The organism is Heyndrickxia sporothermodurans, assembly GCF_003055045.1.
GTDB lineage: Bacteria > Bacillota > Bacilli > Bacillales > Bacillaceae_C > Heyndrickxia > Heyndrickxia sporothermodurans.
On record NZ_NAZB01000017.1, the window covers coordinates 1 to 49,732 of the forward strand.

At 35.4% G+C, this 49,732-nt stretch carries 50 protein-coding genes, 2 tRNA genes, 2 rRNA genes and 1 pseudogene; 3 read left to right on the top strand and 52 right to left on the bottom strand.

The annotated features are described in order from the left end of the window. The 15 genes and pseudogenes from B5V89_RS06595 to spoIIE all read right to left on the bottom strand — a co-directional run. Window positions 1-197, bottom strand: a 16S ribosomal RNA gene (locus tag B5V89_RS06595); the annotation flags it as partial. 321 nt (window positions 198-518) lie between these two features. Further along, window positions 519-2,006 (bottom strand): lysine--tRNA ligase, encoded by a 1,488-nt coding sequence (gene lysS / locus B5V89_RS06600; RefSeq protein WP_066232872.1) that lies wholly within the window; start codon window positions 2,004-2,006, stop codon window positions 519-521. Between the two features lie 242 nt (window positions 2,007-2,248). Then, on the bottom strand, window positions 2,249-2,458 hold the full coding sequence (locus B5V89_RS06605) for a helix-turn-helix domain-containing protein (RefSeq protein WP_066232875.1): 210 nt from the start codon (window positions 2,456-2,458) through the stop codon (window positions 2,249-2,251). Continuing rightward, window positions 2,449-2,934 (bottom strand): 2-amino-4-hydroxy-6-hydroxymethyldihydropteridine diphosphokinase, encoded by a 486-nt coding sequence (folK, locus tag B5V89_RS06610; protein ID WP_066232878.1) that lies wholly within the window; start codon window positions 2,932-2,934, stop codon window positions 2,449-2,451. Before folK ends, B5V89_RS06605 begins: the two co-directional genes overlap by 10 nt. After that, window positions 2,931-3,296, bottom strand: a complete 366-nt coding sequence (gene folB, locus B5V89_RS06615; RefSeq protein WP_066232880.1) for a dihydroneopterin aldolase — start codon at window positions 3,294-3,296, stop codon at window positions 2,931-2,933. Before folB ends, folK begins: the two co-directional genes overlap by 4 nt. Then, a complete protein-coding gene (folP, locus tag B5V89_RS06620; RefSeq protein ID WP_066232885.1) occupies window positions 3,289-4,122 on the bottom strand; it encodes a dihydropteroate synthase in 834 nt (277 codons plus the stop codon). The genes folB and folP overlap by 8 nt, the downstream gene beginning before the upstream one ends. Before the next feature lie 150 nt (window positions 4,123-4,272). Then, window positions 4,273-5,199, bottom strand: coding sequence for a cysteine synthase A (gene cysK / locus B5V89_RS06625; protein WP_108071102.1), 927 nt, complete (start codon window positions 5,197-5,199; stop codon window positions 4,273-4,275). Window positions 5,200-5,351: 152 nt separating this feature from the next. Further along, complete coding sequence (gene hslO, locus B5V89_RS06630) at window positions 5,352-6,230, bottom strand: Hsp33 family molecular chaperone HslO (RefSeq protein WP_108071104.1); 879 nt, start codon at window positions 6,228-6,230, stop codon at window positions 5,352-5,354. A 13-nt stretch (window positions 6,231-6,243) separates the two neighbouring features. Further along, on the bottom strand, window positions 6,244-7,014 hold the full coding sequence (locus B5V89_RS06635) for a type III pantothenate kinase (RefSeq protein ID WP_107920748.1): 771 nt from the start codon (window positions 7,012-7,014) through the stop codon (window positions 6,244-6,246). A 118-nt stretch (window positions 7,015-7,132) separates the two neighbouring features. Next, entirely contained in the window at window positions 7,133-9,151 is a 2,019-nt protein-coding gene (gene ftsH / locus B5V89_RS06640) for an ATP-dependent zinc metalloprotease FtsH (protein WP_108071106.1), read from the bottom strand. 145 nt (window positions 9,152-9,296) lie between these two features. Beyond that, window positions 9,297-9,842 (bottom strand): hypoxanthine phosphoribosyltransferase, encoded by a 546-nt coding sequence (gene hpt, locus B5V89_RS20660; protein ID WP_325949551.1) that lies wholly within the window; start codon window positions 9,840-9,842, stop codon window positions 9,297-9,299. A 117-nt stretch (window positions 9,843-9,959) separates the two neighbouring features. Then, window positions 9,960-11,255 (bottom strand): annotated as a pseudogene (tilS, locus tag B5V89_RS06645) (tRNA lysidine(34) synthetase TilS); the annotation flags it as partial. Window positions 11,256-11,387: 132 nt separating this feature from the next. Then, window positions 11,388-12,377: a protein kinase domain-containing protein gene (locus B5V89_RS06650; protein ID WP_108071133.1), complete on the bottom strand. Its 990-nt coding sequence runs from the start codon at window positions 12,375-12,377 to the stop codon at window positions 11,388-11,390. Next, entirely contained in the window at window positions 12,346-13,083 is a 738-nt protein-coding gene (locus tag B5V89_RS06655; RefSeq protein ID WP_108071108.1) for a vWA domain-containing protein, read from the bottom strand. The genes B5V89_RS06650 and B5V89_RS06655 overlap by 32 nt, the downstream gene beginning before the upstream one ends. A gap of 116 nt (window positions 13,084-13,199) precedes the next feature. Further along, complete coding sequence (gene spoIIE, locus B5V89_RS06660) at window positions 13,200-15,680, bottom strand: stage II sporulation protein E (RefSeq protein WP_108071109.1); 2,481 nt, start codon at window positions 15,678-15,680, stop codon at window positions 13,200-13,202. A gap of 359 nt (window positions 15,681-16,039) precedes the next feature. On the opposite strand from spoIIE, the gene B5V89_RS06665 reads away from it, so the two are divergent. Next, a tRNA-Met gene (locus B5V89_RS06665) sits at window positions 16,040-16,113 on the top strand. A gap of 42 nt (window positions 16,114-16,155) precedes the next feature. Then, window positions 16,156-16,227: transfer RNA gene (locus B5V89_RS06670), tRNA-Glu, on the top strand. Between the two features lie 134 nt (window positions 16,228-16,361). On the opposite strand, the gene B5V89_RS06675 is transcribed toward B5V89_RS06670, so the two are convergent. From B5V89_RS06675 to metG, 26 genes are all read right to left on the bottom strand, one after another. Next, entirely contained in the window at window positions 16,362-16,769 is a 408-nt protein-coding gene (locus B5V89_RS06675) for a S1 domain-containing RNA-binding protein (RefSeq protein WP_066232910.1), read from the bottom strand. A gap of 74 nt (window positions 16,770-16,843) precedes the next feature. Beyond that, on the bottom strand, window positions 16,844-17,245 hold the full coding sequence (locus tag B5V89_RS06680) for an FtsB family cell division protein (RefSeq protein ID WP_066232912.1): 402 nt from the start codon (window positions 17,243-17,245) through the stop codon (window positions 16,844-16,846). 53 nt (window positions 17,246-17,298) lie between these two features. Next, entirely contained in the window at window positions 17,299-17,937 is a 639-nt protein-coding gene (yabQ, locus tag B5V89_RS06685; protein ID WP_066232915.1) for a spore cortex biosynthesis protein YabQ, read from the bottom strand. Beyond that, window positions 17,934-18,242: a sporulation protein YabP gene (gene yabP, locus B5V89_RS06690; protein WP_066232918.1), complete on the bottom strand. Its 309-nt coding sequence runs from the start codon at window positions 18,240-18,242 to the stop codon at window positions 17,934-17,936. The genes yabQ and yabP overlap by 4 nt, the downstream gene beginning before the upstream one ends. A gap of 176 nt (window positions 18,243-18,418) precedes the next feature. Further along, window positions 18,419-18,685, bottom strand: a complete 267-nt coding sequence (locus B5V89_RS06695; RefSeq protein ID WP_066233009.1) for an RNA-binding S4 domain-containing protein — start codon at window positions 18,683-18,685, stop codon at window positions 18,419-18,421. Window positions 18,686-18,730: 45 nt separating this feature from the next. After that, entirely contained in the window at window positions 18,731-20,191 is a 1,461-nt protein-coding gene (yabN, locus tag B5V89_RS06700) for a bifunctional methyltransferase/pyrophosphohydrolase YabN (protein ID WP_108071111.1), read from the bottom strand. A gap of 20 nt (window positions 20,192-20,211) precedes the next feature. Next, entirely contained in the window at window positions 20,212-21,774 is a 1,563-nt protein-coding gene (locus B5V89_RS06705) for a putative polysaccharide biosynthesis protein (RefSeq protein ID WP_108071135.1), read from the bottom strand. 133 nt (window positions 21,775-21,907) lie between these two features. Further along, the gene (spoVT, locus tag B5V89_RS06710) at window positions 21,908-22,444 is read right to left on the bottom strand and encodes a stage V sporulation protein T (RefSeq protein ID WP_066232923.1); all 537 of its coding nucleotides are present in this window, start codon (window positions 22,442-22,444) and stop codon (window positions 21,908-21,910) included. Between the two features lie 216 nt (window positions 22,445-22,660). After that, complete coding sequence (gene mfd / locus B5V89_RS06715) at window positions 22,661-26,191, bottom strand: transcription-repair coupling factor (RefSeq protein WP_108071113.1); 3,531 nt, start codon at window positions 26,189-26,191, stop codon at window positions 22,661-22,663. 87 nt (window positions 26,192-26,278) lie between these two features. Beyond that, on the bottom strand, window positions 26,279-26,509 hold the full coding sequence (gene fin / locus B5V89_RS06720) for an anti-sigma-F factor Fin (RefSeq protein ID WP_108071115.1): 231 nt from the start codon (window positions 26,507-26,509) through the stop codon (window positions 26,279-26,281). Between the two features lie 71 nt (window positions 26,510-26,580). Then, window positions 26,581-27,138, bottom strand: a complete 558-nt coding sequence (pth, locus tag B5V89_RS06725; protein ID WP_108071117.1) for an aminoacyl-tRNA hydrolase — start codon at window positions 27,136-27,138, stop codon at window positions 26,581-26,583. Between the two features lie 177 nt (window positions 27,139-27,315). Continuing rightward, on the bottom strand, window positions 27,316-27,942 hold the full coding sequence (locus B5V89_RS06730) for a 50S ribosomal protein L25/general stress protein Ctc (protein WP_107920741.1): 627 nt from the start codon (window positions 27,940-27,942) through the stop codon (window positions 27,316-27,318). A gap of 151 nt (window positions 27,943-28,093) precedes the next feature. Continuing rightward, entirely contained in the window at window positions 28,094-29,050 is a 957-nt protein-coding gene (locus tag B5V89_RS06735) for a ribose-phosphate diphosphokinase (RefSeq protein WP_107920740.1), read from the bottom strand. Window positions 29,051-29,063: 13 nt separating this feature from the next. Continuing rightward, complete coding sequence (glmU, locus tag B5V89_RS06740) at window positions 29,064-30,437, bottom strand: bifunctional UDP-N-acetylglucosamine diphosphorylase/glucosamine-1-phosphate N-acetyltransferase GlmU (protein ID WP_107920739.1); 1,374 nt, start codon at window positions 30,435-30,437, stop codon at window positions 29,064-29,066. A gap of 259 nt (window positions 30,438-30,696) precedes the next feature. Then, the gene (gene spoVG, locus B5V89_RS06745; RefSeq protein ID WP_058006092.1) at window positions 30,697-30,990 is read right to left on the bottom strand and encodes a septation regulator SpoVG; all 294 of its coding nucleotides are present in this window, start codon (window positions 30,988-30,990) and stop codon (window positions 30,697-30,699) included. Between the two features lie 220 nt (window positions 30,991-31,210). Then, on the bottom strand, window positions 31,211-31,585 hold the full coding sequence (locus B5V89_RS06750; protein ID WP_066232941.1) for a RidA family protein: 375 nt from the start codon (window positions 31,583-31,585) through the stop codon (window positions 31,211-31,213). 13 nt (window positions 31,586-31,598) lie between these two features. Further along, the gene (purR, locus tag B5V89_RS06755; protein ID WP_108071119.1) at window positions 31,599-32,420 is read right to left on the bottom strand and encodes a pur operon repressor; all 822 of its coding nucleotides are present in this window, start codon (window positions 32,418-32,420) and stop codon (window positions 31,599-31,601) included. An 88-nt stretch (window positions 32,421-32,508) separates the two neighbouring features. After that, entirely contained in the window at window positions 32,509-33,375 is an 867-nt protein-coding gene (gene ispE / locus B5V89_RS06760) for a 4-(cytidine 5'-diphospho)-2-C-methyl-D-erythritol kinase (RefSeq protein ID WP_107921383.1), read from the bottom strand. A gap of 237 nt (window positions 33,376-33,612) precedes the next feature. After that, window positions 33,613-33,795, bottom strand: a complete 183-nt coding sequence (locus tag B5V89_RS06765) for a small, acid-soluble spore protein, alpha/beta type (RefSeq protein WP_066232948.1) — start codon at window positions 33,793-33,795, stop codon at window positions 33,613-33,615. Between the two features lie 108 nt (window positions 33,796-33,903). Beyond that, entirely contained in the window at window positions 33,904-34,173 is a 270-nt protein-coding gene (veg, locus tag B5V89_RS06770) for a biofilm formation stimulator Veg (protein WP_066232951.1), read from the bottom strand. Between the two features lie 253 nt (window positions 34,174-34,426). Further along, window positions 34,427-35,305 carry a sporulation peptidase YabG gene (gene yabG, locus B5V89_RS06775; protein ID WP_108071121.1) on the bottom strand — a complete coding sequence of 293 codons (879 nt, stop codon included), beginning with the start codon at window positions 35,303-35,305 and terminating at the stop codon, window positions 34,427-34,429. Window positions 35,306-35,427: 122 nt separating this feature from the next. Beyond that, window positions 35,428-36,306 carry a 16S rRNA (adenine(1518)-N(6)/adenine(1519)-N(6))-dimethyltransferase RsmA gene (gene rsmA, locus B5V89_RS06780; protein ID WP_107921323.1) on the bottom strand — a complete coding sequence of 293 codons (879 nt, stop codon included), beginning with the start codon at window positions 36,304-36,306 and terminating at the stop codon, window positions 35,428-35,430. After that, a complete protein-coding gene (gene rnmV / locus B5V89_RS06785; RefSeq protein WP_108071122.1) occupies window positions 36,299-36,859 on the bottom strand; it encodes a ribonuclease M5 in 561 nt (186 codons plus the stop codon). Before rnmV ends, rsmA begins: the two co-directional genes overlap by 8 nt. A 121-nt stretch (window positions 36,860-36,980) precedes the next feature. Next, window positions 36,981-38,180, bottom strand: a complete 1,200-nt coding sequence (locus B5V89_RS06790; protein ID WP_108071124.1) for a G5 and 3D domain-containing protein — start codon at window positions 38,178-38,180, stop codon at window positions 36,981-36,983. Between the two features lie 222 nt (window positions 38,181-38,402). Next, complete coding sequence (locus B5V89_RS06795) at window positions 38,403-39,173, bottom strand: TatD family hydrolase (RefSeq protein WP_108071126.1); 771 nt, start codon at window positions 39,171-39,173, stop codon at window positions 38,403-38,405. A 364-nt stretch (window positions 39,174-39,537) separates the two neighbouring features. Beyond that, the gene (metG, locus tag B5V89_RS06800) at window positions 39,538-41,502 is read right to left on the bottom strand and encodes a methionine--tRNA ligase (protein WP_108071128.1); all 1,965 of its coding nucleotides are present in this window, start codon (window positions 41,500-41,502) and stop codon (window positions 39,538-39,540) included. Window positions 41,503-41,963: 461 nt separating this feature from the next. On the opposite strand from metG, the gene B5V89_RS06805 reads away from it, so the two are divergent. After that, window positions 41,964-42,242, top strand: coding sequence for a transition state genes transcriptional regulator AbrB (locus tag B5V89_RS06805; protein ID WP_066232973.1), 279 nt, complete (start codon window positions 41,964-41,966; stop codon window positions 42,240-42,242). Window positions 42,243-42,291: 49 nt separating this feature from the next. On the opposite strand, the gene rsmI is transcribed toward B5V89_RS06805, so the two are convergent. The 11 genes from rsmI to rrf form a co-directional block, all read right to left on the bottom strand. After that, complete coding sequence (gene rsmI, locus B5V89_RS06810; RefSeq protein WP_066232976.1) at window positions 42,292-43,176, bottom strand: 16S rRNA (cytidine(1402)-2'-O)-methyltransferase; 885 nt, start codon at window positions 43,174-43,176, stop codon at window positions 42,292-42,294. Then, entirely contained in the window at window positions 43,151-43,924 is a 774-nt protein-coding gene (locus tag B5V89_RS06815) for a tRNA1(Val) (adenine(37)-N6)-methyltransferase (RefSeq protein WP_066232981.1), read from the bottom strand. Before B5V89_RS06815 ends, rsmI begins: the two co-directional genes overlap by 26 nt. Window positions 43,925-44,055: 131 nt before the next feature. Further along, on the bottom strand, window positions 44,056-44,433 hold the full coding sequence (yabA, locus tag B5V89_RS06820; protein ID WP_066232983.1) for a DNA replication initiation control protein YabA: 378 nt from the start codon (window positions 44,431-44,433) through the stop codon (window positions 44,056-44,058). An 11-nt stretch (window positions 44,434-44,444) separates the two neighbouring features. Then, the gene (locus B5V89_RS06825) at window positions 44,445-45,266 is read right to left on the bottom strand and encodes a PSP1 domain-containing protein (RefSeq protein ID WP_066232985.1); all 822 of its coding nucleotides are present in this window, start codon (window positions 45,264-45,266) and stop codon (window positions 44,445-44,447) included. After that, window positions 45,259-46,266: a DNA polymerase III subunit delta' gene (holB, locus tag B5V89_RS06830; protein ID WP_066232988.1), complete on the bottom strand. Its 1,008-nt coding sequence runs from the start codon at window positions 46,264-46,266 to the stop codon at window positions 45,259-45,261. Before holB ends, B5V89_RS06825 begins: the two co-directional genes overlap by 8 nt. Before the next feature lie 14 nt (window positions 46,267-46,280). Then, window positions 46,281-46,382: a DUF327 family protein gene (locus B5V89_RS20420; RefSeq protein WP_107920409.1), complete on the bottom strand. Its 102-nt coding sequence runs from the start codon at window positions 46,380-46,382 to the stop codon at window positions 46,281-46,283. Next, window positions 46,376-46,705, bottom strand: a complete 330-nt coding sequence (locus B5V89_RS06840) for a cyclic-di-AMP receptor (RefSeq protein WP_066232993.1) — start codon at window positions 46,703-46,705, stop codon at window positions 46,376-46,378. Before B5V89_RS06840 ends, B5V89_RS20420 begins: the two co-directional genes overlap by 7 nt. Window positions 46,706-46,861: 156 nt before the next feature. Then, window positions 46,862-47,491, bottom strand: a complete 630-nt coding sequence (tmk, locus tag B5V89_RS06845; protein WP_066232997.1) for a dTMP kinase — start codon at window positions 47,489-47,491, stop codon at window positions 46,862-46,864. Between the two features lie 69 nt (window positions 47,492-47,560). Beyond that, window positions 47,561-48,997, bottom strand: coding sequence for an aminotransferase class I/II-fold pyridoxal phosphate-dependent enzyme (locus tag B5V89_RS06850; RefSeq protein WP_108071137.1), 1,437 nt, complete (start codon window positions 48,995-48,997; stop codon window positions 47,561-47,563). 104 nt (window positions 48,998-49,101) lie between these two features. Continuing rightward, a complete protein-coding gene (locus B5V89_RS06855; RefSeq protein ID WP_108071130.1) occupies window positions 49,102-49,305 on the bottom strand; it encodes a sigma factor G inhibitor Gin in 204 nt (67 codons plus the stop codon). 211 nt (window positions 49,306-49,516) lie between these two features. Then, window positions 49,517-49,633: ribosomal RNA gene (gene rrf, locus B5V89_RS06860) — 5S ribosomal RNA — on the bottom strand. Window positions 49,634-49,732: the final 99 nt, after the last annotated feature.

Genomic DNA, 49,732 nt, shown 5'->3' on the forward strand with positions numbered 1-49,732 from the left:
ATGCGAAGGAAAAAGTTATCCGGTATTAGCCCCGGTTTCCCGGAGTTATCCCAGTCTTACAGGCAGGTTACCCACGTGTTACTCACCCGTCCGCCGCTAATCTGAAAAGGAGCAAGCTCCTATCAGATTCGCTCGACTTGCATGTATTAGGCACGCCGCCAGCGTTCGTCCTGAGCCAGGATCAAACTCTCCAAAAAGATGTTTGAAATAGCTCTAGTTAAAAAAATAAATTAATTGACGTTTTGTTTTGTTCAGTTTTCAAAGATCAATTATTCGCATTGATAAGCGACTTTTATATTCTACTACTTCAAGTTGTTATTGTCAACAACTTTTTTTACTTCCTTTTTAATGCTTTGTTGTCCTTTTGTGGAGCAACGAATAATAATATACCACCTTTTTTCTTGCGATGCAATACTTTTTTTAAACCTTTTATATTTTTAATATTACTATTTCAAAATACTAATAAATAGTTTTAAAAAAACTCCAACCCTTTAATTGATTGGAGTTTAAAAATGCAATTAATCGCGGTTTTTCATTAACGGGAACAACAATACATCACGAATAGATGCTGAATTAGTTAAAAGCATTACTAGACGGTCAATCCCAATACCAAGTCCACCTGTTGGAGGCATACCGTACTCTAAAGCTTCAATGAAATCGTCATCCATCATATGTGCTTCATCATTTCCTTGTTCACGTTCTTTTAGCTGCGCCTCAAAGCGTTCACGTTGATCAATAGGATCATTCAATTCAGTAAAGGCGTTTGCATGCTCTCTTCCTACAATAAAGAGCTCGAAGCGGTCTGTAAAACGTGGATCTTCATCATTCTTCTTAGCTAATGGTGAAATCTCAACCGGGTGCCCATAAATGAATGTAGGCTGAATAAGTTTTTCCTCAACTTTTTGTTCAAAAAATTCATTAACAATATGCCCGTATTGCATATGCTCGGTAATTTCAATTCCGTGTTCCTTTGCTAGCTGGCGAGCTTCCTCAACTGAAGTTACATGCCAAAAGTCTACACCAGTATATTCTTTTACAGCATCAACCATATGTAGTCGACGCCATTCTGGTTCAAGATTTACTTCATATTCTCCGTATTTAATGCTTGTACTACCAAGAACCTCTTTTGCAATATGAGCAACCATATTTTCGGTTAATTTCATAATATCTTTATAGTCTGCGTAGGCCTCATATAATTCAATCATAGTAAACTCGGGGTTATGTCTGGTTGAAACTCCTTCATTACGGAAAACTCGGCCAATTTCATATACCTTTTCTAACCCACCAACGATTAGGCGCTTTAAATGAAGCTCGATAGCTATACGCATATATAAAGGTATATCTAACGCATTGTGGTGTGTAACAAACGGTCTTGCTGAAGCTCCACCTGCAATCGCATGCATCATTGGTGTTTCTACCTCTAGATAACCTTGTCCATCTAGATAACGTCGCATAGATTGGATAATTAAGCTTCGGGTAATAAATGTACGTTTACTGTCATCACTCATAATTAGATCTAAATATCTTTGACGGTAACGTTGTTCAATATCCTTTAAACCATGAAATTTATCAGGTAATGGACGAAGTGATTTTGTTAATAAGTTAAAGTCTTTAACTTTAATTGAAAGTTCTCCGACTTTTGTTTTAAAAACTGTTCCGGTAACACCGACAATATCACCTAAATCGACTGAGTTAAATATTTCATATTGTTCGTCGCCTACACTGTCTTTACGCACATAAATTTGAATTTGTCCGTTTAAATCTTGCACATGGGCGAATCCAGCTTTTCCTTTGCCCCTTTTAGTCATTACCCGACCAGCTATTGTTACTTGTACTTCTTTTTCATCTAACTCTTCTTTCGAAAATTCCTCATACTGTTCTTTAATCATTTGTGTATTATGAGTTCGATCAAAGCGTTTACCGAACGGGTCCATACCTTTTTCACGGATAGAATTCATTTTTTCTCTTCTAACCTGTAATTGGTCATTTAATTCCTCAAAGCTCATTATTGTCACTCCATCCTATATTATAAAGCTAGTACAAATATATCTCATTATACTTTATTATTGTACACAATTTCACATTTTCAGACATCCCTTATGAATTGATTTTTTAAATCAATGAATTCGAAAAAGAAAATTATGTAGAAAAAACCACCAGCTATAACTGGTAGCTTTTCGAAACAACTTACTTTTATAGCTCCTGATTCAACTTCTCCAAGTTGTATAAGTTCAGCGCGTGTATTGCATTAATTTTCTGGAGGCGTTAACTCATCTACAGATATATCCAGCAGATTAGCCACCTTATTCAAAAATTCATCTGATGGTAAACGCGTTCCTCTCTCCATTTCACCTAAAATAGAGACAGATATTCCAAGTTTTTTCGCGAAACTTTCTTGTGTATATCCCTTTAATTTTCGAAAAGCACGAATACGTCTTCCCCATTTATCTATCTCCATAATCTAACACCTTCTTTATCAGGTATTTCATCTAGAACTTGATGTAAAGGGGTTGTAGCATTGGGTAACTGTGCGTTAGGCTCAATCTCTATTAAAGGCACTAACACAAATGCTCGTTCATGCATCCGTGGATGAGGAATAATTAGATGCTCTGTTTCAATATTTTCGTTATTATAAAGTAAAATGTCAAGGTCAATTGTTCTTGGCCCCCACCTAATATCCCTAATTCTCCCCAATTCTTTTTCTATCTCCAAACATTTTTTCAATAACTGTTCGGGCAAAAATTCCGTTTCTACTTTAACTACAATATTTAAAAACTTACCTTGATCCGTATAGCCAACAGGATCTGTTTCGTAAACGGAAGATACTGCGACTGTATCTACTCCATTTTCATTTAATAAGGCGCACGCATCTTTCAAGTTTTTTTCCCGATCACCAATATTCGACCCCATTGAAATATATGCAATATTATTCATCGGCTTTTTCTCCTTGAGATTTCAACTGCAACTGATTGGTAATGTCCACGTATTGGCGGATCCGGTTTGATTAATTGTACAGTAATTTGATCAATAAGCGGATACTTTTCCAAAACTGTTTCGGAAAGCTTTTCTGCAACGGATTCCAATAACTGGTGGGGTTTTCCCTCTACGATTTCTTTACAAACCTCATAAACTTCTGCATAGCTTACAGTATCATGTAAGTTATCAGTTTTCCCCGCTTTTTGTAAATCTAGCTCAAGGGTTAACGTTACACGAAATCTTTGACCGAGTCGATTTTCCTCAGGCAATACTCCGTGATATCCATAAAACTCCATATTATTGATTATAATTTTATCCATTTATTTCACCCTTACCGACAAGAACATCCATCATTTTTGTCATTCGACTAATTTCTTTAACATCGTGTACCCTCATAATTTGGCAACCTTTTTGGATTCCAAAACAAACTGTCGCCCCTGTTGCTTCCATCCTTTCTTCAACGGGTAAGTTCATAATTTGACCAATCATTGATTTTCTCGAAGTTCCTAAAAGGACTGGGTACCCTAATCCAACAATTTTATCTAGATTTTTCATCAATTCAATTTGTTGATGTAAATCTTTAGCGAAGCCTATTCCCGGATCTAATACAATATTTTCATCCTTTATACCGGCCTTTTTTGCAATAGTAATGCTTTCATATAAATCGGATATAACATCACGAATAAAATTTGTATAGTTTAGATTTTTTCTATTATGCATAAGAATAATAGGTACTTCATGTTCAGCAGCGACATTAGCAATTTCGGGATCTTCCTTTGCCCCCCAAATATCATTGACGATATGTGCTCCTGCTAATATTGCCTGTTCGGCAGTTTTTGCTTTATATGTATCGATAGACAATGGAACATCGAGTGTATTAGATAGTTCTTTTATGATAGGTACAACCCTTGAAATTTCTTCTTCAGCACTTACTTTGACATGACCAGGTCTGGTGGACTCTCCACCAATATCTATAATATCAGCACCATCCTGAATCATTTGTTTTGCACGTTTCACCGCATTTCCCATGTCATCGTATTTCCCACCGTCTGAAAAGGAATCAGGTGTTATATTTAAAATTCCCATTATTAATGTTTTATTTTTATAATCTAATTGATGTGAGCGACAATGAAGTACTTGAGTCATTCATTTATCTCCTTCCATAATGATTCCTATTTACAGTCTAACGCTTTCACATTACATTTCACAACCCATAATCTAAGTTGAGTAAGATATGTGAACACAAAAAAAGGCAAACGGGGTTCCGATTGCCTAAAAGAGTAAACTATTTAATTTCTAATCCTCAAATTGATATAATGCAGTACTTAAATAACGCTCTCCATTGTCTGGAATAATAGCTAATACTTTTTTACCTTTTCCAAGTTCTGAAGCAACTTTTAATGCAGCGTGGATGGCTGCACCAGCAGAGATTCCACCTAATATTCCTTCTTCTTTTGCTACTCTTCTTGATGCTTCAAATGCTTCCTCTGTACCTACGTGAATAATTTCATCATAGATTTCCCTATTTAAAGTGTCTGGAACAAAGTTAGCACCAAGTCCTTGAATTTTATGAGGGCCTGGTTTTCCACCAACAAGAATCGGTGAATCCTTTGGTTCAACTGCAACTATTTTAATATCCGGGTATTTTTCTTTCAACACTTCACCGGCACCGGAAATCGTTCCACCTGTACCAATTCCGGATACAAAAGCATCTAACTGCTCACCCATTTGTTCAACAATTTCCTTACCCGTAGTTAGACGGTGAATTTCAGGATTCGCTTCATTTTTAAATTGTTGTGGCATGAAGTATCCATTCTCATTAGCCAAGCTTTCAGCCTTTTTAACCGCACCATTCATCCCTTCAGCTCCAGGTGTTAATACAAGTTCGGCACCATAAGCACGAAGGAGATTTCGCCGTTCTAAGCTCATCGTGTCAGGCATCACTAGGACCGCCTTATAACCTTTGACCGCGGCAATCATCGCTAGACCAATACCTGTATTTCCGCTTGTTGGTTCAACAATTGTATCACCAGGCTTTATTTTTCCTTCCTTTTCTGCAGCTTCAATCATCGCCAGAGCGATTCGGTCTTTTACACTACTTCCTGGATTCATATATTCGAGTTTAAGATATACTTCCGCTTGATTCTCACTTGTTGCACGATTTAATTTCACCACTGGTGTTCCACCGACTAATTCGGCAATTGAATTAACTAAACGAGCCATTCTCCCACCTCAAATTCCGAGTATTTTTATTGGTTTAATTATTTCAAATTTATCACTTACTATTTGAAAAGTCAAAGAAAATACACTTAAAAAAATAAGACACAAGTATTATATACTTATGCCTTTTTTCCTAAAATATCCGTGCCTTTACATTAATATGCTTCTGCTATAAGTTCTTCTAGTTCTTCTTTGGAAAATAAGTACTTTTCATTGCAGAAATGACATTGAGCTTCCGCTTTCCCATCTTCAGTAATCATATCTTGAATTTCATCTTTTCCTAAACTAATAATAGCTGCCCCAAAACGTTCTTTTGAGCAATTGCATTTAAATTGTACTGGCATTGTTTCAACAACTTTTACATTGTCTTTTCCTAATATATTCTCTAAAATCTCTTCCGGATTCAATCCTTTTTGAATTAGCTTTGAAATCGGTTCCGTTGATTGAAGTCTTTTTTCAATTTCATCAATAACTTTATTGTCTGTTCCAGGTAATAATTGAATAATAAAGCCACCGGATGCAAGGATTGAATTATCAGGATTTACAAGTACCCCAACACCTACAGAAGATGGAGTTTGTTCGGATGTAGCAAAATAATAAGTAAAATCCTCACCGAGCTCACCGGATACGATAGGAACTTGCCCTGAAAAATGTTCTCTTAGTCCTAAATCTTTAACAACTGTTAATGTCCCCTCGGTGCCTACAGCTCTTCGCACATCCAATTTACCTTTTTCATTTAAATCAAAGTGAACTTGGGGGTTTGTAACATATCCACGTACTTCCCCTTTAGAATTACTATCAACAAGAATCGGGCCGATCGGACCGTTGCCTTCAATTTTGATAGTCAGTTTTTCTTCTCCTTTTAACATTGCTCCCATCATAACTCCTGCTGACATTGAGCGCCCTAATGCAGCAGAAGCAGTAGGCCATGTATAATGTCTTCGAACAGCCTCTCCAACCGTTTCTGTACTTGATACTGCATAAGCACGAACTTGGTTATTATATGCTAAAGCTTTTACTAAATAATCACCCATTATAACCTTCCCTTCAGTCATTCATATTTCTTTTATAAATTAGTCTCAAACCTTTTAACGTTAAAAATGAATCGACAATGTCAATAGCCTTAGATTCACTAGCAATTAAATTTGCATGTCCACCAGTCGCTACGACGATCGGCTCCTTTTTACTGTTTGCTTTCATACGGTTAACAATACCCTCAACTTGACCGACATAGCCATACACAAGACCGGCCTGCATCGCAGCAACTGTATTTTTGCCAATTATTTCATCGGTTTTTGCAATTTCTATTCTCGGTAGTTTCGCGGCCCTTGAATATAAAGCTTCAACTGATATTCCGATGCCAGGAGAAATAGCACCTCCCATATATTGACTATGCTCATTTATATAACAGAAGGTTGTTGCTGTACCAAAGTCAACAATAATAAGCGGGCTGCCATATTCATTAATTCCTGCTACAGCATTAACGATTCGATCTGCTCCAACCTCTCGAGGATTTTCATACTTTATATCTAAGCCTGTCTTAATTCCGGGTCCAACTACGAGAGGTTTCACATGAAAATACTTATTACACATTCTCTCTAATGTATACATAATCGGTGGAACAACGGTCGAAATAATGATTCCATTTATATCTTTAAATTCTATTCCTACGTGTTGGAATAAAGATCGTATCACCATTGCATATTCGTCTTCTGTTTTATGACGATTCGTTTCAACTCTCCAATGATACTTTAGTTCATCTTTATCATATACACCTAATACAATATTTGTATTTCCAACGTCTAATACGAATAACATATTTTCACCACTTTAACTATTCTAATTTAACATGCCAACATCATACCATAATTTTGCTTACTAACGTAAAAAAAGGACATCGCTATTATATAATAACAATGTCCTTTTAAGAAATATTTTATTCTTTCGGTTCCCCTTTATCGTCTTGGTTAGGAACTCTAGTAGGTCCAAATTTTTCAGGTCGATCTTCATCTTTCAACTCATCTGATTTAGTGAAATCTTCCTGTTTCTTTTGGATATTGACCTTTAATGGATCAGTTGAATCATCTTTATCGAATTTCAACTGTTCGGTTGCAGAAGTCTTTCTGTCCGGCAATGTACCGTGATCATAAATATGCTTGATTTGTTCAGCATCTAATGTCTCAACTTCTAACAAAGTTTCTGCAATGATTGTGAATTTTTCACGATTTTCAAGGATGATCTTTCTAGCACGTTCATAACATTCTTTAATAATATCTTGAATCTCAGTATCAATTTCATAAGCAATCTTATCAGAATAGTTTTGCTCATTATTAAAGTCACGACCTAAGAATACTTGACCACCTTGTGATTGACCAAATTGAAGAGGTCCGAGCTTGTCACTCATTCCATATTCAGTCACCATTTTTCTCGCAATATTAGTAGCACGTTGGAAATCGTTTGAAGCCCCAGTGGAAACTTCCCCAAAGGTAACTTCCTCTGCAACGCGTCCACCTAATAGTCCAGTAATTTTGTCAAGAAGTTCAGGCTTTGTCATTAGATAACGATCTTCCTTCGGCAACATAACCGCATACCCTCCGGCTTGACCCCGTGGAACGATCGTTACTTTATGAACCATTTCCGCTTCATCTAATACAAGCCCTATAATCGTGTGTCCACTCTCATGATAAGCAACAATTTTTCTTTCTTTTTTAGAAACAACACGGCTTCTCTTCGATACACCCGCAATTATTCTATCTGTTGCTTCATCCACATCTGACATATCGATTTTTTTCTTGTTTTGCCTAGCTGCAACAAGCGCCGCTTCGTTTAACAGGTTTTCTAAATCTGCCCCAGAAAAACCTGGTGTTCTTTGAGAAATGGCTTTTAAATCAACGTCTCCATCCAACGGCTTATTTCTTGCGTGAACACGCAGAACAGCTTCACGACCATTTACATCTGGACGATCTACAGTAATTTGACGGTCGAAACGTCCCGGACGTAATAACGCGGGGTCTAAAATATCAGGTCTATTGGTTGCTGCAACAATAATAATTCCTTCATTTGCGCCAAAGCCATCCATTTCAACAAGTAATTGGTTTAATGTTTGCTCACGTTCATCGTGACCACCACCAAGACCCGCACCACGTTGACGACCTACCGCATCAATTTCATCGATAAATATAATACATGGAGCGTTTTTCTTCGCATTTTCAAATAAATCACGAACACGAGATGCACCCACACCAACAAACATTTCTACAAAGTCAGAACCACTAATTGAGAAAAATGGAACTCCGGCCTCACCAGCAACTGCACGTGCTAATAAAGTCTTACCAGTTCCAGGAGGTCCAACAAGCAAAACACCTTTCGGAATCCTTGCCCCTAGCTCAGCAAACTTACGTGGGTCTTTTAAAAACTCTACTATTTCAACTAGCTCTTGCTTCTCTTCGTCCGCACCGGCAACATCACGGAAACGAACCTTTTTCTTTTCATCATTATAAAGCTTTGCTTTACTTTTCCCAAAGTTCATTACACGGCCACCGCCGCCTTGGGCTTGATTTAATAAGAAGAAGAAGAGGATGAAAATAATAACAAACGGAATAATTGATGTGAAGAATGAAACCCAACCATTTGTTTCTTTGGCAGGTAAATTATTCATTTCCGCACCACTTGTATCGACTGCTTTTTCAATCCGTTCAAGGGCGGACGGGCTATTCAATACATAAGTAACGAATTTTGTTTTCTCTGCATCCTTTAGTTCACCTCGAACTTCATACACACCTCTTTCAGGCTGTGATGAAAATTCTTTTACATCCCCTTTTTCTAAATGGGAAATAAATTGATCATATGTTATATCTTTTGTCGACTCATTGTTATTGTTAAAATAGCTTACAATTCCAATAAGGACGAGAAATAATAATACATAAAAGATGGTATTTCTAAAGATTCTACTCATTCCTTACCTCCTCCCACGGTCAAAAAACTATATTCAATAGTATCATAGAAATTCTCAAGATTACAACAATTTACCTTTCCAGTTATATAAACAGCTATTTCTTTTTTTGAATTCACTTCTTTATATTTCCTTCCTTATTTTGGACCTATTCATCTTTGTTATACACAGATGGCTTAAGTACACCGATATAAGGTAAATTACGATATCTTTCAGCATAATCTAGTCCATAGCCAACGACAAAGGCATCAGGAACTTCGAAGCCGACGTAATCCGCTTCAATATTTGCTTTTCTGCCTGATGGTTTATCTAATAAAGTAACAATTTTGATGGACTTTGCCTTACGATAACGGAATAACTCAACTAAATAGCTTAATGTAAGCCCACTATCAATGATATCTTCGATGATTAAAATATCTCTACCTTCAACAGAAGTATCTAAATCCTTCAAAATTTTCACTTCTCCTGAAGATACCATCGATTTTCCATAGCTAGATACATCCATGAAATCCATTTCTAAATATGTATCCACTTGTTTTAATAAATCTGACATAAACAATGTTGCACCTTTTAAAACACCAATCGCCAAAGGGAAACGATCCTTATATTCAATTGTTAGTTCTTCGGCTAATTCCTTTGTTTTCTTTTGGATTTCTTCTTCACTAATTAATATCTTTTCAATATCCTGTTTCATTTGAAATGCTTGCCCCCTAGGAGTTGTTTGCTTTGAGTATTGTAAGATGTAACAAGATTGCTCCGGATTTGGCAAAAAACAAAAGCTGGATTTTTTTAAATTTGGTATCCATAAAATTTTGCCTTTATTATCAGTGACAATCGGCCAATCTTCCCTTTTGTCTTTCGGGATTTTTTCATCAATAAATATATCCTTCACTTTTTTTGTTCCATTTAGTCCTTTTACCCTCATTCGATCGCCAATTCTTTTGTTTCTAATAATTAACGGGAGTTGAGCTTCATCTAACTGTAGATATATTTCATCATCTTGAAGTTCATATACCTTTCCTTCAGTTAATTTCATAAAATATCCATTAGGTAGATTTTTCTCATTATCTTTAAATAATTTTAATTCATATGTATGAGTTGGCCACTCCTGTTTAAAAGAGAATATACATTTTTGATATGACCTTCTTACTTTTAAACCTAATGGAAGATCCAGTTGACCTGATGGTTTTTGATCTGCCAATAAGTCTCGAATAGCGTCAGTATGATGGGTAGTCGTATTAGAAAGATTTTCTTTGTAAAGATAGTTTAATATTAGTTGAATCCCTCTTCTTTGTAAAGGCAAAGGCATTGCATTGAACAAGGGAATTTCTATCGTAATTTCATTTTCATTTTTATTCCATAGCTTATTCATTTTTAACAGCGTTAATTCCTGTAAATAATCCTCATCTTCTGTTATTTCCTCACTAAAACGCTGAAAATGTTCATGGACGTGTTGGTTTTCTCTTTTTAAAAACGGCAAAATATTCAATCGATAACGATTTCTCGTATAATCTTGATCTTGATTGCTTGGATCCCTTCGCGGCTGTAATCCATAAAAATGACAATATTCTTCAATCTCCTGCTTAGTTAAACAAAGGAGGGGTCTTACAATTTGTCCATTAGCAAAAGGGCGCGTAAGTGGAATACCCGCTCTTCCCTTTCCGGTACTTCCACGTGTTAATCTCATTAATATCGTTTCAATCTGATCATCTCCATGGTGACCTAATAACAGTTTGTGATGATGATGTCTCTTCATTATATCCGCAAAAAATTGATAACGATATATTCGAGCTGTTTCTTCAAATCCTTTTTGTTCATGTACCATTTTTTCCTGAATATTTATCCGAACCGTTTCACATGGAATATCCCATTGCTTACAAAGACTTTGAACAAACTTAAGGTCATTATATGATTCATTCCCCCTTAACATGTGGTCAACATGTGCTGCCATAATTGAAAGATGATATTTCGTTTTTTTGTGATGTAGGTAATGAAGCAAGGCAATAGAATCCGGTCCACCCGATACCCCAACTAGAAGAGAATCGCCATATTTTAACAGATTATTCCTTTTAACAAAATCAGCTAATTTCTTTTCAAACACAAGCATTAAACTCGTTCCTTTTCATAATGAATAGTAACTTTCCAATCTTTTTACTTGGATAATTCTATACTTTTCATTGTACCAATAAAAAAATTCCATAATCGATTAATTTGCGAAAAAATTTTTTAATCATACTCACTACAATAACTGGCCATAAATATATAAAAAATAGAGGAAAGAGACGATCAACACTATACAAACTGTTTCAAATACACGAGTGGTCTTTTTTTGTTTTCGTTTTCCCTGCCTTGTTCGATTAATGGGTTTCCTTGCAGCTTTCGTTTTGCTTTTTTGAACGGTCTTTCGTTTATGTATGCCATCAGAATCATTTGACAGTGCTCTTAATAGATCTTTTCGCATTTCTTGTGCTGTACCGTATTCACCCTTCAACGCTTTTATTAGAATATTGCGATATTTATTCAATTCCGAATTCATTTGAACAATCTTTATTAATTGATCTAAGCCATCACCTTTTTTAGTGAATCTTGAAGGAAAGGATAAGTTAATAATTATCATAGCCACTGCAAATAAATCATAAGATGGTTCTGCTTTCCTTGTTCCAGCTCCCCAATATCCTCGATCAAAAAACTCTGTGAATTCTTTTATTGCCCTTCCTTGCATAGTTGTTCCTCCAACATCAATGCAACGAATTTTGGTAGGGGAATCTGTAATAATAAGATTTTCCGGCTTTAAGTCTCCAAACACCCATCCTTCTTGGTGGAGACGATGGAGATCATTTAATAATTGAAGAATTAATACACCGGTCCATGAATGACCCTTTGTTTGAATGAAAGTTAACAAATTGGGACCTTGTATATATTCCATAACATAGAAAGGAATTTTCTTTGTCTTCATTTCCCAGTCATCAATATCTAATAAAGAAGGCCCGAGGGTTGACCCTTGGACCTTCTTAAATGCTTTTAGAACATTAACCTCAGAAGTAACCGACATTGAGTTATCACTCATTTTTAATGCGACAAAACTGTTTTGACTTTTAGCCAAATAAACAATTCCGTTGGCACCCGATCCAAGCTCCCTAACGATCGTGTAACGATTATGATGCCACTTTCCATAGACAATCGTTCCTGAAGGAAAACTATATTGATTCTTCAAAGTATTGTTCATCATCATTTGAAAGCAATCCCCTTAAAGATCGTTTTTTGTTAAAATGAGCCAAAGCTTCTTTCATTGCTGGTCCTGTTGGTGTTATTCCTCCGACAGTTAGCTTGGAAAAAACCCCTGTTAAAGATTCCAATTTAGGCGTCCAGTCCAACAATTTTTCGACATCTTTCTTTTTCCCGGGAAATACAAAGACAGAAAATTGATTATTTCCCATTCTTGCATTTAGGCTTAATGATAAATCTAATAAGGCTTCTTTGACGGTCTGTAGTTTATGCTTCATACTTGCACTCGTATCGACAAGAACTAGCAATTCCAAATCAACCGTCTCACCTAATTCATCGACTACTTCCATCACTTCTCCTCTTTGATCAGGAGGAAGTTCGTCAATCATTACAGATTTTCCTAAGATATGTTTTAATTCTTTGTTTACTACACCTTGTAATGTTTGGGTCATCGCTTTTCTAGTTACCATTTGTACCGTTTGGGATAAAGTTTGCGAATAAACAATTTGACTCACACCACCACCCGACATTGCAATATTTTCAATTTCATTCATGCCCTTTTCATCAATTACATCGTTTTCTACTACACCAATTACATTAACGGAAATACCTTGTTCATTTGCAAGTGCTGCCATTGCTACTGGGTCTTCACCTTGATTGGAACAACCATCAGTAATTAATAAAATTTGTTTTAACGTACCTGTTTTCAAAATTTTCCCCTCCTAAATCAATCGCTAAACTAATTTTCGTATTCCTACAACCATTTTCGACGATTAGGAAAGATTTTATACTTTAGGAATTTTCTATTCTATTAACACCTGCTAGTTTAGGAAATCATTGTTTTAAGTTTTCCGGTTGGTATCGATGCCCATTTAGGTGTATTATGTTCCACTTTGGAAACTACAATTGTCATATCATCCTCTATCAACCCTGAGCGTGTACGAATTACCTCCTCCATTATTAAGTCCGCTATTTCTTGAGGGTCTTTCGTTTCAATTTCCCGGATCTTCCTTCTCATCCACAAATCATAATTTTCTACATGTTTTGGCCCTTCAAAAATTCCATCACTCATCATGATTAAAAGATCTCCGGCTTTAAGCTGCTCCGATACTACATCTACGTCGAATTCTTGAATAATTCCCATTGGTAAATTACTTGATTCTACTTTTATTACTTTATCCCCCCGTTTAATAAAGCTTGGCGTAGAGCCTATTTTTAAAAACCTTACACTAGCATTTTGTAGATCAATCATCGCTAGATCAAGTGTTGAAAAAATCTCATCCGTCGTTCGTAAAGCCAAAATTGAATTAACAGATTTAATTGCTACCTTTTCTTCAATGCCGGATTGTAAAATAGTTTGTAAAAGCCGCAATGTTTCATTGCTTTCATGATGGGCACGTTCCCCATTTCCCATTCCATCACTTATCGCAACGGCATATTTACGCGTGCCTAAATCGATCGTAGAGTAACTATCACCTGAAACGAATCCTCCGCCTTTAGCTGCATGTGCAACACCTGTTTCGACGACAAACGCTTGAGCCGAGCGAAACGTTACATAACAGAAACCATCTGGATAAGATGCACATTCTTCCTTCTGTACAACAATGGTTTCCCCTAGAATATCAGAAAGCAAAGGAGCAATTATTTTTTCACATTCACCATGACCGTTACAATACGGAATCGTCATATCAATATCTACATTCCCCACATTTAAACTATAAATTTCTACGTGTTCAATATCGATCCCAAAATCCTGAAGGGCATCCAATATCATTTCCTCTTGTTTATGATGATTTTCACGTTCTCGTTGAATTTCTTTTGCAAAATCGCCCATTACTTCAGAAACCCCGAGCAACTGTTCAGCTACAAGTTTTCTACTTTCTTTCACTTGCAGTTTTAACTTTTGATTTGCTTGATAGAACGTTAATTCTTGTAAGATCGCATCCTCTACTTTTTTTGCCTTTGTACAATGTTTATCGAATTCACGATGCACCCTATGTGGTATTACCCCATCCCCATTTTCTGTTTCATGAATCACCTTTTTCATTAAATCATATGTCTTATTAAAGTTTTTTGCCCAGCACTGCTCCTTTTTAAAGCAGGTTTGACATGTTTTTTCTGTAACATTGCTTAAGAAATAATCGATTTCACGTTCTTCCCCATCATGGTCTCTCCATTGGTCATATTGTGAAAAACTTTTTGATAGTGCCTGAAAAACAGACGAGAACTGTTCCACTCGATTGGCTGTAATATCTCTTATTTTTCTTATATATTGTTGTTGTTCTTGTGTATGTTCATTTGTTCCAGGGATATGTTTAGCAAGTTTAGCTGTCAAACTTTGAGGCGTTAAAAACAAAAGGAATATTGCTACAGCTGATTCATAGATGTTAACGATTAATGGAGTTTTTGCTTCCCCATACATTCCGATAAGCAATGTTGCAATAAGCAGGCCAATTGCCGTCCCTATCTTCCTCCCTTCTTTTAACAGACCGCCTAATAAACCAGAAAAGGCCAGTAAACTCATTTGATAAAAGCTAGAAACATTCGCTAAGCTAAAAATAAGTCCCGTCACTACCCCAACTGTTGAACCAACTGTTGCTCCCGCTACAAAGGCAAAAAGAAGTACTAAATATCTTGATAAAATATGCTCAATGGACAAATCATACATCGTCCAACCAATCGTACCTGTTAACACAGAGGCTAATAAAATAATTAAACTAACCACTTCTTCTGTTTTTAATGTTTTTTTTCTTTTTCTTAGTGATAATAATGGAATACTCTGCATAAAAATAAGAGTAAGTATAAATGATAGACTAGCTTCAACAGCCGCCATCATACTATCATACATGGTAAAATTTTGATGCTGGATGATATAGAAATGGCAACATTTTGAAATAAACGAAATGCTTAATACGTAGTACGGAATGGCTCTGATCTCATCCTTATGAAATTTGCTAAATGTTTTATATGTAACAAGAAAAAATATTCCCGACAGTAATGTGTAAAAGGAGTTTCCCATTGAAACCGTTAAAGCACCAACTGCTAGTCCAATTAAAACAATCGGAGCTTTTTTTCGTCTCATCATATAAACGGATGCAAAAAACGGTAATGAAAAAGGTGTTAAGTGAGATAGTATCATTGCCCGTCCAAGTAAAAATCCTATTAATAATAAAACGATTCCCTTCTGTAAAAATAAAAGATTTAATTTTAATTGAAAACGTCTTAATCCTTCTGAAAACTCGACTTTTGTTTCATGCAAATCAACATTGTGCCCAGGTTCAAAAAAGCTTTGATTCACCTTCGCCATTTTTACACACTCCCTATTCGTATTCGTTGCTTTCCATTATAAAATGGACAAGCATCAAACTTTGTCAAAATAGAGGAGCAAATTGTAAGAAAAGTTCGACTCCTTTCAGCGAAAACTTTAATAACTATACAAGTTTTGAACCTTTATAGATTATTTCTATTTGGTAAAGATACGTAGAAGTCCTTTATAATGTGATCTTCTACGTATCTTTCATTTTTTGTAAAAAAGTAAAAACCTCAAAAAATGGCGCATTAAGTTGAAAATCTATAGAAACCGACAAAAGGAACAAAAATATATTGACATATTTAAATTCCCTATGTATCATAGACATTGTGCTTTTTAAAGAGATCTATTAATATGGCGGTGTAGCTCAGCTGGCTAGAGCGTACGGTTCATACCCGTAAGGTCGGGGGTTCGATCCCCTCCGCCGCTACTAAGAAAGGCGAAAAGCGCCTTGGTCAGACAGCAATGATTTGGCCCGTTGGTCAAGCGGTTAAGACACCGCCCTTTCACGGCGGTAACACGGGTTCGAATCCCGTACGGGTCATCTAAGAAAAAGAACCGGCAAATTTGCCGGTTTTTTTAATTCATTTTTAAATAGGAAAATAGAAAAGGCAGAACTGTCCAATACAGTCCTGCCTTTTTTCACGTTCAACCTGCTATATAGGAATAGACAGCAAGTTAGCCTCGTCTAGCACCACGGCCACCACGTTTTGATTCAGTATTTCTCTTTAATGATGATAATCGATCTTCACTATCCTTTAAGAAGCGCGCCATTTTTTGCTCAAAATTTTCCTTTGTACGGAAGTTATTATTGGGCTTATTTTGGCGAGGTCTGTGTGTTTGGCTTTGTGTCTGTTCTTTCGCTTTTCGTATAGAAAGACCAATTTTACCATCCTTCTCATTGATCACTTTTACCAGTACTTCATCGCCGACTTTTAAATGCTCGTTAATGTCTTTAACATAATTATCAGCGACTTCACTAATATGAACAAGTCCAGTTGAGCCTTCTGGTAATTCTACAAACGCTCCAAAATTTGTGATGCCTGTTACCTTTCCTTGTAACTTGCTGCCTACTTCGATTGACATAAAAAATGTTTTCCTCCTTAATAAGATAAAAAATAAACCTTACTATATATTATAGCCAACGACAAAAAAGGGTGTCAATATAACTCATCTTCTTCTTCTTTTTCTTTTGGCTCCGGAATATTAAAAATGATTTCCCCATCTTGTGAAAGAAAATATTCGCTTCTTGCAAGCTTTGCTATATATTCATCATCGTTCAATTTTACTACTTCATCCTTTAATAGCGACTTTTTCTTATCCAATTTTGCTATAGTCTTTTCCAACTTTACCTTTTCTTGTTTCTTTTCCTTAAGAAGATCATTCCTAGAAATAAGAGTGGAAATTAAGATATAAGAAAAGGCAACAGTTATTATTAATAATAACGATAAACGACGAAAAAGCAGTACTTTTTTCCTTGCTAATGCTCTTTCTTTTATTTCTTGTTGTTTTGTATACGTATTTTCCATAGTCATAATTTTTTGCCTAGATTTGCTACCCATTTCTACCCCTCCTTTTCTAGTAATGAGCACATACTTATTAAAGATAAGCCAGTTTATTTATTTCTGTTAACACCAAAAATGAATTTAAAACCATTTACTAATTTATTCGTTCCTTTTTTTGCAGTTCCTTCAATTCCTTTATAAAATTTTTCGATATATTTTTTAACAGATGTCGGGAATACTCGCCAAAAAGTTTTGCAAATCCAAATAATTGGTTTAAATAGAATCTTTACCATTAATAATATCATCTTAAGAATAAATTGTACAAGGGAATATGAACCTTTTCCTATTCCGACTAAAATCGTAATAAATAAAATAATCATCCATTTTAAGGGATTGTATATTATGGTTGTAAATAAGTCTTTAAGAAATGAAACGATTGCTATTGTAATATTAATAATTGTTTCCAATAGCTTAAGATAGGTTGTTTTCATTAACGCTTGATAAGCAGCAAAACCACAGACTAGTGCAACAAAAATGTAAAAACGGATTTCCCCAAAGTTCACCAAAAACAAAATATAAAATATCAGTAAGCCTTGCAATAACCAAAACATGACATCATGAATAAAAACAATCCAACGCTTCCTCACACTTCGCTTTAAAAATCGATTATACGTGTCAAGGGTGGCACCAAAAAAGCTTCCCATGGAGATCATGGCAAGCATGGTATAAAATTGAGTAGCCAAGCTCATCGAAATATTTTGCTAAAGAATCCTTTAGCTTTCTCTCCATGATGATCATCTAAATAGACTAAATCGAAAACCTTTCCTTTAATGGATACGACCCCTTTATCAACATCCAGGTTTTTCATTTGCAGATTTTGACCACGAATCGATAAAAAGCCCATAACTGTTTCGAGTAAAAATTCCTCATTATCAAAACTTTCCACTTGTTTAACGCCAGTAATATCTAAGAGTTTCCTCCCTCTCATCATCACGTCATGTTCTTGGGTTGTTGTCGATTTACTATTTGGTGAACTATCATAATATTGATTCAAAAAACTCCCCCACTTTCATTACGCAGTTCTAAATTAATTGAACAAGCTTTGTATTATATGTATGACAAGCTTTTAAAAAAAAGAACTTTCCTCTTTTTAAAAACTTATACAGGGGGATACTAAAAAATAAAGGTTAACCAAAAAGTACCATATAAAAATACTTTTTGGTTAACCTACTATTGTTCTACATTTATTCGTTCTTCCTTAAGGATAGAATACATATTTGCCGCATCCTCTTTACGTGTAGATTCCTGGAGATTTGTAATTTTTACCGTAACAAGCTTTTGCCCAAAACGAACCTGTAATTCATCTCCCACCTTTACATTCGAACTTGCCTTTGCAGTTATACCATTTATTGTGATTCTCCCCTGATCTGCTACCTCTTTTGCTAATGTTCTTCTCTTAATTAACCTCGATACCTTTAAAAACTTATCTAAACGCATTGTTGACATGTATATCACCCCATTTAAAATCTTAACGTCGCTCTTTTATAATCCTTTGACTTTCGCTTCGTTCCAAATGCGGTCTAATTCATCTAATGTGAATGCTTGAAAAGGTTTTCCGCTATTCTTTACATAATTTTCAATATAGGAAAACCGTCTAATAAACTTTTGATTAGCCATTTCAAGTGCTTCTTCCGGATGAATAGATAAAAGACGAGCCGCATTAACGATTGCAAATAAAAGATCACCCAACTCCTCAAGCTGATTCTCTTTATGTTCATTCGTCATTTCTATTTCAAATTCCTTTATTTCCTCATGAACTTTTTCCCATGCATCCTTTGCATGATCCCAATCAAAACCTAATTTAGTTGCATATTTTTGTAAATTAAACGCTCGCATAATTGCCGGTAGTCCTTTTCCCGCCTGATTGACGATAGACGTCTCCCGCTCACCTTTGCCTTTTTCCTCCGCCTTTATTTCATTCCAATTTTTCACAACCTCTTCAGCATTTGAAACATTCCGATCACCAAACACATGGGGATGTCTTCGAATCATCTTTTCAGAAATACTTTCAATTACATCGTCAATAGAAAACATTCCTTCATCCTCACCAATTTGTGAATGGAGCATGACCTGTAGAAGAACATCCCCAAGCTCTTCTATCATATGATCAATATCATCTTCATCAATCGCTTCAAGTAATTCATACGATTCTTCAATTAAATATTTTTTCAATGATTGATGGGTCTGCTTTTTATCCCAAGGACATCCATTTGGCCCTCTTAATTCAGAAATAATCTCTCTTAACGCGGTAAATTCCTTAAGCAATATTTCTTTCATCGGAGGGATGTAAAGACTTGTTAAATTATTCAAGGAAATTTGTCGATCTAATTCAAAAAGAGGCACCTTTTGTATTAATTCTTTATCACTGCCGGCTGCTGTTACAATGATTACCTCGTAGTCATCCGGATATTTTTCCATTAAAGTAAGTTTCACATCTGAAGCAACATACGCATCATATACTTGACCAATGATAAGGTGTTGCGTAGTACGAATATCGTGTAAATGTAAATCTGTTCCATCTAAAAGCTGAAAGCCTTCAATTGGATCGGCTTTAACAGCGGAAAATAACGCGTCGATAAAGCTTTGCCCTCCACCAATCGTAATCTCAATATTTTGCTTTGGTCCTTCTTCTATCAATAGTTGAACGGTTTTTTCAGCAACTAGCGGATGACCCGGAACACCATAAATGATATTTTCACTTTTTGCAGCACCCAAAAGAAGTTGAGTTATTTCTTGATACACATCTTCAAATTGATCATGTCTTTCATATACATAATCAAAACTTGTATAATTCAAACCTTCCCCTTCAAGTTCGCGAATGACGGGATGTTCCTTTGTTCGTAGATAAATTTTATTTTCACCCTTTAATAATCGGTACACACCAAGAGGGAGCTGTTCCATGTTTCCAGCACCTAATCCTATAATTGTGATCTGTTTGACCATTCTAATCCTCCATCTTCGTTTTACTTCGTATGTATAAAATGTTTCCCAAATGGGATGCTCTCTAATTCTTTTTCATTTAATAGTTTTAAAATCTTTACCATGAATATATAAACGATTCCTCCAACCATCACACCGCCCAAAGCATTAATCGTACTCCATAATCTACTAGTCAGGTTAAAATAGATAAAAACGGCCGTCCAAAAACGCAAAATAAATGCCATAAATAACGCACTTACAATAACTTTTGCGTAAAAAGAATAAGCTAATAATTGTATACCCATCTTTTTTAGCTTATATATACACAATACTAAGATTACTATTAAGGCAATAACTGTTGATAAACTGGCCCCTATTGTCCCATATTTAGGAATGAATAAATAGTTTCCCAAATACTTCACAGCCACTCCGATAAGCACATATATCGCTGAATCTTTAATTAATCCTATTCCTTGTAATATACCGGACATCGTTAAAATCATTGAGCTGAAGAGGATTGAAATTGAAAAAACTTGAAGAACGTTTGTACCATCGTTAGTAGAAAACAACATGATGTTTGTTGGTTCCATGATACAAATGATTCCTACTGTTGCTCCTAATCCGACAATCACACTAATTTTTATAGCCAATCCAATTTTATCAAAAAAGTCAGCTTCCCCCATTGATGATCTACTTGAGGTCAATGCTGGTACAAGTGTTAAGGAAAAAGATGTCGCAACGACTGTACCTAATTGAATTAACGGCTGCCCTCTGTCATATATCCCCTTAAGTCCCTTCGCTTGGTCAATTTCCATACCCGATTTAACTAATAAAGAATAAATATTTAGTGAATCAACAAACTGGAACAAAATAAGAAGTGCCCCACTAATACATATAGCCAGCCCTTGTATCAACAACCTTTTGGCTACGAATGTAAATCCGCTTGTACGAAACTGCACATTACTTCCTTTATGTCGAAAGTAAAAAATGAATAACGTTATCAACGCTGCTGAACTGCCAATAATAGAACTTAATACTGTGCCGCTTCCAACTTTATAAAGGGAAGAACCATTCTTCACTAAAATAGACGCTAGTAAAAGGATAAAGATTACCCGAATGAACTGCTCTTGCACTTGTGAAATTGCAGTCGGCATCATGTTCCCTTTCCCTTGGAAATAACCGCGAATCGTAGAGATAAATGGCACAAGCAAAAATGAAAAGGATACGATTTTTATCAATGATGTTAATTGCTTATCTCCCATCCAACCTGCTATAAAATCGGAGCCAAAGAAGACGAACAAAAAAGTAAAAAGTCCAAATATACCAATTAGCAGGAAAGATATATAAACGATCTGACGACTATCCATTTCCTTAGTGGCTTCAGCTTCAGCAACTAATTTTGATATGATAACAGGAAAACCATATGTGGTTAATGCAATCGCTAGACCATAAATTGGATACACCTGTTGATAAATATAAAATCCAATATCACCAACTATATTTTGAAAGGGAACACGATAAACGGCACTTAATATTTTTGTAATAGTTGCCGCAATTGTTAAAATAAATGCTCCCTTAAGTAATAATCTTGAGTTATCAAAAGGCAATTTTTTCAACCTACCTCATTTATTCAAATCCTATGTATTATAGCATAACAGAAAAAAAAGAAGCAGGAATGACTGCTTCTTTAAAAAAGGATCGGGATCGTAGTACATACCTTTTGTATGTAACGTTCGTTTTTTAATGTTCCATTTGTCTAGCTAAAAACCCAGAAGCAGTTTCTGCTGCCTTTTGTTCCACTTCACCTAGAGTTCGGTCTTTAGAGAATAGGATAACTGCTCCAATCGGATCCCCATTTGCAATAATTGGTGAAACAGTATAAGAGGCCAACTCCTCTTCTACTCCTTCCACAAGGGCCGCTTGTCCCTTTTGCGTTACTAGGAGTGGATTTCGATCATCCATTACTTTTTCCACTTTTTCACCGATGTTTTTATTCAAATAATCCTTTTTGGATCCACCTGCAACAGAGATAACCGCATCCCGATCACAGATTAACACCTGGCAGGATAAACTGTCATATAAGGCCTCTGCATATTCTTTCGCAAAATCACTTAATTCACTAATTGGTGAATACTTTTTAAGAATCACTTCTCCATCGCGATCCACAAAAATTTCTAATGGATCTCCTTCACGAATTCGGAGAGTTCTACGGATTTCCTTTGGAATAACCACTCTTCCTAAATCATCAATTCGACGAACAATACCAGTTGCTTTCACCTTATGTTGCCTCACTTTCATCAGATGATTTTTTACATTATTTTATTACTATGGATTTAATTGAATCTTTTCCCTTTGTTGACATTAGTATCTTACATCTAAAAAGTTCTATACATATGACTTATATTTTCTGCTTCTTTTTGAAAAAAATAAATCCTTAATCTTCTTTTCCCTATTTTTTAGATAAAAAACATTAATATGAAAAAGAGCATATCATTAGCTGACATGCTCCTCTTCTTTTACTGCATCTTTTATCTCTTTTATAATTTGGTATGCGAGAGAAACCCATTTCTCTTGCTCTTGACCCTTTATGGCTAAAGTTATTTTTAGTTTATTACCATCCATTCCAAAACCTACAGATCGTCCATATTTATTTAAAGCCTCAACTAGTTTCGGACCATCCACATTTTTTGTTCCCTGTTCTGACATAAGAATGGTGATTTGTTGTTTCACTTGTTTGATTGACTCCAGCATTGCACTTGATCCATAAACCTTTATTTCAGCTACCATAAACAAAAGTGCAACCTGTAATGGATAATCACCAAATCTATCAATCATCTCTTCCTTTAACTCTTCAACTTCTTCTAGAGTAGTGATTCCTCTAAACCTTTTATACATCTCAATTTTTTGATGACCATCGGCAATATACGTATCCGGTATATAGGCATCTATTTCTAATTCCACTTCAAATGAAGGTTTGGTCGTTTGTCCTTGCCCTTTCCGTTCCTCAATTGCCTCTTTTAACATTTGAGAATAAAGATCAAATCCTACGGAATCAATAAATCCATGTTGCTGGGCACCAAGAATATTTCCGGCACCACGTATCGATAAATCTCGCATGGCAATTTTAAAACCGGAACCTAGTTCAGTAAATTCTTTAATCGCTTGCAATCTCTTCTCAGATACTTCGGTTAGAACTTTATCTTTTCGATACGTAAAATAAGCATATGCAACCCGATTTGAACGACCAACACGGCCACGTAATTGATACAATTGGGATAAGCCCATCCGATCCGCATCATACACAATTAACGTGTTTACATTAGGGATATCCACACCTGTTTCAATAATTGTTGTCGTTACTAATACATCGTATTCGCCCTCTAAGAAGCTTAATATAACTGACTCCAATTCTCCTTCTGTCATTTGACCATGAGCAAACGTTACCCGTGCATCGGGGACTAATGCCGATATTTCTTCCACTTTTCTTGCAATATCTTCTACTCTATTATATAGAAAATATACTTGTCCGTTTCTGGATAATTCACGTTCGATAGCTTCGCGAACGAAGTGACCATTATACTCCATCACATATGTTTGAACCGGAAAACGGTTTTCCGGTGGTGTTTCAATCACAGATAAATCCCGAACCCCCAGCATAGACATATGAAGCGTTCTTGGTATTGGTGTTGCTGTTAATGTTAATACATCAACATTTGTTTTCAATTGCTTGATTTTTTCCTTATGTGTCACGCCAAAACGTTGTTCTTCGTCAATAATTAATAAACCTAAATCATGGTACTGAACATCCTTTGAAAGAAGTCGATGTGTCCCGACAACAATATCTACCGTACCATTTTTTAACCCTTTTAATGTTTCTGTCTGCTGTTTTTTCGTTCGAAAGCGACTCAATAGGCCAATGTTAATTGGATAGTCTTGAAAACGCTCTTTAATTGTTTCAAAATGTTGCTGTGCTAATATTGTAGTTGGCACTAAAAAAGCTACTTGCTTACCATCCATAATCGCTTTAAATGCGGCGCGAATTGCTACTTCCGTTTTTCCATAACCAACATCACCGCATAATAAACGATCCATTGGCCGTTCCCTCTCCATGTCATGCTTAATTTCTTGCACAGAACGAAGTTGGTCCTCTGTCGGTTGATATGGGAAAGATGTTTCAAATTCTCTTTGTAAATCCCCATCAGGTGAAAAAGCGTACCCTTTTGCGGCTTCCCTTTCTGCGTAGAGCTTAATTAAATCATCCGCGATATCCTGTACAGATGATTGAACTTTTTTCTTCACACGCTTCCAGTCACTACCACCTAATTTATAAATCTTTGGTTCTTTTCCTTCAGAACCTACATATTTTTGAACCAATTCTATTTGTTCAACAGGTACATAGAGTTTATCATTCCCTTGATATCTTAAATGTAGATAATCTTTATGAATACCGTTAATGACTAACGTTTCTATTCCTAAATATTTTCCTATCCCATGATTCACATGAACAACATAGTCGCCTACTTTGAGCTCTGAATAGCTTTTAATTTTTTCCGCGTTAGTCAATCTTTGTCTGTTTTTTGTCTTTTTCTTACTTTTGTTAAAAAGTTCTTCTTCTGTAATGACTGCCAATTTCATCATGGATAGTTCAAAACCAGTATTTAAAGTTCCTTCAATCACTTGTATATGATTTTGCAAAACCTTACCTCTATCTTCGATAACTGCAGCTTCGATTTCATAATCCTCTAAGACACTATGTAACTTATTTACACGGTTTTTATCACTTCCAAGAAAAATAACTGTGTAATGGCCTTTTTTCCAACGGTCAATTTCAGACTTTAATACGTGCATTTGTCCGTGGAAATTTTGCATAGGTCTACAAGTAATATTAAGAATATTTTGTGGGCTCGTGTTAGGAATATGGCGTAAAAATAATGACAAGTAAATACGAGAAAGAGTGGTTTGAACTAATAGTTTTGATAAACTATGTGACACCTCAATATCATGCACAATTTGCCCATCTTCCAGCATTGAAGTAAACCACTCTGCTTCTTCATTCAATAACCGATCATTTATTTCTTGGATCCGACTATATTCATCAAAAACTAATATACCATCACCGGAAGCATAATCTAGTAAACTAGTAGGAGTTTCATAGGCTAATGATGTATATTTAAAAAATTGTTCCGGTTTTTGTTTATTGCGAAGCATTTCGATATCATAGCCAATATTTTGAACTAACAGTTCTTTTGCTGAATCCTTTTTAACCTTTTTTAAAGTATTCGCTAAATTCTTTTCTAACTTATCTGCCACTACTAGTAACTTTTCAGGATCGATTGGCGATTCCGTAGCAGGCCCAATAATAATCTCCTCTACTTTTGTAAGGGATTTTTGATTTTCAAGTGAAAATAAACGAATAGAATCAATTTCAGTATCAAAAAGTTCTATACGAACTGGGTTTGCTTCTGTTAATGGGTAAAGATCAAGTATTCCTCCCCGAAGACTGAATTCTCCCGGAGCGCTCACCATCTCATTTCTTTGATAACCCATAATAATTAAATTGTTTAATATATTTTCTAAATCAATATCCTGCCCAATTTTGAATGACAGTTGATATTTTTTCCAAATTGTTGGGGATGGGAGAATCCTCCGCAATCCTGCCATAGGAACAATGACAATCCCTTTTGCCTTAGAAGTCATAAAGTTTAGGGCTTCAATCCTTTGTCCTTTTAACTCTGGACTGGCAATTCCAATTTCAGCTGCAATCAATTCATTTGCAGGATATAAATAAAGCATATTTTCATCAATAAAGCTTTGCAAATCTTCATATAATTTTTGAGCTTGAAGTAAATTATGAGTAACAATGATTAATTGCTGATCTACTTTTTGATAAATAGACGCAATAAACAATGCCCTTGATGAGCCTGATAGACCGGCAATAAGTTGTTCCTTCAAACCTGCCTCAATACCTGAGATTACTGAGTCCATTTCATCTTGCTGTAAAATAATCTTTTGTAAATCTTTCAAACTAATAGCCCCTCCCTCCAAAATAGAATTTATTTTATCTTTAATAATCCAAACAGAAAAATGCTTTGGAGCTTTTCCCCAAAGCGGTTAATGAATCAAATAATCATATTCATGTAAGTTTGGACTTCTTTCAAATGCCTCTTGGCAGTCCTCACATATGGAATGGATATGAATATTCCCATCTGATTCATATGAAACCATTTCCTGTCTCTCTTCATTTGTTAACATATCAATTCCAATGTGTTTTGAATGAAGTGATTGATGGTCAATACTTCCTATATTTGTACCACAATGACGGCAAAAATAATGAATCGCCATATTGAGGCCCCCTATCAACAGTACTTTTTATTTAGTATTAACCTGTTATTAGGGAGTTATTCACGCCAAGCTTAATTATAATTATTCATTACCTCAAGAAAAGGTTTCTTTAGCCATTCTTCACATGCATCCGCACTTTTTTGGATGGTAGTTTGTACTACCTCCCATTCATCCTTCCTAAACTTCCCTAACACATAATCAGGGACGGACATTCCATTTTCGGGACGATTGATTCCAATTCGAATTCGATTAAAATTCTGTGTTCCTAAATGGGCAATCGTGGATTTAATTCCATTATGTCCACCCGCACTTCCTTTTTGACGTAAGCGTATTTTACCTACCGGTAAATCCATGTCATCAAAAATGACGACAAGATCTTCTATAGAAATATTATAATAGTCCATAAGCGGACGTATGCTTTCACCGGATAAATTCATATATGTAAGTGGCTTTAATAAAATGAATTTTTCCCCATAATTATTTACCAACGCATATAAACCTTTAAACTTTGTCTGATTTAATGGGGTATGGAAACGTTTCGCCAATTCATCAATTACTTCAAAACCAATATTATGCCTTGTTCGGTCATACTGAGGACCGGGGTTTCCTAAACCAACAATTAATTTCATTCATCACACCTCTATTTTACTATATCATATATACATATTATCAATGTTACTTATTAATCCTTATCCTTTTATTATGTATATGAAGAAGATAAAAGTAAAATATTTAAAAAGGCGTAACCCCGCCCGGTTACGCCCGCTATTATTTTTCATTAAGGATAAAAATGTTTACTCATTAGGTTACTCTGTTGTTTCTCTGCCTTCTAAGTTGTCAGGAGTTCCTGGTTCTTGTTCTTCTCCAGTACTAATCTCCTCTTCTTGACGAGGAGCCAAAACTGAAGCAATCGTTAATTCATCTTCTTGTGTAATTTGGTATGGGTAATTACCTTTAATATCCGAAACCGTTATTGTTTCTCCAACTTGAAGATTCGTAACATCTACTTGAATTGCATCAGGCAATTCATCTGGTTTAGCAATTACAGTCAACTCATGAACTGATTGCTGCAGGACTCCTCCATCCCTTACCCCAGCGCTATCTCCAACTAATTCCACCCTAACGTTTGCTTCAATTTCAGCCTTCATATCTACTGCTAAAAAGTCTATATGAATAATATCCTTTTTAATACAATCCTCTTGATAATCGTTTAAAATAACGTTTCTTTTATTCCCGTTAATATTAAGAGAAATAACTCCATTTCTTCCCGCATCACGAATGACTTTTATAAAATCTGCTCCGCTTACATAAATCGGTGTATTTTCGACATTATACCCATAAATAACTGCTGGGATATTTCCCATATCTCGTAGGTTTTTTAATTCAGATCTTTGTTTTTTATTACGTTTAATTGCGTCAAGTACTGCCGCCATTATTAACAACCTCCTTGAATATGTAACCCTCTTACATATCTTTTCCCAAATAAAGAAGGGTCTAAACATAAATTAGGGAATTAGACGATAAGCCTTTGCTCATAAAACAAAAAAAGACCAGCAAAATGCCAGTCTCGCAATTCTTTAACTATTAATCAAATAATGTACTTACAGATAATTCTTCATGTACACGAATAATTGCTTCTCCTAATAATGCAGCGATTGATAGTTCAACAATTTTATCTGATTTCTTTTCTTCTGATAATGCAATTGAATTAGTTACGACTAATTCTTTAATTTTTGAATTATTTATACGTTCAATAGCTGGTCCTGATAGAACAGGGTGAGTACAGCATGCATACACTTCTTTCGCACCATTTTCTACTAATGCATTAGCAGCTAATGTGATCGTACCCGCTGTATCAATAATATCATCAATTAAAATGGCAATTTTCCCTTCAATATTACCGACGATATTCATTACTTCGGCAACATTTGGTCTTGGTCGACGTTTATCAATAATTGCAATTGGTGCCTTTAGACGATCGGCCATTTTACGGGCACGAGTAACTCCGCCATGATCCGGAGAAACAATGACAATATCATCGGTGAACTTTTTCTTTTTAAAGTAATCAGCTAAGATAGGTACACCCATTAAGTGATCATTTGGAATGTCAAAAAATCCTTGAATTTGCGGAGCATGTAAATCTAATGCGATCACTCTTGTTGCCCCTGCAGTTTCAATAAGATTTGCTACGAGTTTAGCCGTAATCGGTTCCCTAGCTCTTGCTTTACGGTCTTGGCGAGCATATCCATAATAAGGCATAACGATATTAATTGTTTTCGCTGATGCACGTTTAAGCGCATCAATCATGATTAGAAGTTCCATCAAGCTTTCATTCACTGGGGCACTAGTTGGTTGCACAACATATACATCGCACCCACGAATACTTTCTTCAATATTAATTTGTATTTCTCCATCACTAAATCGAGTGACAGAGCATTTACCAAGTTCTACTCCAACTACTTTTGCAATCTCTTCTGCTAATTTATGATTTGAATTTAAACTAAAGATTTTCAAGTTAGGATCAAGATACTGGTTAGACATGATGGACCTCCAATTATTGATTGTGTTTTAATTTATTTACATAATTCTCTTTATTCACTTGTCTTGCACGTGCAATGGATAATGCGTCGCCAGGTACATCTTTTGTAATAGTTGATCCCGCTGCAATATAAGCATTTTTTCCAACCGTAACAGGGGCAACTAAGTTGGAATTGCAACCAACAAACACACCATCTTCAATTTTTGTTAAATATTTATTTTTTCCATCGTAGTTTACAGTAATTGAGCCACAGCCAATATTTACATCAGACCCAACTTCTGCATCCCCTATATAACTTAAATGCGATGCTTTACTTCCTTTTCCAAACTTCGCTTTTTTAATTTCAACAAAATTTCCTATTTTAACGTCGTCGGATATATTAGAGTCTGGACGGATATGAGCAAATGGACCAATCTTTACATTTGCACCAATCGCACTATTATGAGCTACTGATTGCTGAATAACAGTCCCGTTATTGATTGTACAATCTTTAATTTCGGAATTTGGACCAATAATACAATCTTCACCAATGATCGTTTGTCCTGATAATTGTACACCCGGATAGATAACTGTATCTGATCCAATGATAATATCTACTCCAATATACGTTTGCTCCGGATCTATAATCGACACACCATTTCTCATATGATACTCATTAATCCGCTTTTTCATAATCCTTTCCGCATTTGAAAGAGCGATTCGATCATTGACACCTAATGTTTCGTCCATATTTTCTGTTTGATAAGCTGAAACAACTTCACCTTCGTTTTTCAAAATTTCGATTACATCAGGCAAGTAGTATTCACCTTGTACATTATCGTTAGAAACTTTGCTAAGTGCTTGAAATAAAGCTTTGTTATCAAAGCAAAAAACACCGGTATTGATTTCTCTTACTTTACGTTCATCTTCCGTTGCATCTTTATGCTCAACAATTCTTTCTACGAAGCCTTGTTCATTTCGAATAATTCTTCCATAGCCTTCGGGTTTTTCTGTATATGCTGTTAATATAGTCGCTTTAGCCTTTTGTTCCTCATGATGCCTCATCAATGCTTCCATTGTCTCTGCTTGTATGAGAGGGGTATCACCACAAACTACTAAAGTAATTCCATCTTTATCAGCTAAAATTTCATCCGCTTGCATAACAGCATGGGCAGTTCCCAATTGTTTTTCTTGAAGCGCAAAAGCTGTTTTTCCTTCTAGTTTTTCCTTCACCAATTCTGCACCATGGCCAACGATCGTTACCATTTTATTGATTTCCAATTTACCGATTTGATCAACAACATGTTCTACCATGGGCTTTCCACAAACAGGATGCAATACTTTATAAAGTTTCGATTTCATCCGTGTTCCTTGGCCAGCTGCTAAAATAACAGCAAATCGATTTGTCATATTTGGTCCCCCAATAAACCTTTTTATCCATAAAAAAATATATCGCAATTCAAACTTAATTTCAAGACAACATCGAGATATACAAAGAATTGTCAATTGTAAAAACCTTATTTTAAGAAATATATGGATTAGAATTCAAAAATGGAGGACAGAGGATTTCTATGTATGATGGAAAACTGAACATTACGGTTTTATCTTTCCCAGATCAGCATAAAAAAAGAGCCTTACTTTTTGGAGTAGGCTCTTGGTGCTTTATCTGTTAGGAAGCGCCAGCTTCTTCAAACTCAACTTCTTCTAACTCTCCCAAACGATGATACTCCGCTAATACTGACTCTTGAATCTTGCTTCTAGTATTAGAATTGATTGGATGAGCGATATCCCTAAACTCTCCATCCGGAGTACGTTTACTCGGCATTGCTACAAATAATCCATTATTCCCGTCAATTACACGTATATCATGGACAACAAATTCATTATCTAGTGTAATAGAAGCAATCGCACGCATTCGCCCTTCTGTATTAACACGGCGTAATCTTACATCTGTCACTTCCATCCTGCTCACCACCTTTTCACATAGATTGAATCTAGTTAAAGTATTCAACAGATTTTGATATATTCCTTCTTAAATTGTAAAATTTTTTAAAAAATTTATAGGACTCTTATATTTTATATTTAATTTACTGCATATTAACTAATTGTTGACCAAATATTCCTATATTAAACAATTCCGGCATAAAAAAATCGGCTATTTTCTAAAAAGCCGATTAGAAATTCTATTTAATTAAAGCAATGACCTCTATTTCTATCGATACATCTTTTGGAAGTCTTGAAACTTCTACACAAGATCTCGCAGGCTTATGTGTAGAAAAATATTCTCCATAAATTTCATTAATTATTGCAAATTCATCCATATTTTTTATAAATACCGTTGCTTTAACCACTGTATCAAATGAAGCACCCGCTGCTTTTAAAACGGCATCTAAATTTTTAAATACTTGATGTGTCTGCTCCCTAATATCTCCTGTTACAAGAGATCCGTCTGGTGTAAGTGGAATTTGCCCGGAACTATAAAAAATATTATTCACGATCATTCCTTGTGAATATGGACCGATAGCTGCCGGCGCATCAACTGTTGATACTTTTTTCATAAAAAAATCCCCCTTATTTGTTCGTAAAATAATTACCTTCAATTACTTTAATCTTCTTTTCTTTTACATTGACATCCATTAATTTCACCAATGAAACATAGTCATCCACTAATCTTTCTTCTGCCTCTTCAGACTCCAATAATACCGCGATTCCTGCTAGTGATGCATTGAATTCATCTAAAAGATTAACCATTCCCTTTACCGTTCCGCCTGCTTTCATAAAGTCATCGACGATAAGGACTTTTGCACCTTCATTTAAGCTTCGTTTTGAAAGCACCATTGTTTGAATTCTTTTTGATGAACCTGAAACATAATTAATACTAACAGTCGATCCCTCAGTTACTTTACTGTCTCTTCGAACAATGACAACCGGTACATTCAAATAGGCGGCTGTTGCATGTGCAATAGAAATCCCTTTAGTAGCAACTGTCATTATGACATCAATATCAGTATCCGCAAATGATGATGCAAGCAATTTGCCCACTTTACTTACTATTTGTGGATTTCCAAGAAGATCCGTTAAATATAAATACCCACCGGGTAACAATCGATCGGAATCTGCAATTAACCGACATAATTCATTAATGAACTTTTTAGCATCCTCTTTATTCGTACGTGGTATATATTTTACTCCCCCGGAAGCTCCGGGAATTGTTTGAAGCGATCCTATACCTTGCTTTTCAAAGGTATCTTTAATAATTGCCAAATCTTCACTAATTGAGGACTTAGCTGATTCATACTTTTCTGAAAAGAAGGTTAATGACACTAACTCTTTTGGGCGTTCAAGTAAATAATGCGTCATATCTATTAACCGTTCACTACGACGAAACTTCAATGTCACACCTCCTAAAACCCGAATATTTAAAAATAATATTACATTAATGTACGGCTTTTGTCTATGGAACAGTTACCATTTATCTTTATTAGTCTGAAACTCTCTCTCCAAGCATCCGGACTGCATACACTTGGTCACAAAATCCCCTTAGTCCATTATAAATTCTTTGCAATCTAGAGTCGTATTGGACAAGTCCGAATACGGTTGGTCCACTTCCACTCATTAATACGGCATCCGCACCAAATCGTTCCATTTGCTCTTTAATGTGTTGAACTTCTGGATGCATTGATAAAGTTACACTTTCTAACACATTGCCAATACAGCTACAGACCGATGAATAACTTCCGTTTTGAAGTGCTGCAATCATCGCATTGGAATCGGGGTGATTGACTTTAGATAGATCTAAATTACGATAGACATCAGCGGTCGAAACACCAATTGAAGGCTTCGCCAATATCACCCAACAATTAGGCGGAGCTGGCAAATAAGTGATTTTCTCCCCTCGCCCTTTCGCCATTGCTGTTCCACCATATACACAAAAGGAAACATCTGAACCAATTTCTGCTCCAATTTCAGCAAGTTGGTCTAAAGAAAGACCTAAATTCCATAGTTTGTTTAAACCTCTTAAGGTTGCAGCTGCATCACTACTGCCACCCGCTAATCCTGCAGCTACAGGAATTGCTTTATCAATGGTAATACTCACACCTTGTTTAACATTAAACTTTTCCTTTAGGACTCTTGCTGCTTGATAGGCTAAATTACGTTGATCATCGGGAACAAATCGATTCTGCGAAATAATCCGAATTTCATTTTCATTAATTTCGGATAATCCGATTCGGTCCGATAGATCAATCGTAGTCATAATCATTTCAACCTCATGATAGCCATCATTCCGTTTGTTTAGAACATCCAAAGTTAAATTTATTTTAGCCGGTGCTTTTATAAAAATTGTCAATATACCCACCCACTCTAATTCAACATTAATTTTCATTTATGTATTTATAAGTTTGTACTATTTTACCACAAACAATAATTGCCATATAACCTCTTCACAAGTATTGTATTTTACCATTTTCAAGCATTCTTTGGAAGTACTTATTATTTGCATATATAATATAGAAAAAAAGACCGAGGAATTCACTCGGTCTTACGGCATGTAAGTTATTATTCTCCTCGAGCTCGAGTAGCCTTTTTAGGAATTCTTCTTGTTAGCAAGTTGTTGTTGAGCGATTTCAACGGCACGTTTAACCATGTTTCCTGCATCTCTGGCCTTTATGCCGCCCCAGCCTTCTTGTTTAACGACATCATAGAAACCTAAATCTTTTGCTAGTTCTTCTTTGAACCGATCAGACATTATTCCTCTTGTTCTGCCCATAGTGAATATCCTCCTTTAACACGCCGCATATATAGTATGTTCGTACCTATTGTATTTATAAGTAACTAAAATATTAAAGCGCAAAACAAAAAGCAGTAAACATAATGTTTACTGCTGCCCTAATGCTATATTTCCTGTTGCTTCATCATAGAAGGTTAGTTGGACCGTTTCAGTAAGCACATCTGCATAGCTGTAGGAAACACGTTCAAACGAGTTTTCCTCTTGATCTAATTCGATGACAAAAACTGATGGATAAGTTTCTGCCAAAACACCCGAACGTTCAATCGTTTTTCTTCGTCCACCATTAGCTTTTAACATTAATCGTTTTCCTAAATTGGAATCAAGCGATCTTTTAATGTCAGTTAATGTTTTTGGCATTTCGCTCCACCTCACTATGTAATAGTATAACACTTTATTTGAAAAAGGTCAAATATAAAATAAATATTTTATCAATGAAACGATTGTACTGTCAACACTTTTCATTCATCAAAATAACAGTTTTTTTTACAACGATCTTTTCACAAATTACTTTTCCCAATAAAATAAATTATATGTAAGAAATTAATATATACCGTTTTAAAGGAGTAATAGAAAAGATCTCTAATGAAAAACATAATAGAGATCTTTTCATTTAGTCCTCAACTATTGGTTTATAAGGTGCACCTGTTCGAAGTACGCCCTTTGTTTCAATTCCTCCTAAACCCTTTTCACCAGTTAATGTATTACGTAATACATCCCATACATTAACTTGGTCCATAAAAGATGTGAAGCTAATTTTGGCAACAATATAGACTGGATCAAGCGCGTGAATATTAACCCTTAATGGGGAACTAGCAAAATTCGCTCCTGCATGAATTAGAGATTCAAAATGTGATTGACAAGCTCCTGCGAAGATAATTAATTGATCTAAATGTGGAACCTTTTTTCTTGCCTCAATTACGGTTCTTACAAAATACTTCGAATGTCTATATGCATTAATATCTGTCTTTTTACCTTTTGACTTAGAATATGAATCATGACCGGTAATGACTAATATGTCCGGCCGGAATTTATCAATTAACGGACCGATCTGCTGAGGCATATCTTTCTCATAGCAGTGTACACCGTATACTTTTACCCCGATCTTTTCATATAAATCGATACACTTTTTTAAATAGGAAGGATCCCCATCAAGATGAAGAACACGACCAGGAATATGGAAATAATTAAAGTCCTGACTGTAGCCATTTGTTGCTTCATATTCACGCTTTTGCCGCAATAGATCAATATCTTGTTGGAATAATTCAAGTGATTGTGCTTCTAACGATTGAAATTCCCTTGAGATTTTTGAACGTTCCTCCGAATCTACCGTGACAAGATCCGCAAATGGCGCATCCGCAATTAACCGATAATCCTCTCCATAAAGAATTGCCGTCTTTACACCGTTATTTTCTTTTATATCAATGACTCTAAATAAGAGGTCACAGTGATATGATTTCCGTCCCACAATTGAATTAATAGCCACGCCCATGAGGTGTCAACTCCATTGAAAAGCAAATAATCTTAACTTCTAACACTAGGCTATGCGAAAAAAAGGAAGTTGTGCAAAAAAGGGCAAACCAAATCTATATGGTAGCCCTTTTAATAAATGAATTATTTGTAGATAGAAAAAAGTTGATTAGAGAGAAGAGCAAATTCCTCAATGGAAAGCGTTTCTCCCCTTCTTGTTGGATCAATATTCGCTATGTCTAATGCCTTTAAAATCTCCATTTTCAGCTCTTTCCCATTCGGAAGTTGACTTGTAAGATTGTTTAAGATTGTTTTTCGTCTTTGTGCAAAAGATGCACGTGTGACTTGAAAAAAGAATTCCTCATTATCTACCTCGACAATTGGTTTATCGTGCAATGTCAATCGGATCACCGCTGAATCCACATTAGGCTGTGGCATAAACACGGTTTTCGGAACGACCATGACGGTCTCCGCTTTTGTGTAGTACTGAATCGCAATTGATAAAGAACCGTATTCTTTCGTACCTGGCTTGGCACTTATACGATCGGCTACCTCCTTTTGGAGCATAACAACTATTCCCCTTAGCGGCAAATGCTCAGATAACAGTCTAATAATAATTGGCGTTGTCACATAATATGGTAAATTGGCTACTACCATTAAATCATTAACGTCTTTAAATTCTTCTTCAACAATTTGATGAATGTCCGCTTTTAAAACATCCTGATGAATGATTTTAACATTATTATAAGGTGATAAAGTATCTTCTAAAATTGGAAGTAACCGCTGATCTATTTCAAACGCCACTACTTTTTTACTTGTCCTTGCAAGATGCTCAGTTAATGCTCCTATCCCAGGCCCGATTTCAATTGCACCAGAATCCTTTGATAATCCTGCATGCTCTGTAATATTTTTTAATATATTGGGATCAATTAAAAAATTTTGACCTAGGCTTTTCTTAAAGGCAAATCCGTACTTCTGTAAAATTTCTTTCGTTCGTACTGGTGTAGCGATGTCTTTATGCATTTTCTTCCTCCTGTAAAACCTTTTCAAAAGCCTTAATAAACGCTTCCTTACTAATTTGAAACATCATTAGTCGTTTATGTAGCTGTTTTCCGTTTGTATATCCTATTTTTAATAATTCACCCAGTCTTTCTCTTCTGTGTTTCGCTTTACTCCCACCAATTAATCCCGCAAGAATTAAGTCTTCCTGGGTGATTACTTCGATAATTTCCTCTTCCATTGTATGTGCCTCTTTTAAAGCTTCCCGTATAACCTCGGGGCTTGCATGCTCCACCCCGATCCCCTTTCCGGAAGTTGGTTTTGCATCCTTCTTTTTAATAAAGGCGTGCTTACAGCCGGGAACTTGTTCTGACACAATTCTCCGTATTCGTTCTCCGGGATAGTCTGGGTCCGTAAAAATGATTACCCCCCTTTTTTCTTGTGCCAGTTTGACCTTTTCAATTGTCATTTTCGAAACTGCCGAACCGTTCGTTTCGATTGTATCTGCATCAACAGCTCTTTTAATAGCTGTTGTATCATCTCTTCCTTCGACTACAATAATTTCTTTTATTTTCATTTTTCCTCCAAAATAATTGAAACATTTTTGTAACAAATTTCGTCTAATATTATAAACTACTTATATTATAATTGTATTAATAAAAAAAAGAAAAGCAGAGGGATATCCTCTGCATCAGCCATTAATTTAGAATTCGAATCTTAACTTGTTTTCTTCCCCATCTATATGCTTGGGAATTATTATTAAAAAATACATCAATTTTTCTGCCCTTTATCGCGCCACCTGTATCTGCTGCAACGGCATAACCGTATCCTTCAACATATACCTTTGTTCCAAGGGGTATGAAATTAGGATCCACGGCGATAATTTTTAAATTGGGATTTGAATGCAGATTTATTCCCGTTGCCGTTTGACCTGAACATCCATTGCAATTAGCAGTATAGGCCGTTGATGATACATAATATTCAGTACCGCCAGCTTCACTTTCACCACGAGAAACCTGAGCTGTTACAACTTTTGTTCCGACATTAACAATTTTTTCTTTACTTTCTTTTAGCGTTTTTTCGTTTATTAATTTGCGGCTAACTTCTTTCCCATTTTCCTTTGTTACTTCATATTCTTTTCTAACCAATCCATTTTGACCGTGCTGTATAATCTTTTCCTGACCTTTAAGAAGGTCTGCATCTTTTCTTGTTTGCACAGCATATTCAACTGGTTCTTCCACCACATCGCTGACTTTTTTAACTCTGATCACTTTGATTATATCTTCTGGACTAACTTTTTTATCTAGATCCGGTTTCGTACGATCTAAGTCTTCAAGTTTAATTCCCTGTTGCTTTAAAAAGTCAGCGACAGTAGTCGAAGTTGACCAAACCTTTTTTTTCTTCCCACCATCATTAAGTGTAAGTGAAAATGCTTTTGAAATATCTATTTTCATATTTTCAGAGATGTTCTCATCTAGTTTTGGTTTTATCTGGTCGTGACTTCCAATCTCAATATTTTCATCTTTAAGTAAGTCCTTTACTGTATCTTCTGTCGTCCAAACACTTCGCTGCTTTCCATCAATTGATAGATGTACTTGCTTCGCTGGTTCCCATACAAAGGATAGCTTATCCTTTACCGCCGTCTCCACTGGTAAGGACAAATAATCTTTTGAGTGTAATTCAATATCCAACTCCTCCAGAATATTACCTACTGTTTCTGAGTGTGTCCTTATAATCTTTTCCTTCCCATCAAGAGTCATAGCGACTGTTTTTTTAGTAGTTTCATAGGTAATTAACCCTAATGTCGCTACGAAAACGAGGGAACTGGTAACCACAATAGTAAGTCTTTTACTACTCGCTGTTTTGGAAAACAGGCTTTTCACATGCTTAAAATTCATGAAAATGAAACGCCTCCTTCTCTTCGTGAGATTATATAGACGATCTTGCCGACTGTCAACCCTCTTGTTTTTAAAAACCGTTATTCCTATTTTTTACATTTCCGAGAAAATAATCGGGTGACATATCGACAAGGTTATCCTATGAGGTAAGTGAGACATGTAGAACCTTTAATTTTTTTGGAAAGTTAGTGGACAAAGTGCTGATATATTCGACATTATCCTCTAACAATCGATTCCGAATAATCTTTTTGCATTCCTATTCGTTATTTCTGCCACTTCCTCTAATGGTATCCCCTTAATCATAGCAATTTGCTCAGCTACAAGCTTTACATATGCTGGCTCATTTCTTTTTCCTCTGTAAGGGTGTGGTGCTAAATACGGACAATCGGTTTCTATCAATAGGTGACTTAATGGAATCTCAGATGCTACTTCTTTTGGCTTTTTTGCATTTTTAAAGGTCACTGGGCCTCCTAAAGAGATGAAAAAGTTCATATCGATGCATTCTTTAGCCACTTCGGTACTTCCGCTAAAGCAATGCATAATACCGCCAACTTCTTTTGCATCCTCTTCTTTCAAAATGTCTACGATGTCCTGTGTTGCTTCACGATTATGAATAATAATTGGTAATTTCACCTTTTTTGCTAATCGTATTTGTTTCCGAAACACATCTTTTTGAATGTCCTTTGGAGACTTATCCCAATGATAGTCCAAACCCATTTCACCTAACGCAACTACTTTAGGATGTTTTGCTAGCTGTTCAATCCATGCTAAATCTTGTTCAGTCATATCAATCGCATCTACAGGATGCCATCCAACACTTGCATAAAGAAATTCATACGTTTCAACAAGCTCCATTGCTTTCGTGATTGTTGGTCGATCGAAACCAACGACAACCATATTGGATACGCCCGCTTCTTTTGCATTTTGAATCACTACTTCAAGATCTTCAGCATACTGTGAATCATTAAGATGAACATGTGTATCGAATAACATTATCTTTCCTCTTTTCCATTTTCATTTTATACTAAAAACTCTACACAAGCTTTGCATTCCTTTAACATTTACATTACATTTCATTAGGGAAATTTTCTCTCCGAATTGGTAAAACAAGGATATTTCATAGTCTAACATATCTATACATTCTTCGACATATCCTTGCCATCGACCAAATTTGGAATAATAAAATTGAGCTTATGATTCCTGATTAATCAATTAATTATAAGTGGATTTACTTTATTCAAATATAATGAAAAAAAGAAAATAACATAGAGGATTCCGTCGAAAAATGTTCCACGTGAAACATCACTATGTTATTTCCAATAAAATTGATGGAAAACTTTCCGTTTTTATATTACATTTACTTTACAATTGATCCATTAGGAAGGGTTTGGTCAACACTTGCAATTGAAAGAACGCCATCGTTTGATCCTGCTAAAATCATTCCTTGAGATACTTCTCCTCTTAATTTCACAGGATTCAAATTAGTAACACATATTACCTTACGCCCTACTAAGTCCTCTGGTTTATAATATTGAGCTATACCAGAAACTACTTGTCTCTTTTCATATCCTAAATCTAATTGCAGTTTTAACAGTTTATCCGCTTTTTTTACCGGCTCAGCGTGAATAACCTCTGCCACTCTAAGTTCCACTTTCATGAAATCATCAATTGAAATTTCTGCTTTTGAAGTATCACTTTTATCAGGTTCAGGTTTCTTTTCTTCTTTTTTAGTCGGTTCGCCTGCCATTTTTTCCTTAATGTAATTAATCTCTTCTTCTAAATCAAGGCGTGGAAAAATCGGTTCGCCTTTTGTCACAACCTTTATACCTTGTGGCAACGATCCAAAAGCTATAAGACTTTCCCAATTTGTATTATCTTTGTTAGTTATATTTAACTGTTTGAAAATATTCATTGGCGTTTGCGTTAAGAACGGTTGCAGCAATATTGCAACTCGACGTAGTGACTCAGCTAAATGAACCATCACACTTGCTAATTCATTTCGTTTCTCATCATCCTTCGCCAACACCCATGGTTGTGTTTCATCTATATATTTATTTGTACGGCTAACTAATTCCCAAACAGAAGCCAATGCAACTGAAAATTCCATTTTCTCCATCGCTTCTTCATATTTTATAACCGTTTCCTTGTTTACGTTTAGCAATGATTCATCGAATGCAGTTATCGATCCTTGATATGTTGGAATGATGCCATCAAAATACTTATTGATCATCGCAACTGTGCGGTTTAGTAAATTTCCTAAATCATTTGCTAAATCGAAATTAATTCTTTCCACAAACCCTTCAGGTGTAAACACTCCATCCGAGCCAAAAGGTACCTCACGAAGTAAATAATACCGTAATGCATCTAAACCATAACGGTCGATTAGCGTAACAGGATCTACTACATTTCCCTTTGATTTTGACATTTTTCCATCTTTCATTAATAGCCAACCATGTGCGAATACCTTTTTAGGAAGCGGCAAATCTAATGCCATAAGCATAATCGGCCAATAGATCGTATGGAAACGAACAATTTCTTTCCCAACTAAATGTACGTCCGCTGGCCAGTATTTTTGAAACTTTGAATCATCCTCAGAACCATAACCTAAGGCAGTTATATAATTGGATAATGCATCAATCCATACATAGATGACATGTTTTGGGTTCCCTGGTACTTTTACTCCCCAATCAAATGTTGTTCTGGAAACTGCTAAATCCTCTAGCCCAGGTTTAATAAAGTTGTTAATCATTTCATTTTTCCTTGACTCTGGCTGGATAAATTCAGGATTTTCTTCATAGTATTTTAAAAGTCTATCGACATATTTACTCATTTTGAAAAAATAAGACTCTTCTTTTACCTTTTCAACGGGTCTTCCACAATCCGGACAATTCCCATTCACTAATTGGCGTTCAGTAAAAAATGATTCACATGGAGTACAATAAAGTCCTTCATATTGATCTAGATAAATATCGCCTTGCTCCATTAGTTGGTGGAATATCTTTTCTACTATTATCTTGTGGCGATCTTCCGTTGTACGAATAAAATCATCATATGAAACATCCAATTTTTTCCATAATTCTTGAATTCCAGCCACAATATTGTCTACATAGCCTTGAGGAGTTACACCGCCTTCTTCAGCTTTGCGTTGAATTTTTTGCCCATGTTCATCCGTACCAGTTAAATACATTACATCGTAACCACGTAGCCTTTTATAACGAGCCATTGCATCTCCTGCAACAGTCGTATATGCATGCCCTATATGTAAATTTCCGCTTGGATAATAGATCGGTGTTGTAATATAAAATGTTTTTGCCTTTTCCATTATTTTTGTCCCCACCTTTAAAAAAATAAAAATACTCTCACCCAATGAACGAGAGTGTATTAATGCCAATTTGGGCAAATCCTATTCATTTCCTCTATTAACACATCATTACCTCTTATACCTTCAAAATATACATAAATTTTCGCTTTTCTGCAACTTTTCTACCTATTCATCTTATTGCCTGTTCCAAACGAAGGAAAATGTAAACTATTGTCGAATTATCTATATATTAGTTTTAAATTTGTAAATTTATTGATTTTTTTTACTTAAAAACTATTAAGATTTTATATAAATATTGCTCTAAAACTATATATATCAACGATTTTACAAGTTTTACAAATTTATTTTTAATTAAAAATAATTATTGACGATTTTGGGAATCGTTGGTATGATAGATTCAGCGATAAAAAATATGTCGAAAAATGACGACAGATACTTTGAAAAATGAGAGGAGAAATAAAATGAAATCTACTGGTATTGTTCGTAAAGTTGATGAATTAGGTCGTGTTGTTATTCCTATTGAATTACGACGTACTCTCGGAATTGCAGAGAAAGACGCGTTAGAAATTTATGTTGATGATGAAAAAATTATCTTGAAAAAATATAAACCTAGCATGACATGTCATATTACCGGTGACGTTTCTGATGATAATGTTCAATTTGCTGGTGGAAAACTCGTTCTTAGCCGTGAAGGTGCTGAACAACTAGTTAAAGAAATTCAAAATGCATTCAACAAATAATAATAAAACAGGCATTCTACCAAGATAGAATGCCTGTTTTATTATATACCTATTTAACTTCCTCACGGTGGTATTTTTGATATACTTCCCTTTTTGGTATATCCCGGTCTTTCGCTACCTGCTTTATTGCTTCTTTAGAGGTAAAACTCCTTTGAGTTATGTAATGCTCTACATGATCAACGATATTTAACGTTTCCCACCACAATGATTCTGATTCTTCAATTGGTGTTGATCCCCCTTCAACAATGATACAAAATTCTCCCCTTACTTCATTACTCTCATACCATTCAATGACCTCTTCAATTGTACCACGCAAAAACTCCTCAAACTTTTTCGTTAATTCACGGCAAAGAACGATATTCCGATTACCAAGAACAGCGGACATTGCTTTTAACGTTTCCTTTAATCGATGGGGGGCTTCATATAAAATAAATGTCGAAGTTTGTTGGTTCAATATTTCTAATTCAGCTCTTCTCACTTTTTTATTTCTTGATAAAAATCCATAAAAATAAAAAGGTTGTGGGTTTATTCCGGAGGCAATTAATGCTGTTAGTGCGGCATTTGCCCCGGGCAAAGGAACTACAGTAATCTCTTCCTCCAACGAAGCGACAACTAATTCATAGCCGGGATCAGATATAGACGGCATCCCTGCATCACTCACAAGAGCAACCTTTTCCCCTGAAAGTAGACGTGACAATATTTGTTTCGAACTCGTTTCCTTATTATGTTCGTGATAACTTAAAATAGGGGTTTCAATTTCAAAGTAGTTGCATAACTTCTTAGTATTTCTTGTATCTTCTGCAGCGATAATATGAGCTTCCTTTAATATGCGAATAGCTCGAAATGTCATATCTTCTAGATTTCCAATTGGAGTGGGCACTAAATACAAAATCCCTTTATTCGTTTCATCATGGAAGCTTTTTTGAATTTGCATTTTCTTCCTCCTTCCCAAATAGTATTTCCTTTACCTCATTTGTATATTGATTATCCTCGTTATAAATATACAATGGAGGTAAAACCTTTAAATCGATATTTCCGTCTTTAATTCCTTCAACGAGTATTGTATTAGCTTCCTTCCCTTGTTTTGGATATACGAATCTTAGACGTTTCGGCTCTATGCGGTGTTTTCTCATAAGTGTGAGAATGTCTAATAATCTGCCGGGCCTATGGACAAATGCAGCCTTTCCACCTTGTCGTAATAATTTGCTGCTTACGATAATAGCGTCCTCTAGTGTGCATAAAATCTCATGTCTAGCAATTGCTAAATGTTCATTACTGTTTTTTTCACCTTTTGGCGGCGTTGAAAAATAGGGAGGATTACATGTTACAACATCAAATTTTGCTTGTCCGAACTTTTCGGGCATCTGTTTAATATCACCATGAATCATTTGTATTTGCTCACCTAACTGATTAAATTCAATGCTGCGTATTGCCATATCATAAAGTCGCTCTTGAATTTCTATCCCTTTAATAGACGCCTTTGTCCGATTGCTAATTAACAACGGAATGACCCCATTCCCCGAGCATAAGTCTATAATATTTCCCTTTTGAATTGGTAAGTAAGCGAAATTTGCCAATAGGACCGCATCTAATGAAAAAGAGAACACGGAAGGACTTTGAATAATTCTTAGATTTTCCGCAAGTAAATAATCAAGTCGCTCATCATCTTTAAGCATAACCATTATTCTTTCCTCCATGACATTAAATAGACATTAAAGAAGCCTTCCCATTATTAAGGAAGGCTACTCATTTAACTTTCATTATCTTGTAAGCATATATTTTCCTAAATAATTTGCGATCTTCATTCGATACATTACTTTTTATTTAAAAATGATAGACAAAACAAACAATCCTCATCTTTTCTCGGGCTACCAAAGTGAACATTGCAAATATGGAATCCTTCTTGATATAGTCTAGCTAAGTTATCATAACCTTCACCAATATCAAGTTCTTTATGATTGGAAATAGCTAAATGTCCTTTTCCATCACCTTGTTGCGAGGTGCCTTCTTGATTTATGGCATATTCTCCATTATCCAGTCGGCGACGCAAATGCTCATTTTCTATTTTTAGTGAATTGTTTTCTTCAATCATTTCCGCTAAATTTTTCTTCAATTCACCTAACTGCTGATATAAGTTCCCAATTTGAACTTCCATATTACTGACTGAATCGAAGAACTCTTTTTTATCCATAAACGACACCTCTACTCAGTGGCTTGGATCGATACGGTATCTTTACTAAGTAATTCATCCATTGTAAATTCTAGAACCCGCTCATCTAATTGAACCTGCAAAATCCGTTCTAAAATATTTAGTCCAACCACTTTTCCTAATCCTAAAGGAGTTTCAACTGTTTCCCCTACATCAGGTAGAATCTCCTTTGCAGATTCATATTCATCATTTTCATACTTCAAGCAACACATAAGTCTGCCACAGAGACCGGATATTTTAGTTGGGTTTAACGAAAGATTTTGATCCTTTGCCATTTTAATAGATACTGGCTCAAAATCACCTAAAAAAGTGGAACAACATAACATACGTCCACAAGGTCCTATTCCACCTAGCATTTTGGCCTCGTCCCTTACACCAATTTGACGCAATTCAATTCTCGTACGAAAAATTGATGCTAAGTCTTTTACAAGCTCGCGGAAATCCACACGGCCATCTGCTGTAAAATAAAAAATAACTTTATTACGATCAAATGTATACTCTACATCGACTAATTTCATATCAAGTTGATGTTCAATAATTTTTTCACAGCAAACCCGGTACGCTTCATTTGCTGCATCTTTATTTTCATCAACAATTAAATGATCCTTTTGATCAGCAATCCGAATGACTTTTTTTAAAGGTAGAACTACATCATTCTCTTCAACAGTTTTACGATTTGTAACTACTTTTCCGAATTCTACACCTCTTACTGTTTCAACTATAACAGAGTCATTTTTTTGAATTGAGAGATCTCCGGGATCAAAGTAATATACCTTTCCGGCTTTTTTAAATCTAACTCCTACTACATTAAACAAAGGTAGATCCCCCCTGCAATTTTAAGACAAGCTGTTCCATTAATAACTGCGGATTCATATTTCCGTGTAATTTGCGTTTTGCCTCTAAAATAGCAGCCATTTTGTTCGCAAGGATCACCGGAGAAAGGTGAATCACATCCCTTTCAAACTGGGCTTTCCGCTCCGGATATATTAATTGAATGTTTTTCCCTATCTGTATCGAAAGTAGATCTTTATAAATAAACAACAATAAGTCTAAGCCAAGATCTAGCTGATTTTTTTCCTTAAAATGATTATACCAGTCCTCTTGTAATTCAACCATTGCAAATAAGGAGCCTTTACCTAGAACCTCATATAATTTTAACACTATTTTTCGAGCTTGTGCAAACCAATCATCATTATTTAGCCTATTTGCTTCTAGAGGATCATTGGTGAGATTGGCTAATAATGGTGCTTGAGTAGGGGAAATACCATCTAAGATCAGTTTTTCTTGTAATTCATTAAATGAATACGGTTTAAAAGAAACAACCTGGCATCTTGAAAGAATAGTGGGAATAATTTGTTGTATTTGTTCAGTTATTAATATAGCTGTCGTTTGAGCATTAGGTTCTTCTAAAAATTTCAATAAACTATTAGCAGCATTGACTGTCATTTTATTCGCATGAACGATCGTATATAGTTTTTTCTTTGATTCAACCCCAGATTTACTAAATTCTTGTTGCAATGCTTTAATTTGTTCTTTTTTTATCGATTGTCCATCAGGCTCAAGAAAGTGAACGTCCGGGTGTGAAAGACTGTTTATTCGTCTGCAGTTGCTACATTGTTCGCAAGGATTCGTTCCATCAATTATTTCAAGACAAAATAAACTTTTAGCAAATAATAAACTTACTTCCTTTTTTCCTAACCCGGATTCACCTTCAAATAAATATGCATGTGCCACCCGATTTTTTAGTAAACTATTTTTGAGCGTTTTAGCCGCTAATGGTTGAACCTTCTCAAGCTCATCCCAAGTCGAAAACAAATTCCATCACTCTCTTACGTGTATATATTTAATATTAGTCCTTTGATTTCCCCGACTTTATCTAAAATATCAAGAGACGATTTCTCTTTTTTTATTACATAACCATGGACTAAAATTGTTCGAAACGTTCAACTGGAAGTACAAACACAGTTGCACCACCAACTTCAACTTCTACCGGATACGGGATATATGAATCTGCATTTCCTCCCATTGGTGATACAGGTGCCATTAATTGTTCACGAGATTTGCAATTGTCGCGAATAACCTGCAATGCTTTTTCAACCCGGATATCCTCTGTACCAATCATTATAGTCGTGTTACCAGATTTTAGAAAACCACCAGTACTTGCAAGCTTTGTTACTCTAAAATTATGGTCTACCATAGCATTCATTAAACGAGCACTATCTTGATCCTGTACAACAGCAAGAATTAATTTCATAAAACTCCCCTCCCAAATGAGTAAGTTAATTAGTGTTTGTTTTATTATATCATTTATTTCTATATATGTATTTGCAATCAACTGTAAATAATCCTTTAAAAAGAAAACCTTGAAAGAATTTTTCCCTCAAGGTAAGTAATTTAAACCATCGCCTTTTTATTTATAAATTAATTGTTCTACTTTACTTTTTACTTCTTGATAAACACTTTCTAAAGGTTTACTCGCATCAACCTCATAAATTCGATGAGGAAATAAATCTAGTAATTTTCTAAACCCATTACGAACATTCATATGAAAGTCCATTTTTTCTAAATCTAGGCGATTTACTTCTCTCCCCTTATTTTCTTCAATTCGTTTAAGTCCTAGCTCAACATCTATATCGAAATATATGGTTAAATCCGGCATAACATCTTGGATAGCAAACTTATTAATAGAAAATACTTCTTCAATTCCAAGCTCTCTTCCTACACCTTGATATGCTAATGAACTATCAATAAATCGATCACAAAGCACAATTGCTCCTTGATTTAACGCAGGTATGACTTTTTCAATTAAATGTTGTCTTCGTGCCGCTGCATACAATAAAGCCTCTGTCCGGGCATCCATCTCGGTATTACTTTTATCTAAAATCACTTTACGTATTTGCTCAGCGATTCGTATTCCACCAGGTTCACGAGTCATAACAATATTTAATCCTCGCTGTTCTAATTCATTACCTAATTTATTCAAAACGGTTGTCTTTCCAGCCCCTTCTGGACCTTCTATAGTAATAAATAATCCACTCATAATAACCTCCGGCAATTCCATTCACGTACTATCTGTCGTATAGTATACAACATCTGAATGTTATTTAATTCACTTCTTTATGTAAACTGCAATTTCTCCACTTAATAATCGGCTGGTTTTCCCTTGAAACTTTGCATGTGCCTCTATATATTCCTTAATCAGCTCAATCCTCTTTCCGGTAATTACCTCCCCAGGTAATATGATTGGAATTCCTGGCGGATATGGAGTAATCATTATAGCCGCTATTCGATTCTCAGCGTTCTCAAAAGGAACCCACTCTATAGGTTGATCTGCCATTTCTTCATAAGATAGCGCCAAACTACCTATTTTATCATCCGATTCTACGATTAATCCTTGTATCTCATTTGGTTTTGGTTTATATTTTTCAAATACATTTTTAATTTTAACAAGTGCTTCATTATACGAATACGCCATATTCGTTTTAAGTAGCGGAAGAATAAATACTACTTGATAAGGGTCAGCCATCTCTATATAAATGTTTTCTTCTTCCAACATTCGTTGAAGCATATATCCCGAATAGCCTTTGTACCTAACAATTAATTTTAGCGGATCTTGTTTCATATTCCTATTTACCACTTCTACCCCTTCCAATTTACATAAAGAGGAGACAAAGGAATTTCTTTGACTAAGAGTATAATTTATATCTTCTTCATTGAAGTTGGCAATAAAATGGCGCGCAATATCTAACGTTGCCATAATTGGATATGACGGACTACTTGATTGTAACACTGAATAATAATACTCTACCTTACTTATAGAAATGGCATTACTATTAATATGTAAATAGGAGCCCATGGTCATAGCAGGAAGCATTTTATGTGCAGAGTGAACAACCATATCCGCGCCTAAATCAATTGCCGACTTAGGAAAAGGCTCACCTAGATGAAAATGTGGTCCATGTGCTTCATCTACTAAAATTACACCCTTATGTTGACGAACAGTATTTACAATATCCTCCAAATTTGATGCCATTCCATAGTAATTAGGATAAGTTAAAACTAAACCTTTCACATCCGTATATTGTTCAAAGGCATTTTTTATAATTGATTGATCAACACCCTCTGGTACAAAAGTATACTCACCTATCATTGGATCAATAAAAATTGGATATACTTTCGCTAAAGCTAGTGCATTCATAATAGATTTATGGCAATTCCTTTGCACTAAAACTTTATCACCAACATTAAATGCAGATAATATCATAATCAGATTTCCAACGGTGCTTCCGTTTACTAAAAAATAACTCCTTCTCGTACCATAATAATCGGATAAAAGCTTTTGGGCTTCTAAAATTGGTCCTTCGGGAGAATGTAAATCATCTAAACCTGATAACTCTGTAACATCATAGGCCAAGAATCTAGATAGTTCGGGGTACTCATTCTTAAGTAACATGCCATTTTTATGTCCCGGGACATGAAAAGATATTGGGTCATTCTTTAAAAATTTTTCTAATGCTTCATATATTGGTATACGGTTTTGATTCATTAAATTAACCTCACTCATATAACTTCCTTTATTGTACTATATTGATGTAAAAATGTTTCTTAAATACTGAAATAAAATAACCAAGCATCGGCTAATATGCTTGGTCATGAGTATATTTCAGGTTTAATCACTGATTTAAGTTGATTAATATAGTATTTGTATTTTGGATTATTTGTATCTGTTTGGATAATGTCCTTTTCACAATCAGAACAAATAAACGAAGTAAAAAGATGAATTCCTAAAGTCTTCGGTTGTTCACATACAATACATGTTTCATCAATATTTTTTCTTGCTAATGTTTCTCCCACTCCTCCACCTCCATACTATTTATTTTGTCCCACACTTTTCATTTGTATGCAATATTACTAACATTTTTAAAATAGGGAATTATAAAGTATACTTAATTGTATGATTATTATCTTCGTCCTGTGTGTTCCTTAATCAAATAAAAACAACAAAAAAAACACAAAGTGTACACTCTGTGTTTTTTATTTGTCTAGCTTTAGACAATTTCTATTTGCCTGGCAACGTCCTACTCTTGCAGGGGGAGAGCCCCCAACTACCATCGGCGCTGAGAAGCTTAACTTCCGTGTTCGGGATGGGAACGGGTGTGACCTTCTCGCCATAGTTACCAGACTATTTATTTAAGGGTTTGTTCCCTCAAAACTAGATAGATGAGAAACACTTCATAATAACCTTGAATCTATTGTTGGTTAAGTCTTCGACCGATTAGTA

Bases quoted from the DNA above. Each gene is read 5' to 3' on its own strand.
- B5V89_RS06750 (WP_066232941.1), bottom strand. From the start codon at position 31,585: ATGAAAAAAGTATCAACAGTTGATGCGCCGGCAGCTATCGGTCCATAT.
- B5V89_RS06850 (WP_108071137.1), bottom strand. From the start codon at position 48,997: ATGAATCAAAACCGTATACCAATATATGAAGCATTAGAAAAATTTTTA.
- hpt (WP_325949551.1), bottom strand. From the start codon at position 9,842: ATGAAACAGGATATTGAAAAGATATTAATTAGTGAAGAAGAAATCCAA.
- pth (WP_108071117.1), bottom strand. From the start codon at position 27,138: ATGAAATTAATTGTTGGTTTAGGAAACCCCGGTCCTCAGTATGACCGA.
- metG (WP_108071128.1), bottom strand. From the start codon at position 41,502: ATGGAAAAGGCAAAAACATTTTATATTACAACACCGATCTATTATCCA.
- B5V89_RS06795 (WP_108071126.1), bottom strand. From the start codon at position 39,173: ATGTTATTCGATACACATGTTCATCTTAATGATTCACAGTATGCTGAA.
- B5V89_RS06815 (WP_066232981.1), bottom strand. From the start codon at position 43,924: ATGGTTATGCTTAAAGATGATGAGCGACTTGATTATTTACTTGCGGAA.
- B5V89_RS06805 (WP_066232973.1), top strand. From the start codon at position 41,964: ATGAAATCTACTGGTATTGTTCGTAAAGTTGATGAATTAGGTCGTGTT.
- rsmA (WP_107921323.1), bottom strand. From the start codon at position 36,306: ATGCATAAAGACATCGCTACACCAGTACGAACGAAAGAAATTTTACAG.
- ftsH (WP_108071106.1), bottom strand. From the start codon at position 9,151: ATGAGTAGAATCTTTAGAAATACCATCTTTTATGTATTATTATTTCTC.
- folB (WP_066232880.1), bottom strand. From the start codon at position 3,296: ATGGATAAAATTATAATCAATAATATGGAGTTTTATGGATATCACGGA.
- B5V89_RS06840 (WP_066232993.1), bottom strand. From the start codon at position 46,705: ATGAAATTAATTCTTGCTGTTGTACAGGATCAAGATAGTGCTCGTTTA.
- B5V89_RS06650 (WP_108071133.1), bottom strand. From the start codon at position 12,377: ATGATGAACAATACTTTGAAGAATCAATATAGTTTTCCTTCAGGAACG.
- B5V89_RS06605 (WP_066232875.1), bottom strand. From the start codon at position 2,458: ATGGAGATAGATAAATGGGGAAGACGTATTCGTGCTTTTCGAAAATTA.
- B5V89_RS06675 (WP_066232910.1), bottom strand. From the start codon at position 16,769: ATGTCAATCGAAGTAGGCAGCAAGTTACAAGGAAAGGTAACAGGCATC.
- yabQ (WP_066232915.1), bottom strand. From the start codon at position 17,937: ATGAGCTTGGCTACTCAATTTTATACCATGCTTGCCATGATCTCCATG.
- folP (WP_066232885.1), bottom strand. From the start codon at position 4,122: ATGACTCAAGTACTTCATTGTCGCTCACATCAATTAGATTATAAAAAT.
- tmk (WP_066232997.1), bottom strand. From the start codon at position 47,491: ATGAGTGGATTATTTATTACTATAGAAGGTCCAGAAGGGGCTGGAAAG.
- B5V89_RS06680 (WP_066232912.1), bottom strand. From the start codon at position 17,245: ATGGGTAGCAAATCTAGGCAAAAAATTATGACTATGGAAAATACGTAT.
- B5V89_RS06790 (WP_108071124.1), bottom strand. From the start codon at position 38,180: ATGAATTTTAAGCATGTGAAAAGCCTGTTTTCCAAAACAGCGAGTAGT.
- folK (WP_066232878.1), bottom strand. From the start codon at position 2,934: ATGAATAATATTGCATATATTTCAATGGGGTCGAATATTGGTGATCGG.
- lysS (WP_066232872.1), bottom strand. From the start codon at position 2,006: ATGAGCTTTGAGGAATTAAATGACCAATTACAGGTTAGAAGAGAAAAA.
- B5V89_RS06765 (WP_066232948.1), bottom strand. From the start codon at position 33,795: ATGGGCAGAACAAGAGGAATAATGTCTGATCGGTTCAAAGAAGAACTA.
- yabN (WP_108071111.1), bottom strand. From the start codon at position 20,191: ATGGTCAAACAGATCACAATTATAGGATTAGGTGCTGGAAACATGGAA.
- veg (WP_066232951.1), bottom strand. From the start codon at position 34,173: ATGCCAAAAACATTAACTGACATTAAAAGATCGCTTGATTCCAATTTA.
- yabA (WP_066232983.1), bottom strand. From the start codon at position 44,433: ATGGATAAAAAAGAGTTCTTCGATTCAGTCAGTAATATGGAAGTTCAA.
- spoVG (WP_058006092.1), bottom strand. From the start codon at position 30,990: ATGGAAGTGACAGATGTAAGATTACGCCGTGTTAATACAGAAGGGCGA.
- hslO (WP_108071104.1), bottom strand. From the start codon at position 6,230: ATGGGTGATTATTTAGTAAAAGCTTTAGCATATAATAACCAAGTTCGT.
- rnmV (WP_108071122.1), bottom strand. From the start codon at position 36,859: ATGAAAATAAAAGAAATTATTGTAGTCGAAGGAAGAGATGATACAACA.
- yabG (WP_108071121.1), bottom strand. From the start codon at position 35,305: ATGGGCGTGGCTATTAATTCAATTGTGGGACGGAAATCATATCACTGT.
- B5V89_RS06730 (WP_107920741.1), bottom strand. From the start codon at position 27,942: ATGGCGGCAGTACTTGACGCAATTAAACGTAATAAAAAACAAAGATCT.
- B5V89_RS06735 (WP_107920740.1), bottom strand. From the start codon at position 29,050: ATGTCTAACCAGTATCTTGATCCTAACTTGAAAATCTTTAGTTTAAAT.
- fin (WP_108071115.1), bottom strand. From the start codon at position 26,509: ATGGCGATTCATTATTTTTGCCGTCATTGTGGTACAAATATAGGAAGT.
- glmU (WP_107920739.1), bottom strand. From the start codon at position 30,437: ATGACAAATCGATTTGCTGTTATTTTAGCAGCTGGCCAAGGAACACGG.
- spoIIE (WP_108071109.1), bottom strand. From the start codon at position 15,680: ATGGCGAAGGTGAATCAAAGCTTTTTTGAACCTGGGCACAATGTTGAT.
- rsmI (WP_066232976.1), bottom strand. From the start codon at position 43,176: ATGCAAATTCAAAAAAGCTTCCATGATGAAACGAATAAAGGGATTTTG.
- B5V89_RS06695 (WP_066233009.1), bottom strand. From the start codon at position 18,685: ATGCGTTTAGATAAGTTTTTAAAGGTATCGAGGTTAATTAAGAGAAGA.
- cysK (WP_108071102.1), bottom strand. From the start codon at position 5,199: ATGGCTCGTTTAGTTAATTCAATTGCCGAATTAGTCGGTGGAACACCA.
- B5V89_RS06635 (WP_107920748.1), bottom strand. From the start codon at position 7,014: ATGTTATTCGTATTAGACGTTGGAAATACAAATATTGTATTAGGTGTA.